The organism is Leptolyngbya sp. NK1-12 (genome assembly GCF_032598965.1).
GTDB lineage: Bacteria > Cyanobacteriota > Cyanobacteriia > Elainellales > Elainellaceae > Elainella.
Window position 1 is genome coordinate 5,458,978 of record NZ_CP053586.1, and the last position, 57,671, is coordinate 5,516,648.

The following is a 57,671-nucleotide window of genomic DNA, read 5'->3' on the forward strand; positions in this document are numbered from 1 at the left end:
GGTAAAGATTGCAGCATAAACTCCTGAAACAGCTCATCTACATTTGTAACTCGTAAATAACATGCCGCGTAGGATTCACCAGGAACAATTTCAGGAAACAGGGAGAAATGCAGCTCAATGGTATCGCGACATAGAATCGCATACGTTTCTGGTGATCCAGAGACATATGCGAATCCCAATTTGCGATAGAACGCAATCGTTTCTGATAAGTTCTGAGAAGGCAGAATCGGAATGGCACAATTTTGCAACATATTCCTACGTGACATATTCCTACCGCATCACGCTCATGGTGTTTTTCCAGGAGAGTTCTTTGCAGAGAATTTCTAGTGCTCGTTGCTCTGAACCGGAGAACAACTGGCTATCGGCCAATTCCTTCAGCACTTGCTGGGTGAGCTGAGCCGCAAAGCTACCGCCAAACCGCAGCAAATGACTGTAGTAACAAAACTGAGGCTGTCCGGTTTCGTTCAGGTGGAATTGGTAAATTTCGTCCCGGCTCATCAAAAACGCCGGCGTATCAACTGGGACTACCACTCGTGGAATTCCGTGCGTGCCATGAGCTGATTTGCCCTTGCCAATCATCGCCCCAATTAAGACTACCCCAAGCAACGTGCGGGTTTCTAGAATCAAATCAGGCGCAAACACGGGATCCGGCTCACTGGATAGGCGCGGCCCGTTGCTGAGAAACATTGGGTTAAACAACTGAGAATTGTAGATCACCCCCACCGCCCAATGACGGTCGCTCGGCTTTTCCAATTTCACAAAACAACCAAAGCCATAGTCATCTGCCTGAGGGGGATGGATCACATCCATCTGATCATCGACCTGAACCACATAATCACAATGAGAGTTTGACTTGACTACTTTGCCCAAACGCATGTAGCGTCTCCTCAACGTTAACGACTCCATCACTGGCGTTGCCGCAAGTTGAGAATCATTATATCCAGCTCTAGTTCGCAGATAAACTAGTAATCGTAAACTTTGGGTTAGCTCATAGACCATTACCCGTAAGAGCACGGAAGCTTCTGCCTTTACTTCACCAGCGTTAGAGCGACCAATCCTGCAAGGTCAACTTCATGACTGACGCGAGGATGCAAGCGCCGCCGCAGCGAAACATGATCGGTGTCGAGAATGTAGCGAATCGAGAATGTAGCGAATCACGATGGCTTAGAATCCAGCGAATCCAATTCTGCATTCACTTCACGGCGAAACTCTTTAACGTACTCGTCTATTTCGTCTAACAGCGGATGCTGGCGGTAAAAGTCACGATATTCGTCAATTTCGGTCTGGTTATCGAGATAGAAACTGAGGGCATCAAACACCTGAGCCGTTGTGACAAATGAAATTTTTCGATAGATTTGCTCTGGCAGAGTTCCAGCCTTCCACGCCTCCACAAGATCGCGCACAGCCACGCGAGTCCCGACGATAATCGGTTCCCCTTGCAAAATCTCTGGATCGCGGGTGACGTAGCGGGACGTGGTGGTTCTGGGCAGGGTTCTGGTCATTGCAGTCGGGTTGTGGGAGTTTTACAGGAATGCTGGCAATCGATGCTACGCTCATGCTATTGCATTATTTTGGCTCAGTTCTGAAGCAGATGCTCAATCAGCTCAACCACTCCTGCTCCGCGAGCCTGTGAGGCGATCCAGTTGGCTTGGGCTTTCACTAGAGGCAGCGCATTGGCAACCGCTGCTGCAAAACCGCATACTTCTAAAAAGTGGCAGTCGTTTTCTGCATCGCCAACGCCGACTACTTGGGCCGGGGCCAGGTTTAATTCCGGCAGTACAGCTTTTAAGCCAAAGGCTTTGTCCACACCCTGGGGTAAAATCATTACCGCTCGTTTGTTGAGGATGATTTGTAGCGGTAGGCCCATTTCCTGGATCAACTGTTCGGCTTCCTGTTCGTAGGGCTGCCAGGTTGCTACGATAATTCGTCCCTGGGCAAAGGGATCAAGCTGTCCGGTCTGGATCTGTTGGCCGAATTCTCCAGAGGGGGCTGCTCCAAAGATCCGGGAGCCGGTACCAATTCGGGTACGCAACTGCTGCACAAACTCTGGCGGTGGCGGTGTGGTCAGCAACTTCACCTCAGCTTGGCCTGGATCATAGAGCACAGCTCCGTTTTCAGCCACCAGCCAGTCAAACAACTCCAGCGGCGCGTACTGGGGCAAAATCGTCAGCAGATCATCCAACATCCGTCCCGTGACCAGAATCAGATGCCGTCCGGTGGCTCGCCAACGTTCTAGGGCCACTAGGGTTTCTGGTTCAACTCGACCTTCGGTAGCAAGGGTACCGTCGTAGTCGGTGGCGAGGGCGAGGTAGGACATGGGGAGTGGGGAGTGGGGGGTGGGGAGTGGGGAGTGGGGGGTGAGAGTGGATATGGCAGGTTAGGGTGGCGGGCTAAACTAATCCTGGTGTTTATTCCTGATCATTATCGCCTTTGTGGAGAAATTGTAGGATTTGTGGAGAAATTGTAGGAGTTGGGTGAAAGCTAATTATGATGAACGGAAAGCAGGTTTTGGTGACGGGTGGTACGGGTGGTTTGGGCTTGGGGGTGACGCCGCTGGTTTTAGCGCAGGGGGCAGCTTTGGTGACGATTCCCTATGTGAAGGCCCAGGAGGTGGAGCGACTGAAGGGGATTTTATCGCCGGCGGATCGGGCCAGAGTCCGCTTTGTGGAGGCGAACTTGGCGGATGAGACGGCAGTGGAACAGTTGGTAAACGGCATGGAACGGGTGGATGCCCTGATCCATCTAGTTGGAGGATTCTCGATGGGCAAAACCCACGAATATGCCTATGAGCAATGGAAACGGGATTTTGATTTGAATTTGAACACGGCGTTTCTGGCCTGCAAACACAGCCTGCGGCGGATGCTGGAGCAGAACTACGGACGGATTGTCACTGTGGGGTCGCGGGGAGCGGTGCAGCCGGGAGGCCAGTTGGCGGCCTATTGTGCTTCGAAAGCGGGCGTCGTGGCGTTGACTCAAGCCATTGCCGATGAAACCAAAGGCACCAATATCACAGCCAATGTGGTCCTGCCGAGCATTATTGATACACCCGCTAACCGAGCCGCGATGGGCAGCGAAAACGCCGGCCGGTGGGTGAAGCCGGAATCCTTGGGGCAGGTGATTTGCTTTCTGGCATCGGAGGCTGCCAAAGATCTGCGAGGAGCGGCGGTTCCGGTCTATGGCAGCAGCTAGTGGACTTTAGTTCACCTCGTTGATCAGCAATTCTCCCTCTTGCTCTACTTTGCGCTTGCGATCGCGGAGCATCATGCGTGCCCGCCAGCGACGAATGGCAATAGCGGCCCGCACAATCGGCGGCAGATAGCCGTTACGAGCCAATAGCGCAGCTTCGTCGGGTAATTCTGAGAGGCGCGGTTGAATATGCAAACAGTCGGAGAGTTTGCCCAAATATGGCTCTAGGTTGAGGATGCGCAGAATCTCATCGGCCGATTGGTAGCGATCGCGGACCGATACCTTCAACATCTTGTCGAGAATTTTGCCGAAATGCTCGCTGACCGTAACATAGTCTTGCCAGTTGACTTCGCCAGTAGCCGAATCGTAGCTGAATTCCATCGGCGGTTTGCCCGTCAGCATGTACAAACAGGTAACACCCAAGGCAAAGATGTCGCTGGAGTAGGTAGCTCGCAGAGCGAGTTGTTCGGGTGGTGCAAAGCCTAAAGTTCCAACAAAGTGGGTCGTGGTGCCCCGCTGGGTGCTCTGGCTTACCTGCACAAACTGCTCTTTCACAGCCCCAAAATCGATCAGCACCAAGCGGCCATCATCTTGACAGCGAATGATGTTGGGGGGTTTAATATCGCGGTGGATCACCTGATGCTCGTGGATGTAGCTCAGTACCGGCAGGATCTCGCGCAGGAACTGTTTCACTTCTAGCTCCGAAAGGGTGCCCTTGCTCTTGATCTCTTTGGCGAGCGTGCGGCCACGGATATACTCTTGCACGAGGTAAAATTCACCATCCACCTGAAAATAATCGAGCAGACGTGGAATTTGGGCGTGGCTTCCCAATTGGCTGAGGATCTTCGCTTCTCGCTCAAACCGTTGGCAGGCCCGTTGCAGCACGACCGGATTACTCACCTTGGGACATAAAAGCTTGATCACACAAACTGGTGAGTTGGGCAGTGATGCGTCCTTAGCAAGATAGGTGACACCAAACCCGCCCCGTCCTAAGGTTCGCAGAATTTGGTAGCGGTTGCGGAAGAGCTGGTCAGTGCCGCAAATTTGGGCCAGTTGGGTCTGATATTGAGGGTTGGCACGCAGCTTATCTAACTTGGGAATGGATGAATCCATTGGCGACTCAGAGTAGAAATTAGGTCAAAAGATCTTTGCCTAGTAGATGCTAACGATTGGATTACAGTTGTTGGGTCCAGTTACCGATTACAGAGGATCCTAAGGCAATTACAGTGGGAGAGACAGTTACTTGAACAGTTACTTGAATTGAGGTCAGCGACTTTGCACCCGCTTCCAGCATACAAACCTGTATCTAAATTGTCCTGTCTTAACTGGCAATATAGCATCAGTACTTCTGGTGACTTCATAAAGACACAGTGAAGTCTGCACTAAACCTATGCATAGGTCCTAGTACGGATAAAATCCACCGACAGCTGTAGCGTTGTTTCTTGCTTTCACCGTGGAATTGCCGGCTTCGGGAGTGGTTGAAGTCATAGCGTAAAAATCAACAAGAGCTGGGGTTCTCCTGGTATAGCTTTAGTCACATAAGTTAGGGCACGGACATTTTTGTGGGGGCGCTCCGCGCCCCCACAAAAATGTCCGTGCCAAACTGACTATTGCTAATTTGACGGCGGTTTTCCAGCCATGAAACCTGGGATTAAAATTTCTACTGCAGGATTTTAATTTTTACCGTTTCTAAACAATCGCTTTGTTAAGGGCGTAACCAAAAATCTGTCACATCGTAGCTCAGTTCAGCCAGCATTTGCCGCAGCAACGGTAAGCTCAGACCAATCACGTTACTATGACAGCCGTTAATTTTTTCGATGAACAACCCTCCCCGACCCTCTAAGGCAAAGCCGCCCGCGCACTGTAACGGTTCACCACTTGCCACATAGGCTTCGATCTGGCGCTCGCTTACCAGCGCAAACTCCACCTCAGTCACTTGGCATTGTACTAGCTTGCGTTGCTGGACCTGGTCAATCAAAACATGGCCAGTAAAGAGTTGGCCCGTCTGTCCTCGCATCTGTTGCCATCGTTCGATTGCTTCTCTGGGGTTGGCCGGTTTGCCATAAATTTCGCCTTGAAAGGCCAGTACTGAGTCGCAGCCCAAAATTAGTGCGCCATTGAATTCAGCCGCCACTGCTGTTGCTTTTCCGTCTGCCAAGGTCTGGACTAAGTCCTGTGGAGAGGCCAGCTGCACTTGAGCCTCGTCGAAGTGACTGGGATGCACGATCGGTTCGATGCCCGCTTCGCGCAGCAAACGCAGCCGCGCCGGAGACGCAGAGGCTAGGACAAAGGAAGGAATGCCCATAAGAAACTGCTAGCTGTTTCAGCAAATAAACCTGAACTAATAGATTTGAACTAATAGACTCGAACTAATAAACCGAAAAAGAGTTGACCACTTTGCGAAATAGGTCCTGAGCTTTTTCCCAACGCTGCTCGCTGGTTGAGAGGTTGAAGGTAAATAGCTTGCCGCGTCGCACCACTACGCTAGCCAAGGTATGGCGCAACTGTTGGCTGGGCAGTTTAATGGCGTACTCCAGCAAGTAATACAGCTCATCGCCAACTTGACGGCTCTCAGCGCTGATCAATTCGGCTTGCCGGCCCGAATCCGGGGGTGCAATGGCATTTTTAGACAGGCGATAGCCCACTTCGGTTGGGGTGCCTAGTTCGGTGAGGGTTTTGTTATCAGAGATGGGGTTAATCACCACGCTGACGTTCTCTAGCTCCTCAATCAGGTCATGGAGAACCACATCTGGACCGTTGTTGACCTTTACTTCCACCCATCCGTTCGGGTAGAGAAACTCATAGCCCTGATAGGTATTGACATAGCTTTTGAGGTTTAGCGATGCCGGAGTACAGCTCTGCAAACTCAAACCCACAATGGCCAGCAGTACGATTGCAATTCGCTTCAGCATGTCGCTTCCCAAAATGTTCCCAGTTGATTTTACTGCTTTCCGGGACAGTGTGGGATAGCTCTTTTCCTGTTTTAAGTCGCACTCCAATCTGGGCAATGACTATCTTCTAGCCAACCGTAAGGATGAAAGCCGCAGACTAGCATGGTCCGATTCTCGCGACTGTAGCCGTAGGCAATACCGTGGTAGTTAGCACAGTTCTGACAGGCTTTGGGACGACTGAGGGCTAGGTCTTTAAATCCAAGTTGGGAGCGTAGAATGTGCTGTTTACTTTGAGTGCGATGCCACTGCGCATGACTCGCTTTTCTGAACAGATAGTTGGCCGTTTTGAACGGGTTAGGGGTAGCATCCATAGGGTTTAGGAGGAGCGAGGAGGATATTTAGCACCGATTGCAAGATTTGCTAAAGAAATGGTTAATGAAAGTTAAATCCAAAGCTCCTGAGCCTGTAAGTCAATGAACTTAGTCAATCAGCGATGAGCAACGCTTGCTGGTCTTGATTATGGGAACTTTGCAGTCTGGACCTGGTCAGATAGGAATTTCAGACAGGAACTAAAGCGGCTCTATGACAAAGCAAATTTATAACAAAACAAAATTGCACTGAAAAGCCACAGGCTCAGCTATTGCAGCTATTGCAGATCCAAAAACTAGCGGCTAGAGAGCTGAAGGATGTTAAGCAATTAGGCTCAAGCAATCTCAATTACAGCCGAAGCCAAAACTCGCAACAAGTGCCTTAAGACGGATCTACTTCCTCTTTAGCTTTCTTTCAACATCCCTGTCAATTCAATTTATTCCAGCGCAATCAAGTGCAATTAGTTGTAACGGGTGTTGTAAGGGATGCAATCTGGCTAGCACAATTCAGCTAGCAGTTCAGCTAGCAGTTGCAAAGGGGAACTACAAACCTGGCTTGGCCTGCAAACAGGCATTCAGATCGAGCTGGGCTAGCTGCTCATAGGCATTGCTAATGGCCCGCTGACCGCGCAGGAAGCCAGTATTAGCTCCTGGACAGATGGCGCTGAGGGTTGCGGCTGTGAACCGCTGGCGCAGGTTTTCTACGTTTTGAATTTGCCTGGGCCAGTGGAAGGTTTTAGCAATGCGCAACGGCACCGGTTGACCTTGCGCATTGGGCAGCAAATGCCGTCCGGTAAACAAAATTCCACCGTAGTGGCGGTGGTATAAACAGGCAGAACCGGGAGAATGGCCGCAGGTCCAAATGGCCTCGCTGTTGGGACTGAGCTGAAAGGCGTGCTGGAAGACGGTTAACTCTAGTCCGGGCAACAGATAGGCTTCCTGCTCCTGCACTAGAATTTGGCACTGAAATGCCTGCTGAATTTCTTTTACTTTGCCCATGCCGCCGCGATGGGTGAGAAATAGCCAACGCATTCCGCCTTGAGCTTCGATAAATTCACGATTGACCTCATCCCAGGCTGGACAGTCGATCAAAATATTGCCGGTGGGTTCGAGCAGCAGATAGGCTGTGCCCCCCATGGTGTCACGGTTAGGAGGAAAGGCAAAAATAGTCGGGAAAACGGTCCGGGGTTGTTTGCCGGTTGTTGCCGTGGCCGGTGGCTCGATGCGGGCATCCGGTTTGGTTTCTGGGTTTTCGGCTTGGGTACTGGAAGGATTGCCCAGTGTTGATTCAGGCCCGAATTCAGAGGGTAAAGAGAAGGGGTGATTCATGCATCAATGGCCAATGATTTCAGCGGATTATGGGCGGTTTATCAGCAATCGCTCACTGAAAACTTTCCAGAAAAATGCTGCGAACTGATGGGAAGCGGTATCCTGGAATCAATGGCTGATGGATCGGGCTGATTAATTGCTAATCATTAATGCTAATTAATTGAGCTGATTTATTGTAAGCCTAGGCTGACCGAATTTGAGATCGCAGCATGATTCTGTTTTGGCTAGTTTTGCTAGGACTTCTGACCTACTTTATTGTGCAACGGAGCGTGGCAAATGTCACCAAAACGCCCGTTTGGCTACTGTGGGTGGTGATGATGATGCCTGCTTTTGTCTGGACAGCCTGGGTGATCTTCAATCAGGACGATCAGCGAATTCCACTCTTGTTGCTGATTGTGCCATTTATGATCAGTTCGGTGCTGTATTTGCTGCTGGTGCAGTGGGGGCGTCCGGCTCAACCCTCTGCTAAACCTTCGACGCCTCAGTCCGACGTGCAGCCAGAGTTTCAGATGAGTCCTCTAGAGAAGCGTCCAACGTTGCGTCCGATTAACAAGGAAGAAGAAGCCGAGCTGCAGAACTGCTTTCCCTGGACCGTTTACTATTTGCAGGCCATTGAGCACAAACCACAGGCGCTGATCTGTCGGGGCCAACTGCGTGCCTCACCGGATGTCGCCTACAAAACGGTACGGGAAAATGTAGAAGCTTACTTTGCCGATCGGTTTTTAGTGGTGTTCCAGGAAGGCTTGAACGGTAAGCCGTTTTTTGCACTGGTGCCCAACCCGCAAGCTCGTTCAGCTGAGACTCCAACTCGTGATACGCAGCTAACTCGTCCGGGGATTGCTTTGGGCTTGCTGCTGGCCACCTTGCTGACGACAACCCTGGCGGGTGCGCTAATGGCCAATCCAGAATTAACCACGCCTCCTGACTGGACGATTCTTGGGTCAGGTTTGCCCTATGGCCTTTCCCTGATGGCAATTTTAGGTATTCACGAGTTGGGGCACTACCTTGCTGCCCGTCGCTATCGGATTCGGGCCACGCTGCCCTACTTTATTCCGGTGCCGCCAGCGATGATTTTTCCGTTTGGCACCTTTGGTGCCTTTATTCAACTCCGCTCCCATGTGCCGAACCGCAAGGCGCTATTTGATGTCGGTCTGGCAGGTCCCTTGGCTGGCTTTGTGGTGACAATTCCGATTCTGCTCTGGGGCTTGGCCCACTCCACTCCAGCACCCTTGACCGAAGAGTCGGGCATTTTGAACTTTGAATCGTTTCGGCCGTCGGCCTCATTGCTGCTGGCCGTGATGAGTAAGCTGGCCTTGGGAGATGCCCTGACGGCAGGCAGTGCGCTAAAGCTTCATCCTGTGGCGATTGCCGGCTGTTTGGGGCTAGTGATTACGGCGCTCAACCTGATGCCGGTGGGTCAGTTGGATGGTGGCCATATCGTCCATGCCATGTTTGGGCAGCGACGGGGAGCCACGATTGGTCAAATTGCACGGCTGCTGGTGCTGGGCTTGTCGTTCGTGCAGCGCGAGTTTTTGCTATGGGCAATTCTGCTGTTTTTTATGCCGGTGGTTGATGAACCAGCCTTGAATGATGTCAGTGAGTTGGACAACAAGCGTGACTTCTTGGGATTGTTAGCACTAGCTATTTTGGTGATGATTATTTTGCCAGCGCCGTATGCCGTTACGCAAATTTTGTTCTAGACTTCTCTAGCAATAGCGGTGTAGAAGTAAACCCATGACTCAGGATATCCGGCAATGGCTGGCGGAAATTAAAGCCCTACAGCAAAAGTTAGCCGAAGTGCAGCAGGAGCGCGACCAAGCCTACATCAGTGCTGCCAACTGGCGGAATTTGTACGAAACTGAGGCTAAGCAACGACGGGCTGATCTACAGGCAGCTCAGGATACTATTGCAGCCCTGCAAGTCGAACTGGCGGCCCAACAGCGGCCCACACCAGACGCCAGCAACTATGGAGCAATTTTGCACCAGCAGGTGGAGCAATGGCAGACTCCAGAAGAGCTAAAACCCCATTTGATGCAGGCTTTACTCGACTGTGACCGACTGGTGCAGGAGCTAGAAGCCGAACGGCAAGCCCACACCCAAACCCGTCAAGACTTGACCACCGCCCTTGGCGACACGATGGATCTGCTAGCAAAAGCCCGTGCCCGCAAGCAGGAACGCTCGGCCACCGTAATTCCGCTACACCGGGGAAATGAGCCTGCTCAGACGGCGGCTATAGGCCCATTACACGAGCCACAGCCACCTGATCCGGTGCAATTCCCGTCTTAAACTGGTTTTGGCAGTGTTTGATTGCCGTATCGGGGTCTTTGAGACCGTTGCCGGTCAAGACACACACCACGTTGGCCCCCGTCGGCACCTGGTCTTTCACCTTCAGCAAGCCTGCGACTGAAGCCGCGCTGGCCGGTTCACAGAAGATCCCTTCCTGGGCAGCCAGCATCCGATAGGCAGCTAAAATCTCTTCGTCGGTAACGGCATTGAACTGCCCCTGGCTGGCTTCCTGCACGGCAATCGCCTTATCCCAACTGGCCGGATTGCCAATCCGAATCGCGGTTGCCAGAGTTTCGGGATGCTCGATGGGATGGCCACTGATTAGAGGAGCCGCCCCTGCCGCCTGAAAGCCCATCATCCGGGGCAAGCGGTCGCTCAATCCCTCTTGGTGATACTGACAAAAGCCCATCCAGTAGGCGGTGATGTTACCAGCGTTGCCCACCGGGATGCAGAGCCAATCGGGAGCGGTACCCAACACGTCCACAATTTCAAATGCAGCGGTTTTTTGCCCCTCTAAGCGGTAGGGATTGACCGAGTTTACCAATGTGACCGGGTAGTGCTCTGCCATCTCCCGGACAATTTCTAAAGCCCGATCAAAATTTCCTTGAATCGCCAACACTTCTGCGCCATACAGCAACGCCTGCGCCAGTTTACCCAAGGCCACATACCCATCGGGAATCAGCACATAGGCCCGCATTCCGGCTCGTCGAGCATAGGCTGCCGCAGCGGCTGAGGTGTTGCCCGTACTGGCACAAATCACCACCTCTGCCCCGGCTTCCTTGGCCTTTGAGACCGCCATCGTCATGCCGCGATCCTTAAAACTGCCCGTCGGGTTCAGCCCATCATATTTGACCCACACCTGCACCTGACGCCCAATTTCTGCCGCAATCGACGGCACCGGAATCAGAGGCGTATTGCCCTCTAGCAGCGTTATTACCGGAGTTTGCTCGCTGACCGGCAGGTAGCGGCGGTAGGTCTCAATCAGCCCCTGCCAGCCGTTGGGGGACCGATAACTAGCGTTGCCCGAATTAAGCCAATTAACAGATGAAAGACTAGCAGTCACAGCGGTTTCCAATCCCTTTGCTCTAATTCAGAGTACCCTCTGAAACATCCTCCCAGTTTATCGCGAACCGTTTATTTAAAGGACTCAACTCTTAGCACAGCAATCTGCCGAATCTAGGTATGACCAGTCTAGCCATGTTGACCAGTCATCTTGATGAGTGCTGTGCACCTAGCCCTGAAGTAATTGAGGCGCGACTACCTCTATTCTGACTGCTCGGCTTGCTTTACTTCAGTGGGCTGCTGGATTACTTGCTCTGCTGCATCTGCCAGCATTTGATTCATCAGTTTGGGATAAATCAGCAGAAAGAATCCCATCCAGACAAGAACGGGCATTGCTACCAAACCAGTCAGCCAAACCCGATGCAGCCAAAACCAACTGCCGCTGATGATCAGCATACCTGTTAACAAAATTGACCAGGGCTGACACCACCAGGGTTTGTATTGCCAAATGCTAGTTCTCTCTAGGCCACTGCTCATTGACGCAATTGACGCAGATTGCGAAACAACATATCCATCATAGCCATGTGTGTCTGGGAATCAAACGATTCTGGAGGAACGCAGCCTCTAGAACTTGGCGGCTGGTATCGCAAAGTCACTTTCATAGAACTTGCTAGAGTTGCAAGTGCCAGAGTTGCAAGTGCCAGTTGCAAGTGGTGGTGGTCACAGGCGGGTTTCTGATGCTTGCAGCTGGCAGATCACAGTATGAGTTTTCTGATGCAACCGTGATACCTTTAAAGGCATTGTATCGTGTAGAAATAGCTGTTTATGCCGGAACCTAAACCGATTCTCAAACTCGATGCCGGAACCCTAGTGTTAATTGTGACGGCGCTTATCTTACTCCCCCTTCTGCTAACCGGATTTTTGTCACAGTAAATCACCCGATCAAAACTCCAGAAGCAGGTCTCAAAAACTCGCTTTGTCAGCGCTTAGAGCCAATAGCCTTGAAGCCAACGATAGATGATCGGGCGATCAGCAGGTAATTGCGTAAAGATGATTGCAGATATAACCTAAAAGATGCCAATTAAAATTACGAAAACAGACAAGCAAAACAAGCCTAGCAGTGTTGCAAAGATAATTTCGTAGGGTGCGTGGTTGACCTGTTCGAGATATTGATTCACTTTTTGATCATTCGGTTCAGGGTGCCAAATCATGGGTTTCATAATTCCCCCTTACCTGGTGCTCAGGTATATGTATTGATAATTGCAGTTTAAACGGTGACTCGAATTTTGCTGAGATCGCTGCGCGAATCTTAATGCTTGTTGGCAAAAATTGATGTAGTTTGATTGAGGATATTCTCGATCACAAAAAAATAATAAGGGGCAGGTATTTTGCCTACCCCACAAAAAGCTAACTGCGATTACGGCTGACTATGTGCCGCTTCGGTTTTAGCGATGGTCAGCAGGGTTTTCAGCACCGAGTCGGGGTTGAGGCTAATCGAATCAATGCCCTGTTCCACCAAAAAGGCGGCAAACTCCGGATAGTCGCTGGGAGCCTGTCCGCAGATGCCCACCTTGCGTCCCTTGGCCTTGGCTTTTTCGATCACCCGCTTCACCATCACCTTCACCGCTTCGTTGCGTTCATCGAACAGGTGAGATACCAGGGCCGAATCTCGATCTAAACCAAGAGTGAGCTGGGTTAAATCGTTGGAGCCAATCGAGAAGCCATCAAACACTTCGCTGAATTCGTCGGCCAAAATCACGTTGCTCGGCAGTTCGCACATCACATAAATCTGCAAGCCATTTTCACCGCGCACCAAGCCGTGCTTAGCCATCTCCGCCTGCACCTTGCGGCCTTCTTCGGGCGTGCGGCAGAAGGGAATCATCGGAATCACGTTGGTCAGGCCCATTTCATCCCGGACTCGCTTAAAAGCACGGCACTCCAAGCCAAAGGCGTCGGCATAGTTGGGGTCATAGTAGCGCGAGGCGCCCCGCCAGCCCAGCATCGGGTTTTCTTCTTCTGGCTCAAACTCGCGTCCGCCGATCAGGTTGGCATATTCGTTGCTCTTTAGGTCCGACATCCGCACCACGACCGGATTGGGATGGAACGCAGCGGCCAACATCCCAATCCCTGATGCCAGCTTATCGACAAAGTAATCGGCGTAGTTGGAATAGAGCCATGCTAACTGGCTGATTTCCCATTTGGCTCCCTTGTCTTTGAGCTGGTCGAAATGAAGCAGGGCCAGCGGATGCACCTTGATGTGGTTGGCAATAATAAACTCGGTGCGGGCCAGACCCACGCCGCTGTTGGGAATCATCGACAGGCGAAAGGCTTCCTGCGGATTGCCCACATTCATCATCACCTTCGTGCGGGTTTGGGGCAGCTCATTCAGCTGAATTTCCTGGACTTCAAATGGCAGTAGCCCCTGATAGACGCGACCTTCTTCGCCTTCTGCACAGGAGACGGTAACTTCTTGCTCATCATCGAGCAGTTCTGTAGCGTGATCGCAACCCACAATCGCCGGAATCCCCAACTCTCTGGCAATAATCGCCGCGTGGCAGGTGCGTCCGCCTTGGTTGGTGATCACGGCGCTGGCTTTTTTCATGATCGGCTCCCAATCTGGGTCGGTGCGTCCGGTCACCAGTACCTCGCCCTCGCGAAACTCATCCAGCTTGCGCACATCTAAAATCACCCGCACTTTGCCCTGACCGATCATCTCGCCAACAGCCCGCCCCGTCAAAATCGGTTTTGCTTTAGGTGGAGCGCTGAGCTGATAGGTTCTGAGCACATTGCTGGATTTTTGGGAATGGACCGTTTCCGGACGTGCCTGCACTACAAACAGCTCGCCGGTTTGACCATCCTTGGCCCACTCGATGTCCATTGGCGTATAGACACCCCGCACTGCCGAATAGTGCTCCTCGATCGTGCAGACCCACTCGGCCAACTGAAGAATCTCAGCGTTGTTGAGCGCATACTGGCCCTGCTCGGACTTGGGCACCGGCACGTTGATCGTGGGTCGGCTGCCGCCAATGTTGTAGACCATTTTGATTTCTTTGCTGCCCAGTCGCTTGTCGAGAATCGGGCGAAATCCTTGCTTCAGCGTGGGTTTGAACACAATATACTCATCGGGATTCACCACACCCTGCACCACGTTTTCACCCAAGCCATAGGCGGCTGTAATCAAGGCAGCATTACGAAAGCCGGTTTCGGTATCGATAGAGAACATGACGCCAGAGGTGGCTAAATCCGAGCGCACCATTTTCTGCACCGCGACCGATAGCGCCACATCGAAATGATCAAAGTTCTTGATGGTGCGGTAGGAAATAGCCCGGTCCGTGAATAGCGAGGCAAAGCACATATGGCAGGCTTCTAGCACGCCGCGAATCCCATGTACGTTCAGGTAGCTCTCCTGCTGACCGGCAAAACTGGCATCGGGCAAATCTTCTGCTGTAGCGCTAGAACGAACCGCGACATCCACGCCGGTATGATAGCTACGGCAGGCTTCCCGCTCTTGGCCTTGCAGATCATCACAGGGGGCTAAACTGACGCCATAGCGCTCGCTCAACTGCACATAGGCTTCTACAATCTCGGTTTCGAGTTCGGCGGGAAAGGGCGTATCCAAAATCATTGTGCGGGCCTGTCTGCCGCGCTCCCGCAGGTTGTCGATATTTTCCACATCCAGGTCAGCCAAAAGCTGGCGCAACCGTTTTTCTAAGCCAGACTGCTGGATGAAATAGCGAAACCCATAGGCCGTAACGGCAAAGCCAGTGGGTACATTCACTCCCTTGGGCGTGAGCTGCTGAATCATTTCTCCTAGCGAAGCATTTTTACCACCCACTAAACCCACGTCTTCAATACCGACCTGATCAAACCAGAGGATAAATGCCTGATCTTTAGCAGTGGCTGGAGAAGACGACTGGGAAGGATGAGCTATGAACATGGATTGACTCCTAAATTGTGATCAAAAAATCGACGCTTAAGGCAAAATCAGAAGTGCAAATCGGCAAACATTGGTAGATTGTCGAGTAAGCGATTACAGCAAAGTAGAGGCAATTTTCAACAACGCAACTTCAATAAAATGTGGTGATCTAGTGTCGAAGCGACAGTAGAGAAATGGCCGTATAGGGTTATAACGTTCCACAGCGATTGCAGTCAGGTAACTAGATTAAATATCAACAGGAATGTTAAGAAAACCAACAGCAATGCTTGTAGGACTGAACTTTAAGCATAACTAAATCTCTTCGAGGCGAGGTAAGAAGAAATTTGAAGCGGTAAAAATTAGCAGCTGATTTAAGGTCAGCTTAACAAGTGCAACTCACTCCTGGCAATTAAAGAAGCGTGGAGAAAAGCAGAGAAAATCTATCGCTAGATGTACGAAATGCAACTGTATTGATTAAGCTAAATTGATTGAGCGGATTTTTCTTCCCCCACTTGGATGATCTAATTGGCAGGGTAGGTCTGTGGGTTGTTTGTGTTTGTTTGCAGCATCGCTCACCCGTTGCTGAAGCACGGGCTAATCCAGCCAGTCCACTCACATGCTTGCGTTCCGGCTCGTGGACTAAATTCCTTGTCTGCTACTCTGTGGGAAGGCATAGCCCTAGAGCAGACTTCCCCGACTAGCCCGCCGTTGACCTGCGAGTGGGAAATGACGAAGCCAAATGATTTGGATTGACACAAAATTCTGTACAGACTCGGCTTGCACTCGTTTAGGAAGGGCCTTGTGTATCCAGCGTTCCATCATGATGATTCAGCCAGCTTTACCCCAGCTTCTGACTCCTGGCTTCTGACTTCTGGCTCCTCCAGCTGCAGCTAGAGCAAATGGTATCAATCTGTACTATTCACTTTAAACTTCATGATTAGATGTAAATTGAGTCATTGTCGTTAGGAGTGGAATGGCGTGAATGCAGCAGAACAGGCGATTGGGGTGACTGTGGCTACCAAAATTGCCGCCGTTGTCAACCTGTTTAAGTCGCACTTTCCCGATGCAAAAGCTGATTTGCGGCCTTGGGCCAACGATCCAGATACTCGTCAACTGATTGACCCAGACTCGATCGACATTGGCTTTCATCTACCAGGCTGGAGCCGTTCGGCCCAAAGTCGCAGTATTTTGGTGCAGATTCGGTTTTATCAAGATCCGCTGCTGGGTTCGCGGCGGGCGATCGGGATTGAGGCGGCTGGATTTACCCACCTGGGTGAGCAATGGCGACTGTCCACTGTGGAGGACTGGCAGTTCATCGGTAAGACCGAGCCTAGTAGCGAAGTCAAAGAAAAGCTGAAACAGTTCTGCCGTCAGGTGTTTGAGCTATTTAATACAACCGAAGCAGCCTAGCGCCGATTTATAGCAACCATGCACAAGTAGCAGGCTCAATATAGACAGCAGCAGAACTGTCCCCAGAGGGGTGAGATTGGTAAAGATGCCGCTTATCTTTACTTTAAAGTACTTTAAAGATGCTCAGTTTGTAGCTGAGATCGCTGCTTTAGTCGTTGCTATGCTTGTGATTCGTTCCTTGACTTCTGCTTTGCTCACACACAATCAGTCCTCCTCAATTGATTCCCGCCCTTCGCCCTGGATGACGCCGCTGGCTTATGCTTTAGGCTCCTGGGTTGTGCTTCCGTCCTACTTTCGCATTCATGTTACCGGGCAGGAGAATGTACCCCGCGATGGCGCGGTGATTTTGGCTCCCACCCATCGGTCTCGCTGGGATGCGCTGGTGGTGCCCTATGCAGCCGGTCGGTTTGCCACAGGCCGCGATATTCGCTTTATGGTGACGGCTGATGAGGTAAAGGGGCTGCAAGGATGGCTGATTCGGCACTTGGGTGGGTTTCCAGTCAATCCCCGCCAACCGGCCATTGCTAGTCTGCGCCATGGCTTAGAAATTTTGCAAAATCGGGAGATGCTGGTGATTTTTCCGGAGGGGGGCATCTTCCGCGACAAACAGGTCCATCCGCTCAAGCCCGGTTTAGCCCGCCTAGCTCTGCAAGCCGAGGCCAGCCAGCCCGACCTGACGGTACAGGTTGTCCCGGTTTATCTCGATTACAGCCAAGCGTTTCCGACTTGGGGGTGCAAGGTAAACGTGCGGATCGGCAAACCGTTGCAGGTGGCTGACTATACCCAAGGCAAGCCCAAGTCAGAAGCCCAGCGGTTGACGGCGGACCTAACCACGGCCCTGAAGCGTTTAGCTGGAACTGAAACTGAGGTGATGGAGACGGTCAATGGTGCGGGCGAATCAATGCCCGTCTGCCTCCAGCATGGGCAAATGCACGGTTAAGATTGTCCAGCCATCACGGCTCTCGGCTTCAATCGAGCCATGTAGCGTTTCTACGAGTTTTTTGATCAAGGCGAGACCCAACCCGGTGCCGCCCTGCTGCCACGGATCGCTCTTGGGAATCCGGTAAAACTTCTCGAACATACGGGGAATTTCCGTAGCTGGGATATCGGCCTCGTTGCGAATCACAAAGGTGGTGACTGCGACCGGCTGAGTCATGTTTGTTAAATGCAATTTCAATTGGTTGGGGTTGGCAGCGGCGGTATGCTGAACTGTGAGGGCAATCGAGCCATCCGGGGAGGTGTACTTACAGGCGTTGTTGAGCAGTTCGGCCAGAATGCGCTCTAGGCTCTTGCGGTCGGTGATGATTTCAGGTGTGTCGGATGGCAGATCTATCTGGAGATGCTGCTGACGGCTTTGGGCACGGGATAGAAAGGGAGCCATGATGCTGGGCAGCCACTCTTGCAGCAGAATTGGTTCCGGCGAGACGCGGTAGGAATCGTTTTCCAGGCGCTGCAAATCGAGCAGGTCGTTGATTAGCTCGGTTTCGCGGCTACACTCGGCTTCGAGGATTTGCAGATAGCGCTGCTGCCGTTCCGGGTTAGGCGCAGTTCGCAGCATGTGGATCGCCATTTTGATGTTCGATAACGGCGTCCGCAGTTCGTGGGAGACCGTACTCAAAAAGTCGTCCTTGAGCTGATTCAGCCGCTCCAGGGTTTTTACTTCTTCCTGCACTTTGGCATAGAGGTTGGCTTGACGAATCGCAATTGAGCACTGGTTGGCTACCTGTTTGACCAAACGAATGTCCTGTTCGCTGAAGGCATGATCCTTGTGGTGCAGTACCCACAGATCGCCAATCACTCCTTGGTCGTCTAGAATCGGACAGGCTAGAGCGGCCACCATGCCTCGTTCTGGATTAGGAATCAACGAGCAAAACTGAAAGCATTCACCGCGCAGAAGCTGGCTATAGAGTTCCTGCGTGGTCGAGAACTTGGCAACCCGGCCCTGATAAGGTGACAAAAAGCTGGTGTATTCGTAGCAAGTGGTAGAAGTGCCCTGCTCCAAGTCATAAAGCGACGCATTACAGGCCCGTACCCCCATCACAATTGCCAGTTCTCGAATCGCAGCTTGCAGAATCAAATCCACGTCCAAACTGTCGCGCACCCGGTCGGTGATGCGCTTTAGGGTCGCTTCAAACTCGTAGGCTTGCTGGAGCTGGGCGGTTCGAGCCTGAACTTCGCTTTCCAAATGGTCGTTCAGGCGCTGAATTTCGTGATGCAGCTCCGAATGGTGAATCGCAATGGCCAGCCGAGTCGTCAATTGCTCCAGCAGATCAATTTCATCGGGCTGCCAGTTGCGGGGATGGCTACACTGATGCACGGCCAGCACACCCCACAGTTCCTGATTGCGCAGGATGGGAATGGCTAGCCGCGCTTGGGCTTGGAGAAGGTCTTGCCAGGAGAATTCGTGGACAGGCTCCAGCTGAGCCACCACTTCATTTAAGCCCTGCTGGTATAGCTTCAGCCGTGACCCACTCCAGAGACTAGATAAGCTTTTTCCCAGACAGGACTGGTAGGACGGCTCAACCGATTCCGCCACGGCCAAACTTTCGCCCTTGTGATAGCGCTCAATCAAAACGCGGTCGGCCTGCAAAAACCGGCGAATCTCGGTGACAGCCAGATTCAGAATATAAGAGAGATCGGATGCCTGAAAAATCTGTAGCGCAATTTTGTTGATTAGCTGCTCTTGTTCTAGTTGCTGAAGTAATCCTTTCTCGGTCAGCTCCCGGCCTGCGGTGAAGCTTGGCGCAAATCCAGCTGCGTATGTATTGTCCGGCGTCTGAGGTTGGCAGCGTGAAGGGGCAATTTCACGTCGTTTAAAGCCGAGAACCTTTTCCTGATCGGGGGAATTCATTGTTTAGGTCTGATGTGAAGGGATGGGGTCAACAACTGATGGCAGCAAAAGCAGAAAGAAGTGACCTTTACCACACAAACGATGCTGGGATGCAGGGGCTGAATTGGGAGACATCCGCTTGCTGCACAAATCGCAACAGGGGTTCGGTATCTTGAGCCGCCAAAATCGGTCAGCAGTACCAATCTGAAAGCGACCTGTACGAATCACAGGATCTTGCTAACCAGAGCGGTCTAGAGACCAAGCTTCCGTTAGACTACCGAACTCTTGACAACGTCAACAACCTGAGAAATACGGGCATCCAAATAGAGTTCAGGTAAAGCGGAAGCAAAACTCCGCACAATTACAGACTTGGTGACTTGGATGCGTCGCCTTTAGGGAAACATACTGAGCAATCTAGCGGCTCAGACTGGTTTTGTCAGTGCGGCTCGTCACAGATGCTCTGAACCAGCAGAGGTAACTGCCAGCGGTAAATTCACCCGTTCTCCTGGAGTGGGAGCAATTAGTTTAGTCGGAAGCTGATGCTGAGTCAACTGCTGTTGCAGTTCGGTCGGGCTGCCTTGGGCGCGTAACACCTTTGTCAGTAAGCCAGAAAAGGTGATATCCCCTCCAGCAGCGGTAGGTAAAAGCACCTGCGGTTGCAGCCATTGGGCCACCTCTAGGGCACTGCGACAGCCTTTGATAATTGCCCCCAGCAAAGGAATCTCCAGATCCACCACCGGCGCAATCACCACATCCACCGGCGCAAAGGCTTTTAAGCTGGGCGAATGATGGCCGTGTGGTTCGTAATAGAGCTGCGTTCCAGCCGCATCCTTCAGCAGATAGCCATTTTCTGTCAGCATTGGTCCAATCGGGGAACCGGGCACTGCTCGAATCGTGAGCTGGCCCATCTGCTGGCCTATCTGATAGGTTTCTCCATGCGCTAGCGCCGTCACCTGCTGGTAGCCCAATCCCTGTACGACCTTTGCAGCGTTAGGAGAGGCCACCACCGGAATGGTTCGGTCCAACTGCCTCAGCGTTGCTGGATGGGCGTGGTCTTCCAACCCCTGCGACAGCAAAATCAGATCGACCGGCTCTGGAATTGCTACGGACCGGGTGTGCTCTCCCCGAAACAACCAGGACAGATTGCCAAACTCCAGCGGGCCAACTAGCCACGGATCGAGCAGAATCCGCAGTCCGCCCATTTCAATCAACCAGGAATTGCTGTTTAACCAGGTCAGGTGCATGGCTGTCGGGAACTTATAATGAAGGATGAGATTATTGTAACGGAATGTTACTAAAAGATTAAAACGATTGAACGCGCCTAGCTTCGGTTCCGGTGGGATGCAGCAATTGCCAGAACTTGAGGTACTGTAATAAAACATTTAGGACTTACGCGCTTGAAAGCGGAAACTCGATCCCCCCTATCCCCCCTTAAAAAGGGGGGAACCTCAGAAGCCCCCTTTTTAAGGGGGCTGGGGAATCTCTTTTGCGTAAGTCCTAACATTAATAGAACATCAATTGGCATTTAGGCATCTATGGACGTTCGTTCGGCACTAGAGGCAGAAAATATTCGCTTTGTGCGGGTGCTCTGGTGCGATAATGCCAATGTGATTCGGGCGAAAGCCTTCCATTTGGATTTTTTAGTCGAGCATCAAACCCAGGGCATCGGTATTTCGGTCGCGCAGCAGGCGATTCCGGTGATGTACGATGCTGTCGCTGCTGGAAGCGGTCTCGGCCCGGTGGGAGAGGCGTGGCTGGTGCCCGATTGGGCGACGCTGAATCCGCTGCCCTATGCCCCCGGTCATGCGCGAGTGCTGGGGGATATGGTCAAAGATGGTCAACCTTGGTCGCTCTGTCCCCGGAGTTGCTTGAAGCGAATGTTGGCCCAAGCCGCAGCCGAGAATCTGCAAATCAAAGCTGCCTTTGAGAACGAGTTTTACCTACTGCGATTAACCGAAACCGGCCTCCAGCCCGCCGATGAGACGGTGTTTGCTTCCACCCTCGGCATGGACCTGAACTGGGCTGTGATCAACGACATTACCGACGCGCTGCTGCAACAAGGGATTCCGGTGGAGCGCTACTATCCCGAATCTGGCCCCGGACAGCACGAGATTGCGATTCGCTACAGTGAGGCGCTGCAAGCTGCCGACCGTCAGATTGCGTTCCGCGAAACGGTGCGGGGTGTGGCGCTGCGGCATCAGCTGCGGGCTTCGTTTCTGCCCAAACTGTTTGCCGACAAGGCTGGCAATGGCTGTCATTTGCACCTCAGCCTCTGGCGCAATGGCGAGAACCTTTTGCCCACGGCTGCCGGAGACCTATCGCCGCTGGCTCGTTCGTTTGTGGCCGGCATTTTGCACCACTTACCGGCGCTCATGGCGGTCACGACGCCGAGTCCCAATTCCTACCGTCGCTTGCAGCCGCACTTTTGGAGCGGAGCCTTTCGCTGTTGGGGCATCGACAACCGAGAAGCAGCCCTGCGGGTGCCCACCAATCCCCAGCCGCCCAGCCCCACCCACATCGAGCTAAAAACCATCGATGCCTCTGCCAACCCCTACCTGGCGCTGAGTGCCGTAATTGCAGCTGGATTAGATGGAATTCGCCACCAACTCGATCCCGGCGATCCGGTTGCCATCGATCCGGGAAATCTGCCAGACTCAGAACGACAGCAGCGGCGTATCGATCGGTTGCCGGTCAATCTCGGAGAAGCGATCGAACACCTGAAGCAGGATGCGGTTCTACTCACCGCGTTCCAACCTGAGCTAGCTCAAGCTTTCCTCGCTGTTCGTCAAGCCGAGTGGACCGCGATGCAAGGGATGACGCTAGACGCAGAAGTGCAATTGCTGCTAGAACGCTACTGAACCATAATCAAAACCACCATTTCTTCACTCTTATAAAAAACTTTCTTATAGAAGCTTGAAGAGGGGGTGACGCCCCCCAATACTGTAATGTCATAATGTGTTATGTAGATGCACCCTGATGGTTGGGAGAGTTTGCAAATGGCTCTCCCTTTTTTCATGGGAGATTGGACTGAAACGCTAGACTTAAAAAGGCAATCCGCCCCCATCGGATTCACCTGTTTTACAGCAATCTGCCTAGCCACCCCAATGTTTCCCGAAGTTTCTGACCGTTCCGCTGCCAATCCGCTGCTGTCGCTTACTTACGAACCGGCTTTCCAGAATCTGGGCGAAGACTATTACGATATCGTCACGGCGGCTGAATTTCCGCGCCAAATTTTGCGGTTTCGCAATGACCAGATCTTGCCGCTGCTGGGACTCGACCCTCAGTCTGTGAGCGATGCCGACTTTATTGAAGCGTTTGGCCTGTTTCGCGACCGGCAGCCCCTGCTTGCCATCCGCTATCACGGCTATCAGTTTGGCGAATATAACCCCTACTTGGGCGACGGGCGTGGCTTCCTTTACGGGCAGGTGCGCGGCAGCGATGGCGAACTCTATGACTTTGGCACCAAAGGATCGGGCCGGACTCCCTACTCGCGAAACGCGGACGGGCGACTCACCCTCAAAGGCGGCGTGCGGGAGGTGCTGGCGGCAGAAATGCTGCATCGGTTGGGCGTGCGGACATCGCGCTGCTTTAGCTTAATCGAAACCGGCGAACAGCTCTGGCGGGGCGATGAACCGTCTCCAACTCGTTCGTCTGTGATGGTGCGCTTTTCCCGTTCCCACATTCGCTTTGGCACCTTTGAGCGGCTGCATTATTTGGGCCGCCAGGATTTGATCCAGAAACTGCTGGATCACGTGATTCAGATCTACTATCCCTATCTCTGGCAGCAGGAGGATGCCTATCTGCGCTTCTATACCGAACTGGTGCAGCGAGTGGCCGACCTGACGGCGCAATGGATGGCGGTGGGCTTTTGTCACGCCGTCCTAAATACCGACAATATGTCGATTACCGGCGAAAGCTTTGACTATGGCCCCTATGCCTTTATGAATGAATTCGACCCCCAGTTCACGGCTGCCTACTTCGACTACTCTGGCCGCTACTGCTACGCCAACCAACCCGCCGCCTGCCTCTGGAATCTGCAAATGCTGCAAGTGCCCCTAAAGACCGTAATCGATCCGTTCGCGATGGAGCAGTCCCTGACCCAGTTTGACGCCCACTATCACACGATCTACCGCCAGTGGATGCTGCGCAAGTTGGGCTTTGAGCTAGGAATCGATCAAGTTTCAGAAGAGGTAGGCGATGAGTTGCTGAAACGGACTCTCCAGCTTCTCTGGCAAAGCAAAATTGGCTATCACGAGTTTTTTGCCACCCTGCGGCAACAGTTTGACCGCTCATGGCGCGAGGATGCCACTCAGATTTTGGCCCAAGCCGATTTTCCTACCCTTAAAGCGGACGCCGTGATGCCTCAGTTTGAATCGTGGCGGCAGTTTTATTATCAGGTGCTCAACAGCTTACCGGAATCGGAACTGGATACAATCGCGCGACGCCTGCGGCAACATAATCCGCTGACGGTGATCATTCGACCCGAAATTGAAGCGATTTGGGAACCGATTGCTCAGGATGATAATTGGACGCCTTTTTACGATTTGCTGAAGCGAATTTGGGATGCGGTGGAGGATGAGAAGAGTGATTGAGTTGGAGATAGGCAGTTAAAACCGCAGCTACACGAGCAATGTATGCCTTCGTACACCAAACAGCCACTTGATCATGAAGGTATCCGTGACTGCACACATTACTTGTGTAGCTACCTTAGCAAAGTCTGTCTATAGGGTTTATTCAATCGCCAGATATTCTTTGTGGAAGGTAGTTCAAATGTAGGAATTAATGTTTTCTGTGAATGATGGATAGGGTGATTGCGAATATGGTTGGCAACTGAATCTAAATTGCGATGACTGACGGTAAAGGCTCCATCGGCTGCTTGCCATTTGAAAAATTGGCTCGGTTTGAGTTTGTGTGCCATGAGGTGAGAAGAACTACCTTTAACCTGCTTCATCAAGTTAGAAATCATTAGTGTTGGTGGAAATCCTATCAATAGACGAACATGAACTGAAAAGGAACCAAGAAAAATTCTGCCTCCTGCTATTCAACTGCTATTCAAATTGCTATCCCCCCATAACGCTTTGACTGCTACAACTTGCGACCTGGCTCTATTGGGTAGGAGCGCTTCGCGGTATCCAAACGGCGTTTGCGCTGATACTCTAGCCAATCGTGGGCCAGCGTGTAGAAGCAAGGGATGATTAGCAATGTTAGGAGCGTGGCAAAAGCCAGTCCGGAGAATACAACCACACCCAACGGCTGCAAAAACTCGGAGCCTTCACCAATTCCCAGCGCTAGAGGAAACATCCCCAAAACCGTCGTAATCGTCGTCATCAAAATCGGCTGGAGGCGTTCTGGGGCAGCCCGACGAATGGCAGTGTGGCGATCCACCTGTTCCTGCTGATGAATCTGATTCGCTAGCTCCACCATAATGATGGCGTTATTTACCACAATTCCTACTAACAGCACTGCTCCCACCAGCACCGTGGCTCCCACCGCCGTTTGGGTGACAAACAACCCAAAGATACCTCCAGCCAAGGCCAACGGCACGGTTAGCATAATCACCAGCGGGTCGATTAGCGAGTTGTACTGCACAGCCATTACCACAAACACCAGAAAGGCCGCCAACCCACCCAGCGTCACCAGCGAGGCTTGAATCTGGCGATTGGTCTCGGCACTGGCACTCGGCAGCAGCGATATGCCCTCTGGCAAACGGAGTTGGCTAACAATAGCCCGCATTTCCGCTAGCGCCGCACCCAAACTGGCTCCTTCATTGAGGCTGCCGGCAATCAGAGCCACGGGCCGTTGGTTAATACGCTGAATTTGGCCGGGAGCCTGATCGAGTTCAATGCGAGCCACATCGCCTAAGCGGATCAGTTGGGCATTGGCGGTAAACAGCGGAATTTGGCGAAGCTGGTCTGGGGTTTGAATTGCGGTGTTGCGAAGCTGGACGCGAATATCTACCAGCCGCTGATCGCGCTGGAGTTGGGTGGGAACCGAGCCTTCAATCGCTGTTTGAATCGTTTCACCCACGTCACGAGCGGTTAAGCCGAGTGCGGCCAAACGTTCCCAGTCGGGGCGGATTTGCACTTCTGGCTGTAGCGGATCGCCATCGGGGCGGTAACGGGCCAGAGTGGCTTGTTCATCTAGCGCTGCCAATACTTGAGCGCTGGCCTGTCGGAGGGCAGCGGCATTTTGCCCCTGAAACACTAGATCAATTTCACCGCCGCGCACCGGAGAATTAGTGAGGATCAATCCCCGTACCGACTCAGGCACTAGCCGCAGGCGCGTGTCCACTAGATTGAGCTGGTTCAGCATCCGGTTCATGCGTTCGGTAAAGGCAGCCACATCGCTGCCTGGTTTGAGGCTGATTGTACTGGAACCCCGCAGCGGGTTGGCAATGGTCGTGGTCCCAAACAGAAATCCGCCCGCCGAGGAGAAAACATAATCGGTTTCGGGCTGTTGCTGCATCAGTTCATCTACTGCCTGAATGACCTGGCGATTATCAACCAATGCAGTGCCGGGAGGAAATTGGGCAAACAAACGCGCCTGCCCCGTATTGATGCGAGGCAAGATCTCCTGGGCTAACTGTCCGCCCATCCACCAACTGCTGCCAACCAGCACCAGCACCGTCAGTCCAATTACCCAGAGGCGATGCTGCAACACCCAACCGAGACAGCGGCCATAGCTGAGAGTAGCAGCCTGCATCCGTTGCCGAAATTGTCGCAGTGGCCACCATTCACCAATTCGGCTCGAGCGAGGAATTGTCAGCAGGCGTGAAGTCAGCATGGGCACCACCGTCAGGGCCACTAGCAGCGACGCCGCTACCGCAAAGCTAATTGTTAGAATCAACTGATTAAACAGCAGCGCAAAGAAGCCACCTACCAGCAGAAAGGGAACGACAGCGGCGATATTGGTAACAGTAGAAGCGAGCAGAGCAGATTCGAGCTGTTGGCTGGCTTGGGTAGATTGCTCGATGATGGTGTCGGGGGTAGGGGAGATGGAGGAGGTAGGGGAGACAGGAGTGACGCGGTTGACGATGCTTTCTAGCATGACAATCGAGTTATCTACCACAATGCCAACGCCGAGAGAGAGGCCGCCTAAGCTAAACACGTTCAGCGAGAGGCCGAATAGACCCATCAGTAAAATCGCGACTAGGCTGGCTAGGGGAATCGCCAGAACAATAATCAGGGTTTGCCGTAAAGAACCGAGAAAGAACAGAACTGAAATCGCAGCTAGTAAGGCTCCGACTAATCCGGCTGATGCAACATTGGCGATGGAGTTGCGAATAAAGCGGGACTCGTCCAGGGTGGTAGTCAGGGATAAATCGCTGGGAAGGCTGCCGCTGGCTTGTAGGGATTGCAGCTTTTGCTTGACGCCATCGACAACGGTAATCGTGTTGGCATCCGGCTGCTTCTGAATACTGACCTTTACGGCAGGCTGACCGTTGAGGTTGACAAAAATTCGCTGTTCTTCCGTGCCGTCAACGACCGTGGCGAAATCTCGCAAATAGACGCGGCGGATGATCGGATTCGGATTGGTAGTTGCCTCGGCTTGAGGCGAGCGGACCGCAAAGGACAGATTGCTCAGTTCCGCAGCAGAGCGAAACCGGCCTACAGTGCGGGTTAGGGGTTCGTCAGGAGTACCGTCTAAACGGCCGCCAGAGATATCTTGGTTGCGGTTATTCAGCGTGTCTAGGACATCGTTTAGACCCACGCCTAATGCCTGTAAGCGGTTGAGGTCGAGGTTGACCTGAATCTCTTCCTGCACGCCTCCCGATACATCAATGCTGGCCACACCAGGAATGGTGGTTAGCTCGCGAGCGAGTTCCTCATCGGCAAACACGCGCAAATCGACAGGCTGGCGGTTGGCCGAGGTGAGGGCAAATTCATAGACGGGCTGCTGCGATGGGTCGAACCGAAACAAGCGGGGCTGCTCTAGGCCGTCGGGCAACTGGTTGCGCACCCGATTCACCGAAGCAGTGGCGTCATTTAAAGCGCGGTCTAGATTGCCTCCGGGCCGAAAGTAGAGATCGAGGCTGACCTGTCCTTCGCGAGTTTGGGAGTACACCTGCTCGACCCCATCGGTCGCAGCCAAGGCTTGCTCTAGCGGACGGGTAATCTCATCCACAGCCACCTCTGGCGAGATCCCTGGAGCTTCGAGCCGCACTCCAATCCGAGGATAGGTAATCGACGGCAGTAAATCTACCGGCAGTCTGACCAGAAAGAAGCAGCCCAAGACAATCACAGCCAAGGTTAGCATCAGGGTGGCAATATGCTGGCGGATGGCAATCGTACTGAGACTCAGTTTAGTGGGTAGTTGGGTTGGCAGATTGGTTGGCGCTGGTGCTCGTCCGTTGGTCATGCCGGTTCCTGAACCTGATTGGATTAACCACTTCTGCATTCTATCCTTTGGTATGGTAGGTGATTGGTGGGAGTGATGGGAGTGACGCGGCTCGTGAGCCTCGCCGAACGAGGGGAGATGCGACTCGTGAGCCTCGCCGAACGAGGGGAGATGGGATAAAACGGATAGAGGAGTGGAGAATGACTGTGAATGGGTCAGAATCGGATTTTGGGTCGGTAAAGCCGGGAGAAACTGAATTGGGGGCTAGTTTAGAGCCTGATGCAGAGCTATCGGAGTTGGCGCAACGGGGCTGGCAGAGGTTGGCGCAGATCAATGCAGAGGCGGGAGCTGAGGTGTTGGAACAGATGCAGGCAATCGCTCCCGATCTGGGCCGCTATATTCTAGAATTTGCGTTTGGCGAAATCTATTCGCGACCTGGTTTAGATGCAAAAACGCGACAGCTCGTCACGATCACGGCTCTGACCACGCTGGGCAATGCCCAACCGCAGCTCAAAGCCCATATCCACGGGGCGCTGAACCTGGGCTGTACGCGGACCGAGGTGGTGGAAGTGATTCTGCAACTAGTGGTGTATGCAGGGTTTCCAGCGGCTTTGAATGCAATGCTGATAGCAAAGCAAGTGTTTGCAGAACGTGATGAAGAAGGATTGAGTTAATCAAAAATTACTCGACTCGTTGCAAGGGAGTAATTTTAGGGTCAATAATTTTCCGTCCCAAGCTGGGAAACTTAATCGCCAGACAGATCTTGTTGCCAGCACCAAAAATATGTGTCACTTCGCCGGTTCCAAAGGCTCGGTGAATCACCCGGTCGCCCACACTCCAGTCATCGGCATGGGTATTGGGCAGGCTAGAGGTTTGTTTAGCTTCGCGGATCGATTGAGTCATACGTTTGGGAATGGCTGATGCCGTGTTGCTCAACAGCAGATCGGCGGGCAACTCAGATAGGAACAACGACGGGCTAGCCGGTTCCCGATTGCCGTACAGCCGCCGCTCACGGGCATAGCTGATAAACAGCCGCTCTTTAGCGCGAGTAATACCCACATAGCAAAGGCGGCGTTCTTCTTCGAGCGATTTAGGGTCTTCCAGCGAGCGGTAGTTGGGGAACAAGCCCTGCTCTAGCCCCACCAAAAACACCACCGGAAACTCCAGTCCCTTCGAGGAGTGCAGCGTCATCAGCGAGACCTTAGCCTGCTGTGCTTCTTGCAGGTTGTCCAAATCAGAGGCCAAAGAAGCATTGGCTAAAAATAGTGGTAAATTCGCCTCTTCGTTGTCTTCCTCAAACTGGAGAACTGCGTTGTAGAGTTCCTGCACGTTCTGCAACCGATCCAGGGCTTCGTCAGTGCCCTGTTGCTTCAGATCTTTCACATATCCCGAATCTTCCAAAATTCCCTGCACGATGCGTGAGGCTGAATATTCACTTACCTTTTCCTGCCAGTGTTGCAGCGTTTGAGTAAAGGCAATCACCGGTTTGGCTGAGCGTCCGGCCACAGTTTGGACTAGCGTTTCATCGCTGAGGGCCTGCCAGAGCGAGGTACCCAACTGCGAGGCCGCGGCTTCTAGCCGATCTACGGTGGCTTTACCGATACCGCGTCGGGGTGTATTGATAATCCGCTTCAGGCTGATTGTGTCATCTGGATTCGCCAGTACCCGCAGGTAGGCCAGCACATCCTTCACTTCTTTGCGGTCATAGAAGCGGAGGCCGCCCACTACTGTGTAGGGGATGCCATACTGCACCAGCACTTCTTCAAAGGCGCGGGATTGGGCATTGGTGCGGTAGAGAATCGCAAAATTGCCCCAGTTCAAATCGGGGTTGGTCAGCTCCATTTGCCGCAGTTGATTCACCACGAAATTCGCTTCTGCGGTTTCGTCTTCGGCCCGATAGCAGTAGATCGATTCTCCCGATCCGCGGGTTGGACGCAAGATCTTATCAATCCGTTCCGTGTTGTTTTCGATCAGTTCGTTGGCGGCCTGCAGAATGTTTTCAGTGGAGCGGTAGTTCTCTTCTAGCTTCACCATTGTGCGGGTATCGTCATCCGGCAGACCGTCGCCAAAGTCCTGCTGAAAGTTCATGAGGATGGTGAAATCTGCTGCTCGGAACGAGTAAATTGACTGATCCGCATCGCCTACTACAAAAATCGAGCGGTAATTCCAATCATTGAACTGGTGCGTATCCACACCGTTCGTTACCAATAGCCGAATTAAATCATATTGCGTTCGATTTGTGTCCTGGTATTCATCTACCAGAATATGACGAAAGCGTCGATGCCAATAATCTAACACCTGTTGATTTTGCCGAAACAGTTGCACCGGCACCAGAATCAGATCATCAAAATCCAGCGCGTTATTATTCGCCAATGCCTCTTGATAACGGGCATAGATATCGCCAATCACCCGTCCGCGATAGTTGGGCTGTTCTTGCTCAAAGGCTTGCGGCGACAGGCCCTGATTTTTGGCATTGCTGATCGCATAGCGCACCGAGCGCGGCTCAAATTTTTTGTCGTCCAGGTTAGCGCTGATCACCAACTCCTTGATCAAACTCTGGGCATCTGACTCATCCAAAATCGAAAAGTTGCGATTCCAGCGTCGCCCGTTGATGCCCTGATACTTCTCGATATCAAACCGCAAAATCCGCGAACAGAGGGCATGAAACGTGCCGATCCAAAGGTTTTTGGTAATCTGCTTATACACCTGCGACTTCAGGCGCGTCTGCTCCGCCGGATACAGCGCTTCCAACGGTTTACCATACTGCGCCACCGCCTCCTGCTCGGCAAACAACCGCTCAATCCGCTCCTTCATTTCCCGCGCTGCCTTGTTGGTAAATGTCACCGCCAAGATATTTTCCGGATCGACGCGATGGGTCAGCACCAGATTAGCAATCCGATAGGTAAGGGCGCGTGTCTTCCCCGATCCGGCCCCCGCCACAACCAGCAGCGGTCCACAATAATGCTCAACCGCACGGCGTTGGGAGGGATTGAGGTGACTGAGGAAGTCGATTGTTTGAGGCATAGGGGAGTGGGGGGTGGGGAGTTGGGGGTAGGGGGTGGGGGGTAGGGGGTGAAGGGGGGTGTTTTGGGTAGGATTTTCTGTTTAAATTGCTGGTGGGTGGGTCAAGCCTGCACATCAAGTTGAGTTCAAAATCTCAATGCATTTTAGTGCATTTGAGTACTTAACCTGCAATTGATTCGTCATACCAATCCCACTCCCCACCCCCTACCCTCCACCCCCTACCCTCCACTCCCCACTCCCCACTCCCCTCCACCCCCTACTCCCTACCTCACGCTCACCCTCAACCCCTCAGGCCGCCCTAAATCGCCGGTAAGCTGGACGCTGCGCTGATTGGCATCGAGGTGGCGCACAATTTTGTAGATGGCCTCGACTTGGTCGGTGGCTCCGGCTTTGGAAGCCAGATCGGCGAGGGAAATTGGGGCATTGGCTTCTTGCAGGACTTTCACCACCTGCTTTTGCAGATCCAGAATAGCGGCGGCAGCTTTTTTGCCGGCTTCCACACCGGGCTGGTGGTAGGCGTTGATGTTGATCAAGGAGGCGTAGATTGTGACCGTGCGTTCGTAGAGGGCGATCAGGGCACCCACTGTGCGGGCATCAACTCTGGGAATCGTGACGGTGATCGAATCGCGCTGATTTTCAAATAGAGCTTGGCGCGTGCCTTGCAAAAAGCCAGACAGATAATCGCCAGAGGTTGCGCCCGGTTCCACTTCAATCGAACTGCCCTGCCGGTCTTCCAACACTTCGATAAAGGTGACAAAGAAATTGGCGACGCCTTCCCGCAACTGCTGCACATAGGCGTGCTGGTCGGTGGATCCCTTGTTGCCGTAGACGGCGATGCCCTGATGCACCACATTGCCATCTAGGTCGGTTTCCTTGCCCAGCGACTCCATCACCAACTGCTGTAAATAGCGCGAGAACAATAGCAAACTGTCTTTGTAAGGCAGTACCACCAGATCCTTTTCGCCTCTACCGTTGCCCGCATAGTACCAGCTCAGGGCCATCATTGCCGCCGGATTACCTTTGAGTTGGGGCACCCGCGTCGCGGCATCCATTTCCTTGGCACCGGCCAGCATTGCGTCAATGTCGATGCCTTGCAGCGCCGCAGGCAGCAATCCCACAGCCGACATTTCGGAGGTGCGTCCGCCCACCCAATCGTGCATTGGGAAAATATCGATCCAGCCTTCGGTTTTGGCTAACTTTTCAAAATTGCTGCCAATGCCGGTCACAGCTACTGCCTGCTGAGCAAAGTTCAACCCCTGCTGCTCATAGGCGTGCTTCACTTCTAACATGCCATTGCGGGTTTCAGGTGTGCCGCCAGATTTAGTCATCACCACTACTAGGGTCGAGGCGAGGCGGTCCTTCAGTTTGGTCAGTACTCGATCGATGCCAGTTGGATCGGTATTGTCAATAAAGTGGATTTGCATCGGAGCATCCAGCGCTCCTAGAGCTTCAGCCACAAATTGCGGACCCAGCGCCGATCCGCCGATGCCGATCGAGAGGATGTCTGTGAACTTAGCCGCGTTGGGCGGGTGGATCTCACCGCTATGCACCTTTTGGGCGAAGCTGTGGATTTTGTGCAGCGTCGTGACGATATCTTCCTGCAAATCGGGGGTAGGAGCCAAGTCGGGATCGCGCAGCCAGTAGTGGCCTACCATACGGTTTTCATCCGGATTGGCAATTGCCCCCTGCTCGATGGCCACCAAATCTTGAAACGCCTTATCGAACTTGGGCTGAAGGGTAGCAATTAGCTCGTCACTAAACCGCATGCGGCTAATGTCGAGATAGAGACCCAGCCTCTCGTGGTAATACAGCCAATCTTGGTAACGTTGCCAAAGTGTAGCGGCATCCATTGTCTTGACCCTCGTGAATGACTACTCTGTGAATGACTACTCAACAGTGTATCGGACTGAAGCGGATGGGGGCGGAGGGGTGAGGGGTTGGGGGTGAGGGGTTGGGGGTTGGGGGAATGATTAGGGGGTTGGGATGGTGGGTGTTGTGTCATGGCTAGGGGATTGGTTAGAACTTATCGAGATTTAGAGGTGTATCGAACTGCGTTTGCCGCAGCGATGGAGATTTTTGAGGTGACTAAGCAATTTCCGATTGAAGAGCGGTATTCATTGACCAATCAAATGCGACGCTCGTCCCGTTCCGTCTGTGTCAATTTAGGTGAAGCATGGCGCAAGCGTAGATACCAAGCTGCCTTCATCGCCAAACTGAGCGATTGCCAAGCAGAAGCAACCGAAACCCAAGTTTGGTTAGAATTTTCGGTTAAGTGCAGTTACCTTGACACCAACACTGGCAGAAAACTATACAAAACCTATGATCAGATCCTCGGTCAACTCACCACCATGATAAAAACCGCCCCAACCTGGACCACCCAATAACCCCTCACCCCCTACCCCCAACTCCCTACCCCCCACCCCTCACCCTTCACTCAAATCTCCGCCACTGCCCGCTCAATCAACCGTCGCGCCAGGGTTTGCACACCCGTGTGCTCGTAGTACTTGACGTACATATCCATGAATGCGCCTAGATAATCTAATTTATCTTTTGAAATTTCCACAAATTTGGTTAAGTTATTCACGACTTTTTCCGGCGTGAGGTTATGGGCTGCCACAAAGTTATCCATCCAGCCTTTCGTGGATGCAAAACTTTGGCTGATAAAGCCAAGCTGACCCGCCGTATTGCCACCTGGGATCAGATCTTTCACCCCCTTGAAGGTCTGATTGTGCTCCAGGTCAGCGGGGGGCATCTGTTGAATAGTGGACAAGCCCTTGAGGGCAAAATCGGGACCGAGGGGAATCAGGCCATCGAAGCAAACCAGAGCCGCCATCCGCATCAGAGATTCGCCGCTATAGTCGCCTAGGGCTGCCAAAAAGTCGCCAATGCTGTCGCCGGGAATGCCGTTGATTTGGCAAAAGGCTACTAGCTCAACGACTAGTTTGACGCAGAGGTCAATGCTCTGGGCGCGTTCAGGTTTGGGCGTCAGGTTTTTCAGCACTCCCAGAAAGGAAATATCCTGGCCAATGCGGTTGGCTAACGCTGCGGCTCCCAGTGCCCCCGACGCTGAATCGACGGTTTGGTAAAGCCAGAGTGCTTGCTGATAGCCCTGGGATTTGTCGTTAAACAGGGTCACGGCCCGCTCGCCAATTTGCTGAATCAAACCCTCGTCGGTTTCGCCCGTCACCGCCCGAATCGTATTGTCAAAGCCAACCAAATTCTGCCATTGTCCGGGAATGACGAAATCCAGCGATTTCAGCGCCATGACGGTAATGCCACCGGTGGGCAGTCGGTCTACGATTTCATAAATTGGTTTGCTCACAGCCTACTCCTTATACAGACGATTCAACCCGCTGATGCAGCGACGATTTCAATGACATTCAATCAGTCATCTAAAGCTTGTATTGATCTTTTAATTACTAATTCCTAAACAGAGCTACACTTTTGCTCCCCACCTCCCTCGTTCGGCGAGGCTCACGAGCCGCCACCTCCCTCATCTCTCCTGCTCCCAATACAGCAACACCCAAATCTCACCGCAGATTTGCCAATCCCTGTAAATTAAATTTCTGAATCCAAGCCACCCGGTCGTTTTTAGTGAAGGAGGGGTCGCGGGACTGCACTTTCACCTGATAGCGGCCGTTGACCAAAATCGCCGTAATGTTTTGCCCTTGCTCCACTGCCGGATAGCCAGCAATTTTGGTGGCGCTACCCTGAAACTTATCTGCCGCACCCGCCACACCGGTAGTGTCGCTAATCGACAGAACCGCCACATTCTTGCCGCCTCGGTTCACCTTATATTCGGCAAATCCTTTCTTCTCCTGAGCGGGCACAATTTGGTAGCCACTCACCGACCGCGGAAAAAACTGATTGAATTTTGCGCCTTGGGTGGCCTCTTTGGCGACAGCGCCGGGCGCATTGCGTTGAGTTGTTTCCTGCTGAGTCTGCTCATAGCGAGACGGAGCCGGCGGAGCACAGGCGGAAGCAAGCAGCAGGCTGAGCAACAGGGGAGCCACCATTCTGCGCCATCTCAGGGCGTTCATATCTTTAACTCCTGATAACAAACGAAGCGTGATTATTGTCTCGCGGTTGGTCTGGTTTTTGGAAGAGAGTATAGAAAGAATTAACTTGGAGTGGGGAGTGGGGAGTGGAGAGTGGGGAGTGGGGAGATGCGGCTCGTGAGCCTCGCCGAACAAGGGGAGTGGGGAGTGGGGAGTGGGGAGTGGGGAGTGGGGAGTGGGGAGATGCGGCTCGTGAGCCTCGCCGAACGAGGGGAGTGGGGAGTGGGGAGATGCGGCTCGTGAGCCTCGCCGAACGAGGGGAGTGGGGAGTGGGGAGTTAGTTTTGTTGGACAGGTGATTGTAAGCGGACCAATTGTTGGCCTTCGCTGATGATCAGTTTGTCTGAGTAACGCACGCAGGCGGGTTTTGTCTGTGTGGACGCGATTTCAATCGCCAGCAATTTATCTACTAAACTCTACTAAATATTTATCTATGGCAAAGATCTATGAACAAATGTAAACAAACCTGAGTAGAATAGACTCATGTAAATAGGTATTTTTTCTCATTGCCATGATAGCGGAACAATTTCCCTGGCTAACCGCGATCGTCCTACTGCCACTCGTCGCGTCCCTAATCATCCCCGTGCTGCCAGATAAAGATGGCAAGCGTGTGCGATGGTTTGCTCTGGGTGTAGGTCTCGCGGACTTTGTCTTGATGTGCTACGCCTTTTGGACGCATTACGATGCTAGCAGTGCGACGTTTCAACTCGTGGAATCCTATGCCTGGGTACCGCAGTTGGGGCTGAACTGGGCCGTTTCGGTCGATGGGCTGTCGATGCCGCTGGTGCTGCTGGCTGGACTGGTGACGACGCTTTCTATGTTTGCCGCTTGGCAGGTGGATCGGAAGCCGCGGCTGTTCTACTTCTTGATGCTGGTACTCTATGCCGGTCAGATCGGGGTTTTTGTGGCCAAAGATCTGATCCTGCTGTTCATCATGTGGGAGGTGGAGCTGATTCCGGTGTATCTGCTGGTCTGCATCTGGGGCGGACAGCGGCGTCGCTATGCGGCAACCAAGTTTTTGCTCTATACCGCAGCCGCTTCGATTTTTATTTTGGTGGCGGCGCTGGCAATGGCCTTCTATGGCGACACCGTCACGTTTGATATGGTCGAGCTGGGCTTAAAGGATTATCCGCTCGGTCTGGAGCTATTGCTGTACGCGGGCTTGCTGATTGCCTTTGGCGTCAAGCTGGCGATTTTCCCGCTCCATACCTGGTTGCCCGATGCCCACGGTGAAGCGTCCGCTCCGGTCTCGATGATTTTGGCTGGTGTGCTGCTGAAGATGGGCGGCTATGGCCTGATTCGTCTCAACCTGGAGCTGCTCTCGGATGCCCATGTCTACTTCGCGCCGGTGCTGGCGATTCTAGGCGTGGTCAACATTATTTATGGCGGGTTCAACTCGTTTGCCCAAACCAATATGAAGCGGCGGCTGGCCTATTCTTCGGTGTCGCACATGGGCTTTGTGCTGTTGGGTATTGCTTCCTTCACCGATCTGGGTATCAACGGGGCACTGCTCCAGATGATCTCCCACGGTTTGATTGCCGCCGTCCTGTTCTTCCTGGCGGGCGTCACCTACGACCGCACCCACACGATGGCGATGGAAGAAATGGGCGGCATTGGTCAGGTGATGCCAAAGGTGTTTGCCTTGTTCACAATGGGAGCAATGGCGTCGCTAGCTCTGCCGGGAATGAGCGGTTTTGTGGGTGAGATCTCGGTGTTTCTGGGCGTAGCCACCAGCGACATCTATAGCTCTACCTTCCGCACGGTCACGGTGTTCCTGGCGGCAGTGGGCGTGATTATGACGCCGATTTATCTGCTGTCGATGCTGAGGCAGGTCTTCTATGGTGCAGGCATGGCTCCATCCTGTGTCCTCACCGATGCAGGCAAACCCCAGGGCGAACAGGAAGCCGTCTGCTTTGGGACCAATTGTGTGCTGCCGGCGGATGCTATTTACAGCGATGCCAAGCCTCGTGAGGTGTTCATTGCCGTCTGTTTTCTGGTGCTAATTGTCGGAATTGGCTTCTATCCCAAGCTGGCAACCCAAATGTATGACGTGAAGACTGTGGCCGTGAATGCCCAGGTGCGCCAATCCTACATGACCATTGCGCAGGAAAACCCGCAAGTCTATGCCAATGGATTCCTGATGCCGCACTTTGCAGAGTCAGAACCGGCTCCGGTCTTGGGTCTCTTCGAGTAGGCTTAAGTCGGCGACAGGTTCACTCAAGTTTCTACGCTCAGATGATCCGATCGTTCCTAGGGGCGATCGGTTTTTGTTTAACCAGATTGTTATGCTGCAAGTCCTCGCGGAGTATAGCTACCGTTATAAACTGAGCCATAGCCTGCCTCCAGGTCTTGCGGATGCAATCTTCTGGCTTGCTCTAGCTGATGGCGCAAGGGTTCGACCAGGCAAAGCGGCAGCATTGTGACTCGGCTCTCATGCCCCTTAGTGTCCCGAATCCCAATCTGCCATTGAGCAAAATCCAAGTCTTTAACCCATCACGATATCTACCAACAGTGCTAACCAGAGCTGAAGTTCAAGCCCTTTTCCAGCATCTCTCAGGTGTGTATCAAATTGTGATTAAACTTCTCTACGGCAGTGGTCTTCGCTTGAATGAAGGGTTGCAGTTGCGAATCAAAGATTTGGATTTTGCTCAACGTCAAATTGTGGTGCGGGATGTTAAAGGCAATGAAAGTCGAGTCACCATGCTACCGACTAGTTTAATTGAGTCCCTCACTCAACATCTTCAGCGAGTGAAGCAATGACACCAGCGAGACTTAGATCAGGGTCATGGCTCAGTTTACTTGCCCTTCGCACTAGAGCGAAAATATCCTCATGCCGATCGAGCTTGGATTTGGCAATTTGTGTTTCCTTCGCCGAGTCGTTCACGTGACCCGCGCAGTGGCATTGTGCGTCGTCACCATTTGCATGAGAGTGGACTACAAAAGACGCTTAAGCAAGCGGTTCGTGCAGCCCAGATTGACAAACGGGTAGGCTGCTATACCTTAGGAGAGTTTTGAGTTTTGAGTTTTGAGTTTTGAGTTGGTAGATGGCAGCGGTGCAGCAGTGGGTTGAGCTGAGCGAGTGGTTTTACTGCAAGCAACGTTCACGCATTGTGAACAATTACAATCTCACGCTTGTATTTCTCACTGCTTTAGTTTATGCTTTGCGATACTAGTTTTTCTCGGACCCGAAGAGGGCTAGTGGGCCGCTCAAGGCAGGCGATTCGGGCGCTGATCCAAGGTGTTACCAGCACGCAAGGATCAGCTCACCTGACTCTCTGTTCGACCCAGAGAGCAAGGCTGTGTTGATTGTACTGTAGAAGTGCAACCTGCATGGCCTCGTTTGATGCGTCCTGTAGTCAGGCATGGTGCCTTGAGCGATTTCTTGACCGAAATCAAACAAACGAGGCTAAACCCAATGAATACTGAATGCAACGAATCGTTGACCGTGATCGATCACACCTACGGAGACGATAGAGCACAGATCTGGATTATCGGTACTCGCGACCAGGTGATTCATCAGATGAACGAGTTCTATGTCCGCAACCTGGTGCCGGACCGGGCCAGGTTCACTCCGATTATTCCGGCTCCCTTTGCCAAGGGCAAATTCATGACCGTGCTGGAACGCTAAGCTAGAGTTACCCCATGCATATAGGCGGTAGTATATCACCCTGCACCTGAATCAGGTGCGCGCTAGTGAATACCACCGCCTACGTTAAGGGAGACGCCTGCTCAGAGCTGAGTCCACTTCTAGGACTATTCATAGTAGCGACGTTCGAGCCACTGATATACATCTTCTTCCGAATAGAAGGTGTGATGACGGTCGCTCATCGGATCATAGACCTGCCAGAGGGGTTGGCCAGAACGGTCAATTTGCTGCTCAACTCGTGGATCGGTATTGGGCGTAACCAGTGAGTGCCAGAGGTGGCTGAAGAAGGTTGCCCATTTAGGTGACTTGGTTGCGCTCTGTTCGGATTGATCGGGTTGGTTCGTGTCAAGCTGATTGGCATCGACAAAATAGTATCCTGTCATCGGCTGCCAATAGTCAGAACGGTCTGAATTAGCTTGGCTGGTGCCGTTACTTTCGGCATTCACAAAGTAATAGTCAATCATAGGATGAGAGTATTCGCGATCTACCTGGTCCGAGGCAGGTTGCTGGTGCCGATCGCTAACTTGAGTTTGGTTTGGGTGATTTGGTGTTTGGAATAGAAACGCCACAATGGGCTGGAGATGAGTTTTCAGCATCGACTGATCCTCCTCACTAAAGAATTCTGCGCTATTTTCTGCGCTCGGTTTATCGGTTTTGCTGTGAAATGCTGGTGCTGTACTGGGCTAATCGCCTGAGTACCGTCCTACCGCACTTTTCTATCGCAGCAGTAGAGCAACTGCATCAAAGCCTTGAGGCTGGCGCATCTCGTCACAGATGCAATTCCCCTTGATTCCACTGTAGTGATTTGGCGCTTCCGCAACAAAAAGTAATATTCATCAAATGCATGAATAAAATTCATGGCTAAAGTGGGAACAAAGACCGTTGATTGCAAAACAATTGAGCATACTTGTTTAAAGTCCTGCCAGACTTTAGAGCAGGTCTTTTTAAAGTCTGTCGTCAAAATCTTCCGCCGCGCAGCTCTTGTTACGGGTTGCAATTGAACCTTCACAATGCATTCATCACAGCTAGGGGAACCCATGAATTTAGAAGCGATCAAACTATCTCAGTTACGAATTCTGGTTGCGGTCGCAAACTGTGGCAACTTCAGCGAGGCAGCGTTGCAGCTCGGCATTTCTCAATCGGCAGTCAGTCATGCAGTCGCCAGTTTGGAAGAGGACCTGGGGGTGGTGTTGCTATCACGGGGGCGGCATGGTGCCACCTTGACTCCTGTTGGCGAACGTGTGTTACAGCACGCCCAAGAAATGCTGCGGCAGCTCGAGCTGATCGGGCGAGAGGCCAATTTATCCAAAGGGTTGCAGGGCGGTCAGGTGCGGGTCGCTTCGTTTCGCAGTGCCGCTACCCATGTGCTGCCGAGCGTGATTGCCGAATTTCACAAGCGCTATCCCAGCATTGCGGTCACAATCGTCGAATATCGGGGCGATGATGGCGTAGAGCAGGCGTTGCGGGAAGGCCGAGTCGATATTGGCATAACCTGTATGCCGACTACAGATGAGTTTGAGTCTTGGGAGCTGCTGCGGGATGAATATATTGTGCTGTTTCCACCTGGAGCCAGGATACCCGATCAAATCACGTGGGAGGATCTGACCGTCTATCCAGTGATCATGCCCCCCTCCAACGACTACTGCTCGATTCTGATTCGCGACCACCTGACTCGCCTAGAGCAACCCATGAGCGCCGCCTACGAAATTATGGAAGATTCTACGATTGTCAGTATGGTGAGCCAGGGTTTGGGAGCTACCATCATTGCTCGCTTAGCGGCTGAACCCCTACCGCCGGAAATTCAGGTGCGGTCCTTACCAGCGCCCCTAGAGCGGATCATTCGGGTCACCGTGCTCGCTGATGCCCTGCATCCACCTGCCGTCTATGCCTTCCTAGACACGCTCAAAACCTTCACCAGCAAACACACTGACTACGCCTCCGCTTCTATCTGACTCTTGCCCATCTTCCAAATGCGCCTGTGCTCGCAACTGCAACTGCGCTATCAATGCCGCTACCTTTTGCACATTCTTCTGACCCGGAGATGACTCCACCCCGCTGGACACATCAATGCCATCTGGCTGCACCCAGCTCAGAGCTGCCAACACATTCGCAGGCGTAATGCCCCCCGCCAGAAACCAGTCGCAGCTAGGCCGAAACCGTTGCAGCATCTCCCAGGCAATTGTGTGTCCTGTGCCGCCGTGCTGTCCTGGATGTTGTGCGCCCGGATGGTAAGCATCCAACAGCAGCGCATCCACCACCGCTTGGTAAAGTTCGGTTTCCGCTAGCGTCGCCGCATCCCGCACCCGAAACGCTTTAACCAACGCAATCCCTGGCAAAGCCTGCCGCACCTGCTGACAAAACTGGGGCGATTCGCTGCCATGCAACTGCACCCCGTTCAAATTACCCTGCATCACCACCTGCCGAATCTGCTCCAGCGAAGCATCCACAAACACCCCCACCCGGTCAACCGTTCGATTCGCTGCACAAACCCCGTCCACAATTGCCCGAATCTGCACCGGACTGACATAGCGAGGCGACTGGGGCACGCAAATAAAACCCAATGCCGAAACGCCAAGCTCAGCGATGGCTAGCCCTTGATCCGGTTGGGTGATGCCGCAGATTTTGATGTGCATGGGAGGGGGTAGGGGGATGGGGGTAGGGGGATGGGGGGTTAGGGGATGGGGGTAGGGGGGTTAGGGGATGACTTCTTAAATATTAAGCAATTAAAGGAAATCCTGGCTCCTGGCTCCCGTCGGCTGACGCTCTGGGAAGTCTGGCTCCTGACTCCTGGCTCTTAGATTGCAATTTATTTCAAAAATACCGAAGAAATGTTAATTCCTCAAATAAGAGCCACTTCAATTTTTATAATCCTTAGTATTTCTGCAATCTTATCAACAATAGGAGTATAAGACCTTGGTATCTCAGACTTTGTTTGCTGCGGTTGCCCGCACGGCTGAATGGACTCCTAGCGTCGGCCTAGTCATGATTTTCTGCAACCTATTTGCTATTGCCATTGGCTACTATGCGATCCAAAAGCGGGGCGTGGGTCCCAAGCTCCCGGTTGAGTTGCCCGCGATGTTCACTGGGTTTGGTGTGCCTGAGCTGCTGGCGACCGCTAGTTTTGGTCACATTCTGGGAGCAGGAATGATTCTAGGCTTGAGCAACGCTGGTTTACTGTAGGCAGGCCATACAGGAAGGTCCTGATCCGATTCTCTTGCAAATTGGGGCTGGGCTGAATGCATCCGATTACAGCTCCAATTACAGCTCTAATTACAGCCCGAAGGTCCAAGGACGCCAAATTTCGGTTCTATTTCTCTTGTTTACTAAACCTGATTGGACAAGGCTGAGTGCAGTGTAAGCTGTCAACTCAGCTTTTTTGTCTGGTTTGCCTGGGTAAGACTGACAACTCGTTTGCTGGTTTGCGGTAAAGTCCGCAGACTGAGGCAGGGTCTATAGTAGAAGATCCGTAGCAGGCTCTAGATCTATGACTTCTGGTTGGCGTATTGGCTCTATTTTTGGCATTCCGTTTCTGTTAAATCCGGCCTGGTTTGGTAGTTTGCTGCTGTTTGCCTTTTTCTTTAGCGCCGACTGGCTGGCGGCAGGTTGGGAGTCGAGTTGGGCGTGGCTGGCGGGTCTGCTGATGGCACTGTTGCTGTTTGCGTCGGTGCTGCTGCATGAGCTGGGGCATAGCCTAGTGGCCCAATCCCAGGGGATTGCGGTGAATGCGATTACTCTGTTTCCGTTTGGCGGCATCGCCTCGATTGCTCAGGAATCGAAAACGCCAGGACAGGCTTTTTGGGTGGCGATCTCTGGGCCAGCGGTGAGTTTCGCCTTGTTTGTGCTGCTGTTTGTCACGAGCTTGCTGCTGCCGACCGGGTTGCCGCTGAAAACAATGCTGAATCACTTGGCGGGGATTAACCTGGTGTTGGCCATGTTTAATATGCTGCCGGGATTGCCGCTGGATGGGGGACAGGTGCTGAAGGCCCTGATCTGGAAAACCACAGGCAGCCGCGTCAAGGGAGTACGCTGGGCGGCCCAAAGTGGGCAGGTGCTGGGCTGGCTGGGTATCGGGCTGGGTATCCTTGGGTTTTTGGTTTCTCTGCGCTTTAGTTTCCTTTGGCTGGTGCTGCTGGGTTGGTTTGGCATTCGGCGGGCCAGTGCCTATCGGCGGGTGATTGCTCTACAGGAAGCGATGCTGCAAATTCCGGCCTCTGAAGCGATGACTCGCGACTTCAAACGGGTGGATGCCAATTTGCCCCTGAGCGAATTTACTGCTACCTATCTGACAGATGACCCCGACTCAGCAATCTACTATGCCGAAACCAGCGGGCGCTATGTCGGCTTGGTCCAAGTAGAGGCGCTTCGCTCGATCGAACGCAGTCTCTGGGACTTCCAAACGGTGCAGGCTATCGTTCAACCCCTAGAGGAATTGCCGACGGTCAACGAATCCACGTCCCTAGCGCAGGTGATCGATCAGCTCGAAACAGAGCAGGTGCCTCGATTGTCAGTATTGTCCTCTGCAGGGGCAGTGGTGGGCGTCATTGACCGGGCTGATGTAGTGCAGGCATTAGCCACCAAACTGCGCCTTCTAGTGCCCGAAACCGTAATTCAGCAAATTAAAACCGAGTCCCAGTTCCCGGATAGCCTTCAGTTGCAAGGTGTGGCAAGGGATGCGTTGCGGTAGGCAGCGACGGGGAGGTGGAGCTGGAATCATGAAATTGCGTCAAGATAGAATGCAGCGTACAAGTGTTTAGGTTTTTGTTCCTCTGTATCTGTAAATGAACAATATCTACAACACCCCAACTCGCTCCTCCCATTCCAAATTGCGAATTTTGAATTTGAATCAATATGACCGATGCTGACCTGTCCCAACAGCCTGAATCGCTGAACGATCTGCCGAATCGTTTGGTGAAGCATGCGGTGCGCTATGCCGATCACCGGTCGGTAAACTGGGATGATCTGACGCCGATGATGCGACACTATGTGGAGCTAAAGGATCAGTATCCTCATGCGCTGTTGCTGTACCGGGTGGGGGATTTTTTTGAAACCTTCTTCCAGGATGCAATTACGGTGGCGCGGGAGCTGGAGCTGGTGCTGACGGCGAAAGATGGCGGTCAAAAAGTCGGTAAAGTGCCGCTATCGGGCATTCCTCACCATGCGTTAGATCGCTACTGTGCGCTGTTGGTGGAGCGGGGCTATGCGGTGGCGATCTGCGACCAAACCGAAGACGCAGCGGATGTGCAAGGGCGGCTGGTCCAGCGAGAAGTCACACGAGTGATTACGCCGGGAACCGTTCTGGAAGAGGGAATGCTGAATGCCAGACGGAATAACTTTTTGGCGGCAGTGGTGATTGCTGGGACCCATTGGGGATTGGCCTATGCGGATGTTTCGACGGGTGAATTTTTGACTACTCAATCGACGCAGCTAGAGCAGTTGAGCCAAGAGCTGATGCGGTTGCAGCCCTCCGAGATCCTGCTTCCTACCAATGCACCGGACTTGGGTCGGCTATTGCGCCCCGGAGACAAAGACGCCCGTTCGCTAATTACTGATTTATCCGCTTGTTTGCCCAGCCAGTTCTGCTACACGCTGCGCCCCCAGATGCCCTTTACCCTCAGTGAAGCCCGCCAAAAGCTGCTAGAGCGGTTCCGGGTGCGCTCGTTGGAAGGTATGGGCTGCGAGCATTTGCCCTTGGCGGTGCGGGCGGCAGGTGGATTGCTCGACTATCTAGAAGACACCTGGAAAGGCGCAAAAACCGCAACCGACTCTGCGACTGATGCGGCAATTTTGCTGCAACCCCTCTGTACCTACACAATAACGGAATATCTGGTGATCGATCATCAGACGCGCCGCAATCTGGAAATTACCCAAACAGTGCGGGACGGCACCTTTCACGGTTCGCTGCTCTGGGCGCTGGATCGAACGGTGACGGCGATGGGCGGACGGGCACTGCGGCGCTGGTTGTTGCAGCCGCTGTTGCAGATTAGCGCGATTCAGGCGCGGCAAGACACCATCCAAGAGCTAGTCGAAAATGGCAACCTCCGCCAAGCCTTGCAGCAGTTGCTGAAGCAAATCTACGACATGGAGCGGCTGACCGGACGGGCGGGGTCTGGTACGGCGAATGCTCGCGATTTAGTGGCGCTGGCCGATTCGCTGCAAAAGCTACCGGAGTTGGCTGCCCTGGTGTCGGCAGCTCAATCGTCTTATCTGGTGCCGCTACAGACCGTGCCGCCCGAACTGGATCACTTGGGTCAGCGGCTAAAAGCCCATTTGGTTGATAATCCACCGATTCACCTGACCGAAGGCAACCTGATTCGCACCGGCGTCAACCCCCAACTCGATGCCCTGCGGCAACAAATCGCGGAGGATGAACAATGGATCGCCAATCTGGAAGTGACTGAGCGCCAGCGCACCGGCATTGCCAACCTGAAGGTGGGCTACAACAAAACCTTTGGCTACTACATCAGCATTTCCCGCACCAAGTCCAAGGACAATCCGCCGGAAGGCTATATCCGTAAACAAACCCTGACCAACGAGGAACGCTACATCACCAGCGAACTTAAGGATAAGGAAACGGCTCTGCTCAACGCTCAGGCGGAATTAGGCAAGCGGGAATACGAGATTTTTGTCAATCTGCGCATCGAGGTGAGCCACCATGCGGACGCTATCCGCACCGTTGCTCAGGCCGTTGCTGCGGTTGATGTGCTCTGCTCGCTGGCGGAAGTGGCCGTCTACCAGGGCTATTGCCGCCCCCAAATGGTGCCCAGCCGCGAAATCAACATCACTGACGGTCGCCATCCAGTTGTGGAGCAATCCTTGCCTGCCGGTTTTTTTGTACCCAATTCGACGGTCTTGGGAGGAGGGAATGGAGATGGGGAAGCTCAAGACGCTCAAAACACAGATGCGCAGAAGCAAACTACAAACCTCAAACCTCAAACCCCTCCTCCCGATCTGATCATTCTGACTGGGCCGAACGCGAGTGGAAAGAGCTGCTACTTGCGGCAGGTGGGGTTGATTCAGTTGATGGCGCAGGTGGGTAGTTTTGTGCCGGCGACAGCAGCCACGTTGGGGATTTGCGATCGCATCTTTACTCGTGTGGGCGCAGTGGATGATCTGGCGACTGGGCAATCGACGTTTATGGTTGAAATGAATGAGACTGCGAATATTCTCAATCATGCCACTGAAACATCTCTGGTGTTATTAGATGAAATTGGTCGAGGTACGGCCACGTTTGATGGCTTGTCGATTGCTTGGGCGGTGGCAGAACATTTGGCAACTGAGATTTGCGCCCGCACGATTTTTGCTACCCACTACCATGAGCTAAATGAGTTGGCTTCAATTTTGCCGAACATTGCTAACTATCAGGTGGTGGTGAAGGAATTACCCGATCAGATTATTTTTCTGCATCAGGTGCGGCCCGGTGGAGCCGATCGCTCCTACGGCATTGAAGCAGGACGCTTAGCGGGTTTGCCAGCTTCGGTGATTCAGCGAGCAAAACAGGTGATGAGCCAAATCGAACAGCACTCGCACATTGCAGTTGGGTTACGGCAAAGCACGTCTGAACCAGCAAAGACACAGCCGAAATCTTCAAGATCCCAACCAAAATCGCAGGAGAGAACCAGTAAATACAAAGCCGAATCCGATGCAGTTGATCAGCTCGATATATTTAACGAGCTTTAGGAGCTGCTTACAATGGTGCAAGCCACGTACACGGTGTGGGTTTGATGCTTGATTTTACCCAAATAGCATCGACCAGAAATCTAGCGCATTGCACTTGGGGATGGATAAGACGAAGCTAACGGTTGCAACCCACTAGAGCAGCCAGCACGAAGGACGCCACCTCACAATGCCAACACCCAGCTTGCCAAGCACAAGCTACACATCAATGCCCAGATAGGTTTTGCTGAGGTAACGGGTCAGCCGTTTTAGGGGATTTGTCACTTCAGACACTTCGTTGACCGTTTCCGTATCAGATGAAGAAAGACCGATCAGGTTGGCAAATTCCGCATCCGACATTTCGCCCGCCTGGTGTTTGGCAAACGCCTCTACAACGGTGACTAATTCCTCTGCTGAAAACGAGTAGCCGTTTTGGGTTGCAAATTCTGCCACAACCGGTGCCCGTTCTCCCTTCAAGGCTGCTGCTTCTTCAGGATCCAAATCTGCTTCGCTGCTAATGTTGCCGTCTCCGACACCCAGCAGTGCTTCTAGCTGTTGACGCAGGGCCTCATCTTCAGCCGTTTTTTGCATAAAATGCAGTACTGATGCAGTTGCCATAAACAATGCTTCGATCGCTAGAACGCCCAAATTATAGCAAGAGCAAAATGGGGATCGGCTTAATAAAAGCTGAAGCTTAGACAATCAATGGGCAACAGTCAAAACCGAAAGGCTCACTAGAAGCCCAAAGGCCAATCGGCTTACAAGCACCAGAACTTAATCCCTGATTGCACGATTTTTTTACTGCGAAATTGGAACTGAGAGAAACTGAGAGAAGCTGCTAGACTGATTCCTGTTTGCCCCTCATTTCTATACCTATTATCTAATTCATCTAATAAGACTAAGACAATGGAAGGAGCATTGAGAAAACTTGCATTACTTGCTGTTGTAGCAGCAAACAGCACCCCGGTATTCCTGGCTTTGCCTGCCGCTGCTGATTCGACTGCCGATCTGGTTCTGAACTTACGCTGTCGTGGTGGTTTCAACACTCAAGTTTGGCAGAATCGCACATCGGACACTTTTCTGTATCGGACAACCAGTCCGCATGGTGATTTGAGCCTAGATGGCGGAACCGTTCAAAACACCGAAGGTGTTCGAGTGTATAAGTTTCAAAATGGCAACTACCAATACTGGGTTTGGGATGGCACACTGGACAGCCAAGATGCTGGAACGCTGGAAGTGTACCAAGACAATCGCATCCTGATGCAACAGCCTTGCAGAAAGGTGTGAGGATGATAGCGCCCGATTAACGTTGAGCCGCTAAAAAAATTGAGACGTGAGTATACAGTTCTGACACTTTCTCTACCTCTACAGCCTTTTTCAGGTTAGTGAAGTACGAAAAACGGGGTGTAGGGGCACTGCCCCTGCGTGGGGGCGAAGCCCCCATACCCCCCATACCTCACATGAGTGAAAAACGCTGTATATTGTTTTCTACTGAAGGTGGCTAAACAGTTCCTTCACCTTTTCCCAAGCATCGGCTGCGGCGTCTGGATTGTAGCTGGCCCGCTGGTCGCAGAAGAATCCGTGATCGGCTCCTTGGTAGCGAAACAGACGATGGGGGATCTGGTGTTTTTGCAATTCCGCCTCGATTTGATCAACATGCTCTGGCGGAATGCTGGCATCCTCCATGCCAAAAAAGGCGTAGAGTGTGGCTTTGATATCGGCAGTGTAGGCTAGCGTCGGTTTACCGCCACCGGGGCACCAGGTTGGAATACCGGCTCCGTAGAAGGAAGCTGCTGCTTTGATCTCAGGCAGTGTTGCTGCTAGATAGGTGACTAGTCCACCAAAGCAAAAGCCAATGCAGCCAATCGCGTCGGGTTTCACTGTGGGTAAGGCTTTCAGGTAAGCGACGGTGGCTCGGACGTCGCTCAGCAGTTCTTCGGCCTTGGTTTGCTCTTTGTACTGGCGACCTAGCTTAACGTCGTCAGCAGTGTAGCCTGTCTCAAAACCGGGTGCAAGGCGCTGGTAAATGGCCGGGGCAATGGCGACATAGCCCAAGCGAGCAAAGCGTTCGGTGATATCGCGGATGTGGGCATTGACGCCAAAAATTTCCTGGATCACGATAATGGCTGGAGCTGGATCCGTAGAGGCAGGTTTAGCCAGGTAGGCATCAATCTTTAGATCTCCATTCGGCACCTGAACGTGAGCTGTGCGAATTTCAGTGGTAGGAGCAGGCATAGACAAACCGTATAAGAACTTGAGAAGGGCAACGTTCAGATTTTAGTACTGCGACAGCTCGAATGCATCGCCATCCTAGCCGCGGTGCCAAAAGGCCCATGCAGTTGAGTCCGCCCCATCAGGTGATTCCCTCCGTCTGGCAGGATTGATATAGTTTTTTAATTCTGAGTGGATTGAGTGCATTCTATAGGTATTGGATAAACAGATATTAGGTAAACAGGTATTGGATCGAAACTCAGTCTTGGCTCATCTGCTCATCAGGGAATTCTGGTCGTTAGCCTGTAGACATACTCAGCAATCCCGTCAATTCAGTCCGCTATCGCTTTTTCAGAGCATCTGGGAGGCTCTATGGTTCGATTCCACATTCAATCTGACAGCGATATTCCTGCCTCAGAACAGCTTTATAACCAAATCCGATTTGCCATTGCTTCACGCCAGTTTCCTCCAGGGCATCGGCTACCGAGTACGCGCCAACTGGCGATGGAAACCGGGTTACACCGCAACACGATTAGTAAAGTTTATCGAAAGCTAGAAGAAGACGGTATTGTCGATGCTCAGGCTGGTTCGGGCATTTATGTCCGGGCGCAAGGCGATGAAGGCGGCAATGCCAGGGGCAGCTCGCCGATTTTCGAGAAGTACCCCAAGGCCCATCGTTTGGTGCAAAAGAGTTTAGACGATTTGCTCAGCCAAGGCTGTTCGCTAACCCAAGCCAGGGAACTCTTTTTGTCGGAAATCGACTGGCGGTTGCGCTGTAGTGCTCGCGTATTGGTAACGGCTCCCCGGCAAGATATTGGAGCAGGAGAGCTAATGGTGCAAGAGCTGGAGCAGGCGCTTCAGATTCCGGTGCAGTTGGTGCCCATGGAAGAACTGGGGCAGGTGCTAGAACAAACGCGCTCTGGCACAGTGGTGACGAGCCGCTATTTCATTGGCGATGCCGAGGCAATCGCAGCTCCTCGCTCGGTGCGGGTGATCCCAGTTGATATCTACGACTATGCGCAAGAGATTCAAAAGCTCTTTGCTCTGCCAAAAGAAAGCTGTTTAGGGCTGGTCAGTCTCAGTTCAGGCATCTTGCGGGCTGCTGAGGTGATTGTGCATAGCCTGCGGGGTGAAGATTTGCTGGTAATGACAGCTCAACTGAAGGACACCTACCGCCTCAAGGCAATTGTGCATAGTGCTCAGACCATTTTCAGTTTTGACCAGGCAAGCTGTGCTGCCGTTAAAACAACGGTAGCTGAGGCTAGAGAAGACTTGATTCGCCCGCCCCAGTTGGTCTGCTGTCAAAACTACATTGGAGCCAAGTCGATCAGTTTGCTGAAGCGCGAACTGGGTTTGGAATAGGAGATAGAAATACGGCGGTTTTCACCCATGTGAGGGATGGGGGGTGTGAGGGCTTCACCCCCACGCAGGGGCACTGCCCCTGCACCCCGTTTTTCGTATTTCACTAGCCTGAAAAAGGCTGTATTTGGCCTAAAGGTTAGCTGCCAACTTGCTGCGGCACCTGCAAAAACTGTCGCACCAGACGCAGATAGGTTTCGGCATCTTCCAGCATCGGGAAGTGAGCTGTTTTAGGAATGACCACATGCTCGACTCGGGGACTGAGGGCCGCCGCTTTGCGACCTAACTTAACCGGAATAATCTTGTCATACTGACCTGAGATCAGCAGCGTGGGTACAGTCAGGCGCTCGTACTCCAGCGGCATTTCAAGCGCAGCCTTTTCGCTGACTGCAGTGTAGATCGTACCCAAAGCTGCCTCGTAATCGGCGCTGAGGAAGTCTTCTAGAAATGCTTGTCGAGCTTCAGCTGGAATTGGACGGTGCAAAAACCGCGACATAAACATCCGATCAATTCCTGGAATCTGCTTTAACCACAAGGGCCGAAACGCTACGACATAGCTACCTGCTCGGTGAAACGCTTTGAAGGTGATGGGATTGTAATCAAACACGCCATGACAGGTAAGAACAGCCCGCTGGACGCGCTCTGAATAACGATTGAGAAACAGAGCGGCAATCGAGGAGCCAGTTGAATGAGCGTTAAGATAAATCTGGTCGAGACCGAGATGGTCAAGCAACAGAGCTAAATCATCAGCATAGGTTTCCAATTCATAGCCCAGCTCTAGTAGATCGGCTGGAATCGGTCGCGGTAAACGAGATTGGCCAAAGCCACGCAAATCGTAAAGTAAACAATCAAACTGGTCAGATAGTGCCTGAGCCGTACTCTGCCAATAACGGGTTGATCCAGCCCAGCCATGCACAAACACCATCACTGGTTTGCCCCTATTAGGCGCTGCGGTGGAGGCATTCTGGGCAGTACTGATCCACTCATAGTAGTGGTCAACACCACGAATCGAAACGAAAGGCATTGGAGTGAGTTAGATTTAAGCGGACTCAGGCTTAGGTAGGGAAGAGGGATGAACTAATAGCTCTGCAGTAGAACGCTTCTCAACCATCTCTCGCGTAATGGCGCAGCGAGTCACATCTTTACGGGAGGGCAGCTCGTACATTACATCAAGCATTAGCTCCTCAACAATACTGCGCAAGGCTCTGGCTCCAGTTTTGCGACGGTAAGCTTCCTTGGCAATGGCCCGCACTGCATCTTGTTTAAACTCGAGCTGGACATTGTCCATCCGCATTAGCTTTTGGTATTGCTTCACCAGGGCATTCTTCGGTTCGGTCAAAATCGCAGTAAGTGCATCTTCGTCTAGCGGATCAACTACGGCAATCACGGGTACCCGACCAATAAACTCTGGAATCATGCCAAATTTCACCAAGTCATCTGGCTCTAGATGCTTCAGCACATCGGCAGTTCGCTTCTCCTTTGACTGACCCTCGCCAGGCTGGATAAAGCCCATCGTTTTCTTGCCAATCCGCTGCTCGACGGCTTTGTCTAAGCCCACAAAGGCACCGCCGCAGATGAACAAAATATTGCTGGTATCGATTTGAATACAGTCTTGGTAGGGGTGCTTGCGTCCACCTTGAGGTGGTACGTTAGCAATGGTGCCTTCCAACATCTTCAGTAGAGCTTGCTGTACTCCCTCGCCGGAAACATCTCGCGTAATCGAAGGATTCTCACTCTTACGAGCAATTTTGTCGATTTCGTCAATGTAGATAATGCCGCGCTGGGCTGCCTCTACATCCAAATCAGCAACTTGCAGCAGCCGCAGCAGAATATTTTCTACATCTTCACCGACATAGCCCGCCTCGGTGAGGGTAGTAGCATCAGCGACTGCAAAGGGAACATCCAGCATCTCAGCCAACGTTTGGGCCAGCAGAGTTTTGCCGCAGCCGGTTGGTCCAATCAGCAGAATGTTGGATTTTTGTAGCTCGACCGTGTCCTCCAGCTTACCAGTGCCTTTAGCTTGGGCGTAGCTCAGACGCTTGTAGTGGTTGTAGACCGCTACCGAGAGAATTTTCTTCGCCTCATCCTGCCCAATTACATGCTCGTCGAGATGCTTTTTAATCTCACGCGGTTTAGGAATCTGGTTAATTGAAAACCCAGACGAACGTACAGGCCGCTTCTCGGAGGCGTGCTCGCGCCGAGCAGAAGGCTGGGGAACTGATGCACCAGAGTCAAATAGCTCCTCATCTAAGATTTCATTGCACAGGTCAACACATTCATCACAAATGTATACTCCTGGTCCAGCAATCAACTTTCGGACTTGTTCCTGGGATTTACCACAGAATGAACATTTGAGATGGGAGTCATATTTAGACATAGTTTCCCCTTACTTGACTGCGGTAATCGTTTCACCGGGCATGGGCAAATATTGGCGAGAAACCACCTGATCAATCAACCCATAGGCTTTCGCCTCTTCTGCCGACATGACGAAGTCGCGTTCTGTATCTGCTTCAATCTTTTCGATCGGCTGTCCTGTATGATAAGCCAACAATTCATTAATCGTGCGCTTATGGTACAGAATTTCTCGTGCTTGAATCTCGATGTCAACGGCTTGACCTTGAGCACCACCCAAGGGCTGATCCAGGATAATCCTTGAGCTAGGTAGGGATAGACGCTTTCCTTTCGCTCCTGCTGCCAAAATAAAGGCTGCCATCCCAGCTGCCGCACCATAACAAATTGTTACAACATTAGGACGTACCTGCTGCATCGTGTCGTAAATTGCCATTCCGGCAGTCTGGAAGGTGCGAGAAGCCAACCCTGGGGATTGAATGTAGAGTTGAATGTCGCGTTCCGGATCTTCTGCATCCAAAAACAGCAGCTGAGCCACGATTAAATCTGCGATGGCATCGTCGATGGGGGTTCCTAGAAAGACAATCCGCTCCCGCAACAGCCGAGAGTAGATATCAAAGGCCCGCTCTCCCCGACCAGACTGCTCTACCACCATCGGAACCACTGCATCGCCGATAGCAGCGGGGCTAGTCGAGGCAGGCGAGCCGATTGCGGGGAAATGGGAATTAGTGGATGGAGGAGTTGTCATAAATTAAAGCTTCAGATTTGCCGATGCAGTTGAAGTGGATGCTGAAAGCCAGAGCAAAGATGGCGAACAATCTGCGGCAATCATTTCAAAGGCACCTATCCGTCATTATGCCCTAACTAAACTAGCACGGGTGGGAATGCAACAAAATCTGCGGAATTTATCTGCTTCCCTTGACTTGTAATACCCTCACCCTGCCGTCGTTTGCCGCAGCAAAGCCGATTAATCGATCAAGACGACTGCTTACTTGTCCTGGACTTCTTAGCCGATTCTGTGGATTTGCTAGATTTTTTAGCTGCTGTTTTAGCTTTAGCAGGCTTTTCAGCCGGGGGTTCAGATGGCTCAACGGTTTCAGCTGGTTCAGCAGGTACTTCAACAGCTTCAGCTGGGGTCGTGGGTTCAGAGGTTGGCTCAGCAGGCACAGCTTCCACATCAATAGTTGTCTCAGAGGCCGTAGCTTCACCAGTTTCAGAAGCAGACAGCTCAGCAGGGGTTTCAACAGCAGCAGCGTCGCTTTCTGCCTCAGGTTCTGCCTCAGATTCTGTCGGCTGCAGTGAACCTTCTGGAACTAGCTCAATCGTATTGTTTTCCTCTAACCAGGCAAAAATTTTCTCCCGCAGCAGATCTTCCTCAACCACTTCGCGCAGCCGTTCAAGGTCAATATCGTCGTCCATACCCCGCTCACGGTACTCGGCTAACTGCTCCTCAACCTTGGCCTGTACCGCATCCGGCTCAACAGCCAGCGATTCTTTTTTAGCAATTTCGCCTAGCACCAGCGTCCGCTTCAAGCGATCCAACGCTTCTGGACGGGCTTGCTCCCGCAGCATAGCGATAATTTCTTGGGTGAACGTCTTTTTGATGTCCATCCCCTGCTGACTCAGTTGGATCGCAGTCTGGGTAATCGAGTGGTCCACCTCGCGACGGATCATAGTTTCCGGCAGCTCTACTTCTAGCTCTTCCACCAACCGATTCAGCAAGGCTTCCTGTTTACTCTGGTCGGTTTTTTGCTCGGCCTCTTTCTGGAAGCGGGACTCTAGCGACTCTCGTAGTTCCGCTAGCGACTCAAAATCACTAATTTCCTGAGCAAAATCGTCGTCTAGTTCGGGTAACTCTCGCTCCTTGAGTTCCTTCAGCGTAATCGTAAACACGGCTGGCTTACCGGCCAAGTCAGGCTGAGGATAGTCATCAGGAAAAGCGACGGAGACTTCCTTAGTTTCCTCGGGCTGCATGCCGATAATGCCGTCGATAAACCCAGGGATAAACCGGCCTTCGGTGAGCTCAATTTCAAAATCCTCAGCGCTGCCTCCCGGAATTTCTGCCGATTCGCCCTCAGCCAGTTCACCCGTGAGCCGTCCGCTAAAATCAACTCTGGCAATGTCGCCTTGCTGAGCCGGACGCTCTTCGACAGGCACCAACGTAGCAGAGCGTTTGCGGTAATCTTCCAACACCTGATCCACCCGCGCTGGATCGTATTTGAATTCTTCAGCCTGAACCTGGAGACCCGAATATTGCTTCAACGTCACCTCTGGGGCCACATCAACCGCTGCCGAGAAGGTTAGTACAGCCCCCGGCTGAAACTGTTGCACCAATTCATCAAAGGAAGACCTCAGCTCTGGATTGCCAATTGCAGCAATGTCTCCTTGTTCCAGTTGCTCCAGTGCCTGTTTCAATCCATCCTGAATCAACTCGTTGACTACAGAAGCTTTAATGCGCTCTGGCCCCAGCCGTTGAATCAGCACTTGGCGAGGCACCTTCCCTTTCCGGAACCCAGGAATGTTGGCGAAGCGCTTAAACTCTTGTAGTGCCTTTTCGTACGCCTGCTGGGACATCTCAGGCGTGATTTCGATCTCTAATCCGATCTGGCTAGCCGGTAACTTTTCCTGGGTAACTTTCATTGCATTTCTCGTAACGTGGTTGCTAAGTGCTGAACGATCAGCTTTGCTGCAATAAGCTATAGTAACTGATCCTGACTTATCCTGGGTCGGCTGTGGGCGAAGAATCGCTCAACTGAATCGACCTGAATCAACTGAGGGGCGGTAATAAACAGCAGTTCTGCCAATCCTTAAGGATTCAGAGAGTTGGCCCGTTTTTGCAAATGTTCATGATGTCAGTAAGGGGGTGTCAATGAGGCGGGCACCAAATTCGGCTATGATAATCTCATCGATCCCGCCAAAGGTTCACTAGGCGCTTTGGCGGTTTGGGGACGGTGATTAGAATTACGATTTGTGTAGATTGACGACTTGTGAAATTGACTATAAGGCTTGTGAAATTGACTATAAGGTCGAGAGTTTTTAATTAAAGTAAGGCCAAAGGCTAGCCGAGCTTAGAGTCTAGGGTCCATCCCAACCTACAAATCTCACTCAAATCTCACTTCAGTGGAAAAGCTTCAGTGAAAAATTTAGTGAAAAAGAAAAAGTTGAAGATATTCGTTTGAAGGGTTGTCTCTGTTGGTGCTCTGCTGCCTTTTGCTGAAATCGCCGAATTAACTTTTTTTGAACCTAATTGAATCCAAGCAAAAAACTGAACTGATTAGCTGAACTGAATTAGTTTAATTGGTAGTTTAATAAAATCTTCAAATCTTTTCCTTGTTGCCCATATAAATTAAATTTTTATTCGATTGCGACTAATTTGCTTGGCTTCGGTTTTAAGCTTTGATGTCTCAAATGACCCTATAGACAACTAGTAGTTTTGGGAGGAAATCAATTGCCCCGATCGTATCGAGTCGCTATTCTTGGCGCAACAGGCGCAGTAGGTACAGAGCTGCTCCAGCTTTTAGAGGAACGCCACTTCCCAATAGCAGAGCTAAAGCTGCTGGCTTCTCCTCGCTCAGCAGGGCAGGTTCTTACCTTTAAGGGTGAAAAGTTAGAAGTTAAAGCAGTAGAAGACCGTGCTTTTGATGGTATCGATCTGGTCTTAGCTTCAGCTGGAGGCTCCATCTCCAAAGCTTGGGCCAGCAAGATTGTCGAGGCTGGCGCAGTGATGATCGACAACTCCAGCGCTTTCCGGATGAACCCAGAGGTGCCGCTGATTGTGCCGGAGGTGAACCCAGACGCTGCGGCTAGTCATCAGGGGATTATCGCCAATCCCAACTGCACAACGATTTTGATGACTGTAGCAGTCTATCCATTGCATCAGGTGCAGCGGGTTCAGCGTTTGGTGGCCGCTACCTATCAGTCTGCTAGTGGAGCTGGGGCGCGAGCAATGGAAGAAGTTAAGACCCAGGCAATGGCGATTTTGCAGGGCCAGGAAGCTAAAGCTGAAATTTTCCCCTATCCGCTGGCGTTCAATTTGTTTCCCCACAACTCGGCCTTGAATGAGCAGGGCTACTGTGAGGAAGAAATGAAAATGGTGAACGAAACCCGCAAGATTTTCTCTGCCCCCAATCTGCGAATTACGGCAACCTGTATACGGGTTCCCGTACTACGTGCCCACTCGGAAGCAATTAACCTGGAGTTTGCGGCTCCATTCAGCGTGGCCCAAGCGCGGGAAATTCTGTCTCGAGCGCCAGGTGTGAAGCTAGTGGAAAACTGGCAAGCTAACCATTTCCCGATGCCCATTGAGGCGAGCGGCCAGGACGAAGTGCTAGTGGGCCGAATTCGCCAAGACTTATCTAATCCTAATGCTATAGAACTGTGGCTAAGTGGCGATCAAATTCGCAAAGGTGCGGCCCTGAATGCCGTACAAATCGCTGAGCTATTGGATACTAAGGATTTAATTCGTCCAGCAATGGCAGCCGCAGTGACCCAGTGAGCTGATTGTTGCTCACAATCAGTGAACTTGGCAATCAAGCCTATGGTGGTCAGTTATGTATAGTGGTCAGCTACATGATCGCGGTTTCAAGGAGATGAAGCCTGATCCATCAATGGATCCAAGGCGAATTAAGCCAGATTGGATGGTGACTCTTTCTAGTTTCGCCTTAAGCATTTATACTTAACCTAAAGACTGAATCAGACTCGAAACTTCGTTAGCTTCTAGTCCCCCTAAATCAGGAGCCAGTAAAGCGTGACAACCTTTGGGCGCATTATGACTGCTATGATTACACCATTCCGAGAGGATGGCAGTGTCAACTACGAAGTTGCGGAATCGTTGGCAGTTCATCTTGCTCAGCACGGTACAGACACGTTAGTCGTTTGCGGTACCACTGGTGAGTCTCCTACCCTAAGTTGGGACGAGGAATACCAGCTTTTCCAGGTTGTGCAGCGGGCCGTAGCCGGTCAAGCCAAAGTGGTAGCAGGCACCGGTTCTAACTCAACGACTGAGGCAATTTCTGCCACTCAGAAGGCTGATAAGCTAGGATTAGATGGAACTCTACAGGTGGTTCCTTACTACAACAAACCACCGCAAGAAGGGCTGTATCGCCACTTTCGAGCCATTGCTGAAGCTAGCCCAGACTTGCCGATGATTCTGTACAATGTGCCAGGACGGACGAGTCAGAATTTATTACCAGAGACGGTGAGTCGATTAGCAGAAATTTCAAATATTGTGGCCGTTAAGGAGGCAAGTGGGAATCTTGATCAAGTCAGTCAAATTCGCCGTTCAACACCAGCAGAATTCAGCATCTACTCTGGCGATGATTCGCTGACCTTGCCAATGCTAGCGGTTGGGGCACAAGGAGTAATCAGTGTGGCCAGCCATTTGGTGGGGAAGGCTTTACAGCAAATGATTGCTGCCTTTGAGCAGGGGCAAGTGCAAACTGCAACCCAAATTCACCTCCAGCTTTTTCCATTGTTCAAGGCATTGTTTCAGACAACGAACCCAATTCCAGTGAAAGCAGCGCTAAGATTACAAGGCTGGCCTGTTGGAACCACTCGGCTACCGTTGGCAGATAACTCCCCGAGCCTACAACAAGTTCTAGAAACGACGATGACAGAATTAGGCTTATTGGAAGCCGGATAATTTGCCCACAGCGCCTCAAGCTTTTGACAACTGAATATGGAGGTTGCTGCCCTCAATTTGCCGCTTGCACTCGAAAATTGATGGACATGCATGGGGAGCAACTCGATCTGCTGGCAAAGCAGACCATAATGCCATCTGATTGTATCAACCGCAGTGCCGCAACCCGTTTTTCTAAG

At 52.3% G+C, this 57,671-nt stretch carries 50 protein-coding genes (1 of these 50 running past the window's edge); 21 read left to right on the top strand and 29 right to left on the bottom strand.

Annotation, left to right across the window (positions count from 1 at the left end; all coding sequences use genetic code 11):
• The 4 genes from HJG54_RS23170 to HJG54_RS23185 form a co-directional block, all read right to left on the bottom strand.
• Positions 1–266, bottom strand: partial view of a bleomycin resistance protein gene (locus HJG54_RS23170; protein ID WP_316431617.1) — the 5' portion only. 115 nt of this gene lie to the left of the window's left edge; 266 of the gene's 381 nt are visible here — the first part of the coding sequence; the start codon lies at positions 264–266; the stop codon falls past the left edge of the window.
• A gap of 4 nt (positions 267–270) precedes the next feature.
• Entirely contained in the window at positions 271–876 is a 606-nt protein-coding gene (locus tag HJG54_RS23175; protein WP_316431618.1) for a hypothetical protein, read from the bottom strand.
• 278 nt (positions 877–1,154) lie between these two features.
• On the bottom strand, positions 1,155–1,502 hold the full coding sequence (locus tag HJG54_RS23180; protein ID WP_316431619.1) for a DUF433 domain-containing protein: 348 nt from the start codon (positions 1,500–1,502) through the stop codon (positions 1,155–1,157).
• A 74-nt stretch (positions 1,503–1,576) separates the two neighbouring features.
• On the bottom strand, positions 1,577–2,317 hold the full coding sequence (locus tag HJG54_RS23185; RefSeq protein WP_316431620.1) for an HAD family hydrolase: 741 nt from the start codon (positions 2,315–2,317) through the stop codon (positions 1,577–1,579).
• Between the two features lie 170 nt (positions 2,318–2,487).
• Between HJG54_RS23185 and fabG the strand changes: the two genes are divergently transcribed.
• Positions 2,488–3,189, top strand: a complete 702-nt coding sequence (gene fabG / locus HJG54_RS23190; RefSeq protein WP_316431621.1) for a 3-oxoacyl-ACP reductase FabG — start codon at positions 2,488–2,490, stop codon at positions 3,187–3,189.
• Between the two features lie 6 nt (positions 3,190–3,195).
• Here the strand turns inward: fabG and HJG54_RS23195 are convergent, their stop codons facing one another.
• From HJG54_RS23195 to HJG54_RS23215, 5 genes are all read right to left on the bottom strand, one after another.
• The gene (locus HJG54_RS23195) at positions 3,196–4,299 is read right to left on the bottom strand and encodes a serine/threonine-protein kinase (protein ID WP_035998144.1); all 1,104 of its coding nucleotides are present in this window, start codon (positions 4,297–4,299) and stop codon (positions 3,196–3,198) included.
• A gap of 592 nt (positions 4,300–4,891) precedes the next feature.
• Positions 4,892–5,491: a Maf family protein gene (locus HJG54_RS23200; protein ID WP_316431622.1), complete on the bottom strand. Its 600-nt coding sequence runs from the start codon at positions 5,489–5,491 to the stop codon at positions 4,892–4,894.
• Between the two features lie 64 nt (positions 5,492–5,555).
• On the bottom strand, positions 5,556–6,098 hold the full coding sequence (gene psbP, locus HJG54_RS23205) for a photosystem II reaction center PsbP (protein WP_316431623.1): 543 nt from the start codon (positions 6,096–6,098) through the stop codon (positions 5,556–5,558).
• A gap of 71 nt (positions 6,099–6,169) precedes the next feature.
• Entirely contained in the window at positions 6,170–6,448 is a 279-nt protein-coding gene (locus tag HJG54_RS23210; RefSeq protein WP_316431624.1) for a hypothetical protein, read from the bottom strand.
• 540 nt (positions 6,449–6,988) lie between these two features.
• Entirely contained in the window at positions 6,989–7,774 is a 786-nt protein-coding gene (locus HJG54_RS23215) for an MBL fold metallo-hydrolase (RefSeq protein ID WP_316431625.1), read from the bottom strand.
• Between the two features lie 209 nt (positions 7,775–7,983).
• Between HJG54_RS23215 and HJG54_RS23220 the strand changes: the two genes are divergently transcribed.
• Together HJG54_RS23220 and HJG54_RS23225 are read left to right on the top strand one after the other, a co-directional pair.
• The gene (locus HJG54_RS23220; protein WP_316431626.1) at positions 7,984–9,474 is read left to right on the top strand and encodes a site-2 protease family protein; all 1,491 of its coding nucleotides are present in this window, start codon (positions 7,984–7,986) and stop codon (positions 9,472–9,474) included.
• Between the two features lie 34 nt (positions 9,475–9,508).
• Positions 9,509–10,060 carry a hypothetical protein gene (locus tag HJG54_RS23225; RefSeq protein ID WP_316431627.1) on the top strand — a complete coding sequence of 184 codons (552 nt, stop codon included), beginning with the start codon at positions 9,509–9,511 and terminating at the stop codon, positions 10,058–10,060.
• Here the strand turns inward: HJG54_RS23225 and thrC are convergent.
• The 3 genes from thrC to ppsA all read right to left on the bottom strand — a co-directional run bounded on the left by thrC (position 10,005) and on the right by ppsA (position 14,999).
• A complete protein-coding gene (gene thrC / locus HJG54_RS23230) occupies positions 10,005–11,045 on the bottom strand; it encodes a threonine synthase (RefSeq protein WP_316435661.1) in 1,041 nt (346 codons plus the stop codon). The two genes, HJG54_RS23225 and thrC, sit on opposite strands and share 56 nt — an antisense overlap.
• 278 nt (positions 11,046–11,323) lie before the next feature.
• A complete protein-coding gene (locus HJG54_RS23235) occupies positions 11,324–11,599 on the bottom strand; it encodes a DUF6737 family protein (RefSeq protein WP_316431628.1) in 276 nt (91 codons plus the stop codon).
• A gap of 880 nt (positions 11,600–12,479) precedes the next feature.
• The gene (gene ppsA, locus HJG54_RS23240; protein ID WP_316431629.1) at positions 12,480–14,999 is read right to left on the bottom strand and encodes a phosphoenolpyruvate synthase; all 2,520 of its coding nucleotides are present in this window, start codon (positions 14,997–14,999) and stop codon (positions 12,480–12,482) included.
• Positions 15,000–15,956: 957 nt separating this feature from the next.
• On the opposite strand from ppsA, the gene HJG54_RS23245 reads away from it, so the two are divergent.
• Positions 15,957–16,388, top strand: a complete 432-nt coding sequence (locus HJG54_RS23245; RefSeq protein ID WP_035998125.1) for a hypothetical protein — start codon at positions 15,957–15,959, stop codon at positions 16,386–16,388.
• Positions 16,389–16,473: 85 nt separating this feature from the next.
• Positions 16,474–17,328: a 1-acyl-sn-glycerol-3-phosphate acyltransferase gene (locus HJG54_RS23250; RefSeq protein WP_316431630.1), complete on the top strand. Its 855-nt coding sequence runs from the start codon at positions 16,474–16,476 to the stop codon at positions 17,326–17,328.
• Here HJG54_RS23250 and HJG54_RS23255 read toward each other — a convergent pair.
• Both HJG54_RS23255 and HJG54_RS23260 read right to left on the bottom strand, forming a co-directional pair.
• Positions 17,287–19,239: a GAF domain-containing sensor histidine kinase gene (locus HJG54_RS23255; protein WP_316431631.1), complete on the bottom strand. Its 1,953-nt coding sequence runs from the start codon at positions 19,237–19,239 to the stop codon at positions 17,287–17,289. The genes HJG54_RS23250 and HJG54_RS23255 overlap by 42 nt on opposite strands.
• A 428-nt stretch (positions 19,240–19,667) precedes the next feature.
• Positions 19,668–20,462 carry an MBL fold metallo-hydrolase gene (locus HJG54_RS23260; RefSeq protein WP_316431632.1) on the bottom strand — a complete coding sequence of 265 codons (795 nt, stop codon included), beginning with the start codon at positions 20,460–20,462 and terminating at the stop codon, positions 19,668–19,670.
• A gap of 291 nt (positions 20,463–20,753) precedes the next feature.
• Between HJG54_RS23260 and HJG54_RS23265 the strand changes: the two genes are divergently transcribed.
• Positions 20,754–22,076 (top strand): glutamine synthetase family protein, encoded by a 1,323-nt coding sequence (locus HJG54_RS23265; protein WP_316431633.1) that lies wholly within the window; start codon positions 20,754–20,756, stop codon positions 22,074–22,076.
• A 138-nt stretch (positions 22,077–22,214) separates the two neighbouring features.
• Positions 22,215–23,810, top strand: a complete 1,596-nt coding sequence (locus HJG54_RS23270; RefSeq protein ID WP_316431634.1) for a protein adenylyltransferase SelO family protein — start codon at positions 22,215–22,217, stop codon at positions 23,808–23,810.
• A 110-nt stretch (positions 23,811–23,920) separates the two neighbouring features.
• Here HJG54_RS23270 and HJG54_RS35530 read toward each other — a convergent pair whose 3' ends face one another.
• Together HJG54_RS35530 and HJG54_RS23275 are read right to left on the bottom strand one after the other, a co-directional pair.
• Complete coding sequence (locus tag HJG54_RS35530; protein ID WP_420717281.1) at positions 23,921–24,208, bottom strand: transposase; 288 nt, start codon at positions 24,206–24,208, stop codon at positions 23,921–23,923.
• Positions 24,209–24,303: 95 nt separating this feature from the next.
• Entirely contained in the window at positions 24,304–27,615 is a 3,312-nt protein-coding gene (locus HJG54_RS23275; RefSeq protein WP_316431635.1) for an efflux RND transporter permease subunit, read from the bottom strand.
• Between the two features lie 140 nt (positions 27,616–27,755).
• Between HJG54_RS23275 and HJG54_RS23280 the strand changes: the two genes are divergently transcribed.
• Positions 27,756–28,229 carry a carboxymuconolactone decarboxylase family protein gene (locus HJG54_RS23280; RefSeq protein WP_316431636.1) on the top strand — a complete coding sequence of 158 codons (474 nt, stop codon included), beginning with the start codon at positions 27,756–27,758 and terminating at the stop codon, positions 28,227–28,229.
• A 7-nt stretch (positions 28,230–28,236) separates the two neighbouring features.
• On the opposite strand, the gene pcrA is transcribed toward HJG54_RS23280, so the two are convergent.
• Entirely contained in the window at positions 28,237–30,579 is a 2,343-nt protein-coding gene (gene pcrA, locus HJG54_RS23285; protein WP_316431637.1) for a DNA helicase PcrA, read from the bottom strand.
• Positions 30,580–30,842: 263 nt separating this feature from the next.
• A complete protein-coding gene (locus HJG54_RS23290) occupies positions 30,843–32,429 on the bottom strand; it encodes a glucose-6-phosphate isomerase (protein WP_316431638.1) in 1,587 nt (528 codons plus the stop codon).
• A 150-nt stretch (positions 32,430–32,579) separates the two neighbouring features.
• Here HJG54_RS23290 and HJG54_RS23295 point away from each other — a divergent pair, with 150 nt between their 5' ends.
• Positions 32,580–32,963, top strand: a complete 384-nt coding sequence (locus HJG54_RS23295; RefSeq protein ID WP_316431639.1) for a four helix bundle protein — start codon at positions 32,580–32,582, stop codon at positions 32,961–32,963.
• Between the two features lie 50 nt (positions 32,964–33,013).
• Here HJG54_RS23295 and HJG54_RS23300 read toward each other — a convergent pair whose 3' ends face one another.
• A complete protein-coding gene (locus HJG54_RS23300) occupies positions 33,014–33,901 on the bottom strand; it encodes a hypothetical protein (protein ID WP_316431640.1) in 888 nt (295 codons plus the stop codon).
• Positions 33,902–34,109: 208 nt separating this feature from the next.
• A complete protein-coding gene (locus HJG54_RS23305; protein ID WP_316431641.1) occupies positions 34,110–34,619 on the bottom strand; it encodes a hypothetical protein in 510 nt (169 codons plus the stop codon).
• A 528-nt stretch (positions 34,620–35,147) separates the two neighbouring features.
• Here HJG54_RS23305 and HJG54_RS23310 point away from each other — a divergent pair.
• Positions 35,148–36,830: an NAD(P)H-quinone oxidoreductase subunit 4 gene (locus tag HJG54_RS23310; RefSeq protein ID WP_316431642.1), complete on the top strand. Its 1,683-nt coding sequence runs from the start codon at positions 35,148–35,150 to the stop codon at positions 36,828–36,830.
• 89 nt (positions 36,831–36,919) lie between these two features.
• Here HJG54_RS23310 and HJG54_RS23315 read toward each other — a convergent pair whose 3' ends face one another.
• Positions 36,920–37,117, bottom strand: a complete 198-nt coding sequence (locus HJG54_RS23315; RefSeq protein ID WP_316431643.1) for a hypothetical protein — start codon at positions 37,115–37,117, stop codon at positions 36,920–36,922.
• Positions 37,118–37,147: 30 nt separating this feature from the next.
• On the opposite strand from HJG54_RS23315, the gene HJG54_RS23320 reads away from it, so the two are divergent.
• From HJG54_RS23320 to HJG54_RS23330, 3 genes are all read left to right on the top strand, one after another.
• On the top strand, positions 37,148–37,396 hold the full coding sequence (locus HJG54_RS23320) for a tyrosine-type recombinase/integrase (protein ID WP_316431644.1): 249 nt from the start codon (positions 37,148–37,150) through the stop codon (positions 37,394–37,396).
• 39 nt (positions 37,397–37,435) lie between these two features.
• On the top strand, positions 37,436–37,651 hold the full coding sequence (locus HJG54_RS23325) for a hypothetical protein (RefSeq protein ID WP_316431645.1): 216 nt from the start codon (positions 37,436–37,438) through the stop codon (positions 37,649–37,651).
• Between the two features lie 400 nt (positions 37,652–38,051).
• Positions 38,052–38,264 carry a hypothetical protein gene (locus HJG54_RS23330; protein WP_316431646.1) on the top strand — a complete coding sequence of 71 codons (213 nt, stop codon included), beginning with the start codon at positions 38,052–38,054 and terminating at the stop codon, positions 38,262–38,264.
• 125 nt (positions 38,265–38,389) lie between these two features.
• Here HJG54_RS23330 and HJG54_RS23335 read toward each other — a convergent pair whose 3' ends face one another.
• Positions 38,390–38,878 (bottom strand): hypothetical protein, encoded by a 489-nt coding sequence (locus tag HJG54_RS23335; protein WP_316431647.1) that lies wholly within the window; start codon positions 38,876–38,878, stop codon positions 38,390–38,392.
• 414 nt (positions 38,879–39,292) lie between these two features.
• Between HJG54_RS23335 and HJG54_RS23340 the strand changes: the two genes are divergently transcribed.
• On the top strand, positions 39,293–40,234 hold the full coding sequence (locus HJG54_RS23340; RefSeq protein ID WP_316431648.1) for a LysR family transcriptional regulator: 942 nt from the start codon (positions 39,293–39,295) through the stop codon (positions 40,232–40,234).
• Here HJG54_RS23340 and HJG54_RS23345 read toward each other — a convergent pair.
• Positions 40,175–40,915, bottom strand: a complete 741-nt coding sequence (locus HJG54_RS23345) for a phosphoribosylanthranilate isomerase (RefSeq protein WP_316431649.1) — start codon at positions 40,913–40,915, stop codon at positions 40,175–40,177. The two genes, HJG54_RS23340 and HJG54_RS23345, sit on opposite strands and share 60 nt — an antisense overlap.
• A gap of 280 nt (positions 40,916–41,195) precedes the next feature.
• Here HJG54_RS23345 and psaK point away from each other — a divergent pair, with 280 nt between their 5' ends.
• From psaK to mutS, 3 genes are all read left to right on the top strand, one after another.
• Complete coding sequence (psaK, locus tag HJG54_RS23350) at positions 41,196–41,462, top strand: photosystem I reaction center subunit PsaK (RefSeq protein WP_051925026.1); 267 nt, start codon at positions 41,196–41,198, stop codon at positions 41,460–41,462.
• Positions 41,463–41,766: 304 nt separating this feature from the next.
• The gene (locus HJG54_RS23355; protein ID WP_316431650.1) at positions 41,767–42,966 is read left to right on the top strand and encodes a site-2 protease family protein; all 1,200 of its coding nucleotides are present in this window, start codon (positions 41,767–41,769) and stop codon (positions 42,964–42,966) included.
• 164 nt (positions 42,967–43,130) lie between these two features.
• Positions 43,131–45,959 carry a DNA mismatch repair protein MutS gene (gene mutS, locus HJG54_RS23360; RefSeq protein WP_316431651.1) on the top strand — a complete coding sequence of 943 codons (2,829 nt, stop codon included), beginning with the start codon at positions 43,131–43,133 and terminating at the stop codon, positions 45,957–45,959.
• A 195-nt stretch (positions 45,960–46,154) separates the two neighbouring features.
• On the opposite strand, the gene HJG54_RS23365 is transcribed toward mutS, so the two are convergent.
• Positions 46,155–46,553: a Nif11-like leader peptide family natural product precursor gene (locus tag HJG54_RS23365; RefSeq protein ID WP_316431652.1), complete on the bottom strand. Its 399-nt coding sequence runs from the start codon at positions 46,551–46,553 to the stop codon at positions 46,155–46,157.
• A gap of 288 nt (positions 46,554–46,841) precedes the next feature.
• Here HJG54_RS23365 and HJG54_RS23370 point away from each other — a divergent pair, with 288 nt between their 5' ends.
• Entirely contained in the window at positions 46,842–47,222 is a 381-nt protein-coding gene (locus tag HJG54_RS23370) for a hypothetical protein (protein WP_035999963.1), read from the top strand.
• A 201-nt stretch (positions 47,223–47,423) separates the two neighbouring features.
• Here the strand turns inward: HJG54_RS23370 and HJG54_RS23375 are convergent, their stop codons facing one another.
• The gene (locus HJG54_RS23375; RefSeq protein WP_316431653.1) at positions 47,424–48,170 is read right to left on the bottom strand and encodes a dienelactone hydrolase family protein; all 747 of its coding nucleotides are present in this window, start codon (positions 48,168–48,170) and stop codon (positions 47,424–47,426) included.
• Positions 48,171–48,518: 348 nt separating this feature from the next.
• Between HJG54_RS23375 and HJG54_RS23380 the strand changes: the two genes are divergently transcribed.
• Entirely contained in the window at positions 48,519–49,508 is a 990-nt protein-coding gene (locus HJG54_RS23380) for a GntR family transcriptional regulator (protein WP_035999970.1), read from the top strand.
• Between the two features lie 136 nt (positions 49,509–49,644).
• Here the strand turns inward: HJG54_RS23380 and HJG54_RS23385 are convergent, their stop codons facing one another.
• The 4 genes from HJG54_RS23385 to tig form a co-directional block, all read right to left on the bottom strand.
• Complete coding sequence (locus HJG54_RS23385; protein WP_316431654.1) at positions 49,645–50,529, bottom strand: alpha/beta fold hydrolase; 885 nt, start codon at positions 50,527–50,529, stop codon at positions 49,645–49,647.
• 15 nt (positions 50,530–50,544) lie between these two features.
• A complete protein-coding gene (clpX, locus tag HJG54_RS23390; RefSeq protein ID WP_316431655.1) occupies positions 50,545–51,882 on the bottom strand; it encodes an ATP-dependent protease ATP-binding subunit ClpX in 1,338 nt (445 codons plus the stop codon).
• Positions 51,883–51,891: 9 nt separating this feature from the next.
• Positions 51,892–52,518 carry an ATP-dependent Clp endopeptidase proteolytic subunit ClpP gene (clpP, locus tag HJG54_RS23395; protein ID WP_316435662.1) on the bottom strand — a complete coding sequence of 209 codons (627 nt, stop codon included), beginning with the start codon at positions 52,516–52,518 and terminating at the stop codon, positions 51,892–51,894.
• A gap of 311 nt (positions 52,519–52,829) precedes the next feature.
• Positions 52,830–54,494, bottom strand: a complete 1,665-nt coding sequence (gene tig, locus HJG54_RS23400) for a trigger factor (RefSeq protein WP_316431656.1) — start codon at positions 54,492–54,494, stop codon at positions 52,830–52,832.
• 808 nt (positions 54,495–55,302) lie between these two features.
• Here tig and HJG54_RS23405 point away from each other — a divergent pair.
• Positions 55,303–56,349 carry an aspartate-semialdehyde dehydrogenase gene (locus HJG54_RS23405; protein ID WP_316431657.1) on the top strand — a complete coding sequence of 349 codons (1,047 nt, stop codon included), beginning with the start codon at positions 55,303–55,305 and terminating at the stop codon, positions 56,347–56,349.
• A 273-nt stretch (positions 56,350–56,622) separates the two neighbouring features.
• Entirely contained in the window at positions 56,623–57,495 is an 873-nt protein-coding gene (gene dapA, locus HJG54_RS23410) for a 4-hydroxy-tetrahydrodipicolinate synthase (RefSeq protein ID WP_316431658.1), read from the top strand.
• Positions 57,496–57,671: the final 176 nt, after the last annotated feature.

Coding starts and splice junctions, on each gene's coding strand:
- HJG54_RS23275 (WP_316431635.1), bottom strand. CDS start 27,615: ATGCAGAAGTGGTTAATCCAATCAGGTTCAGGAACCGGCATGACCAAC.
- HJG54_RS23370 (WP_035999963.1), top strand. CDS start 46,842: ATGGAAGGAGCATTGAGAAAACTTGCATTACTTGCTGTTGTAGCAGCA.
- HJG54_RS23355 (WP_316431650.1), top strand. CDS start 41,767: ATGACTTCTGGTTGGCGTATTGGCTCTATTTTTGGCATTCCGTTTCTG.
- HJG54_RS23265 (WP_316431633.1), top strand. CDS start 20,754: ATGGACGTTCGTTCGGCACTAGAGGCAGAAAATATTCGCTTTGTGCGG.
- HJG54_RS23220 (WP_316431626.1), top strand. CDS start 7,984: ATGATTCTGTTTTGGCTAGTTTTGCTAGGACTTCTGACCTACTTTATT.
- HJG54_RS23180 (WP_316431619.1), bottom strand. CDS start 1,502: ATGACCAGAACCCTGCCCAGAACCACCACGTCCCGCTACGTCACCCGC.
- HJG54_RS23255 (WP_316431631.1), bottom strand. CDS start 19,239: ATGAATTCCCCCGATCAGGAAAAGGTTCTCGGCTTTAAACGACGTGAA.
- HJG54_RS23340 (WP_316431648.1), top strand. CDS start 39,293: ATGCATTCATCACAGCTAGGGGAACCCATGAATTTAGAAGCGATCAAA.
- HJG54_RS23195 (WP_035998144.1), bottom strand. CDS start 4,299: ATGGATTCATCCATTCCCAAGTTAGATAAGCTGCGTGCCAACCCTCAA.
- HJG54_RS23305 (WP_316431641.1), bottom strand. CDS start 34,619: ATGAACGCCCTGAGATGGCGCAGAATGGTGGCTCCCCTGTTGCTCAGC.
- HJG54_RS23185 (WP_316431620.1), bottom strand. CDS start 2,317: ATGTCCTACCTCGCCCTCGCCACCGACTACGACGGTACCCTTGCTACC.
- HJG54_RS23290 (WP_316431638.1), bottom strand. CDS start 32,429: ATGGATGCCGCTACACTTTGGCAACGTTACCAAGATTGGCTGTATTAC.
- pcrA (WP_316431637.1), bottom strand. CDS start 30,579: ATGCCTCAAACAATCGACTTCCTCAGTCACCTCAATCCCTCCCAACGC.
- HJG54_RS23225 (WP_316431627.1), top strand. CDS start 9,509: ATGACTCAGGATATCCGGCAATGGCTGGCGGAAATTAAAGCCCTACAG.
- HJG54_RS23310 (WP_316431642.1), top strand. CDS start 35,148: ATGATAGCGGAACAATTTCCCTGGCTAACCGCGATCGTCCTACTGCCA.
- fabG (WP_316431621.1), top strand. CDS start 2,488: ATGATGAACGGAAAGCAGGTTTTGGTGACGGGTGGTACGGGTGGTTTG.
- HJG54_RS23175 (WP_316431618.1), bottom strand. CDS start 876: ATGCGTTTGGGCAAAGTAGTCAAGTCAAACTCTCATTGTGATTATGTG.
- HJG54_RS23270 (WP_316431634.1), top strand. CDS start 22,215: ATGGCTCTCCCTTTTTTCATGGGAGATTGGACTGAAACGCTAGACTTA.
- HJG54_RS23385 (WP_316431654.1), bottom strand. CDS start 50,529: ATGCCTTTCGTTTCGATTCGTGGTGTTGACCACTACTATGAGTGGATC.
- ppsA (WP_316431629.1), bottom strand. CDS start 14,999: ATGTTCATAGCTCATCCTTCCCAGTCGTCTTCTCCAGCCACTGCTAAA.
- HJG54_RS23345 (WP_316431649.1), bottom strand. CDS start 40,915: ATGCACATCAAAATCTGCGGCATCACCCAACCGGATCAAGGGCTAGCC.
- HJG54_RS23380 (WP_035999970.1), top strand. CDS start 48,519: ATGGTTCGATTCCACATTCAATCTGACAGCGATATTCCTGCCTCAGAA.
- HJG54_RS23200 (WP_316431622.1), bottom strand. CDS start 5,491: ATGGGCATTCCTTCCTTTGTCCTAGCCTCTGCGTCTCCGGCGCGGCTG.
- mutS (WP_316431651.1), top strand. CDS start 43,131: ATGACCGATGCTGACCTGTCCCAACAGCCTGAATCGCTGAACGATCTG.
- HJG54_RS23335 (WP_316431647.1), bottom strand. CDS start 38,878: ATGCTGAAAACTCATCTCCAGCCCATTGTGGCGTTTCTATTCCAAACA.
- HJG54_RS23235 (WP_316431628.1), bottom strand. CDS start 11,599: ATGAGCAGTGGCCTAGAGAGAACTAGCATTTGGCAATACAAACCCTGG.
- HJG54_RS23280 (WP_316431636.1), top strand. CDS start 27,756: ATGACTGTGAATGGGTCAGAATCGGATTTTGGGTCGGTAAAGCCGGGA.
- psbP (WP_316431623.1), bottom strand. CDS start 6,098: ATGCTGAAGCGAATTGCAATCGTACTGCTGGCCATTGTGGGTTTGAGT.
- HJG54_RS23260 (WP_316431632.1), bottom strand. CDS start 20,462: ATGCACCTGACCTGGTTAAACAGCAATTCCTGGTTGATTGAAATGGGC.
- HJG54_RS23215 (WP_316431625.1), bottom strand. CDS start 7,774: ATGAATCACCCCTTCTCTTTACCCTCTGAATTCGGGCCTGAATCAACA.
- HJG54_RS23330 (WP_316431646.1), top strand. CDS start 38,052: ATGAATACTGAATGCAACGAATCGTTGACCGTGATCGATCACACCTAC.
- dapA (WP_316431658.1), top strand. CDS start 56,623: ATGACTGCTATGATTACACCATTCCGAGAGGATGGCAGTGTCAACTAC.
- HJG54_RS23295 (WP_316431639.1), top strand. CDS start 32,580: ATGGCTAGGGGATTGGTTAGAACTTATCGAGATTTAGAGGTGTATCGA.
- HJG54_RS23250 (WP_316431630.1), top strand. CDS start 16,474: ATGCCGCTTATCTTTACTTTAAAGTACTTTAAAGATGCTCAGTTTGTA.
- tig (WP_316431656.1), bottom strand. CDS start 54,494: ATGAAAGTTACCCAGGAAAAGTTACCGGCTAGCCAGATCGGATTAGAG.
- HJG54_RS23210 (WP_316431624.1), bottom strand. CDS start 6,448: ATGGATGCTACCCCTAACCCGTTCAAAACGGCCAACTATCTGTTCAGA.
- clpX (WP_316431655.1), bottom strand. CDS start 51,882: ATGTCTAAATATGACTCCCATCTCAAATGTTCATTCTGTGGTAAATCC.
- HJG54_RS23375 (WP_316431653.1), bottom strand. CDS start 48,170: ATGCCTGCTCCTACCACTGAAATTCGCACAGCTCACGTTCAGGTGCCG.
- HJG54_RS23365 (WP_316431652.1), bottom strand. CDS start 46,553: ATGGCAACTGCATCAGTACTGCATTTTATGCAAAAAACGGCTGAAGAT.